We start from the raw sequence: 57,671 nt of genomic DNA, 5'->3' as shown, positions 1-57,671 counted from the left end.
TGAAGTCGCTGGACTTGCTCAAAGGCCAGACCGCGCTGGTGACGGGTGCCAATTCCGGCATCGGGCGCGCTATCGCTGTCGCGCTCGGCAGGGCTGGCGCCAACGTGATAGTCAACTACGTGGCCAATCCGGCGGACGCCGAGGCGGTGGTAGAAGAGATTCGCGGCGGCGGGCAGCGCGCGATAGCCGCACAGGCCGATGTCGCCGACGAGGCGCAAGTGCAAGCCATGTTCGCCGCGGCGGTGCTTGAGTTTGGCACCGTCGATATCCTGGTCAGTAACGCTGGCATGGAGCGCAACGCGCCGTTCCACGAGATGAGTGTCCGGCAATGGGACGCGGTGATCAACGTCAACCTGCGAGGCGCCTTTCTTTGCGCGCGCGAGGCTGTACGCGAGTTCCTCCGCCGCGGCGTGCGGCCGGGAGTTTCGGTGGCAGCCGGCAAGATCATCTTCACCAGCTCGGTCCACGAGGTGATTCCGTGGGCCGGCCACGTGAATTACGCGGCCTCCAAGGGCGGGCTGATGCTGCTGATGAAGAGCCTGGCGCAGGAGGTCGCCGAGAAGCGCATCCGCGTTAATTCCATAGCGCCTGGCGCGATCCGAACGCCGATCAACTCTGCGGCGTGGTCCACTCCAGAGGCCTATGCCGAACTGATGAAACTTGTGCCCTACAAACGTATCGGCGAGAGCGAGGAGATCGGCCGTGCCGCGGTCTGGCTAGCGTCGGACTTCACGGACTATATCGTCGGCACGACGCTCTTTATCGACGGCGGCATGACGCTGTACCCCGGGTTCGAAACCGGGGGTTGACCGTCGCGCCTGCTATCCGGGTGTACCAGATCACGTAAGCGCTCGTTTCACCACACCTCTATTGCCGAGCTTGATGAAAAGTCCGTCCGAGATCTCCGAGGTACCTGCTGAGCTATTCGGCGCTGTGAACGTCGCCTACGTCCTCCGGCGGACACGCGCGTTCACCAGCAAAAACCGAGGCCTCGGCGTTCGAACCACGCTCGCTATCTGCGACTCCTTATCCCGGGCATCGCGGAGCATCCATCTTCGATAGTTGTAACGGTATAAAAAGGTCTGGGCCGGATAAGCGAGTCAGTACAGGCGTGATTTGACGGCATCGAGCATTTCGGGATTTTCGGCCAATAGATCGAGGATGTTCTGTTATTGCTCACGGCGTGGGTTCGCCTTTCGACTTCAAATTCATGCAGCTGTGAATCGGTCCGGCCGAAGGCCGCCTGCAGTATTTGATGGAGCTTGCGCAGAGTGACGTTGCCATTGAGCTGAGTTCTGTGCCAGACGGGCAGCCATCTGGGACATGCCTCTTTCCACCGAGGCGAAGCGAGACACAGGTCCAATTTGCCCATCGAGAGCTTCAATCACAGAGAAGCGAGGTCTTCCGGATTCCGCACCGGAAAACGCCCGAGCCACTTTGGCGACACAGCTCTGAGAAAGGACACGCGTTCACACCAAATGCCGCATTGGACCAAAGTTCAATTGAATAGGCCTGTCAATGTGACCACAATTATCACAGCGGCATCAGATCACCCGTTCTGAAGCGCAGCTTCCACGTGATGGAGACCATCGATTTCCGTGTGCGATGTATTTAAGTTGCAACGCGAACTACCCAGCCGAGGTAAGTTGCATTGCGGATGGCGCGAACTTCATCGCCGGCGAGCTGCCTCCCCGCACCGGCACGGCCGTTCAGCCAGACTGGCGTGTCGATCGGGCAAGCGAACCGAGGCATTGCCACAGCGCTGAAGACAATGGGCTACGTCACCGGCCAGTTTGGCAGCAACCATCTGGGTGACAAAAACCGAGACGTGACGGGAAACCTGCACACCAAAATTAACGCTTGAAACGCTGTCGGCCGACGCGGCTATCCGTTTCACGCCCCGTTTCCAGACCGCTGGTTAGAACTGGACCGAAAGATGAAGCGGCCAGAGTCAAGCACCGGGGATCCACCTCGGAGCCACAATGGAGGACGATATGAACAGACGAGATTTTGTGTTGAGGACCGCGGCTGCAACTGCTGCTGCAAGTCTGGGGCTCACTGGCTGCACCATGACCCCGGGCAGCGGAAAGAGCCCTGAAACCGATGCCTCGAAGCGCCAGGCAATCGACGCGGACGTGAACGGTACGTTGTCGCGGCTCTTCTCGACGGTAAAGGGCTCGCGGGAGCTCGTATCGAAGGCACAAGGGGTGCTGGTGTTCCCATCGGTGGTTAAGGCGGCCTTCATCGCCGGCGCCGAGTACGGCGAAGGCTCATTGCGTGTTGGGGGCACGACGGCTGGCTATTACAGTACGGCGTCGGGGTCATTTGGATTCCAGGCCGGTGCCCAGTCGACGGCCGTCATCTTTCTCTTCATGACGCAAGACGCGCTCGACAAGTTTCGCAACTCGGCCGGCTGGTCCGTTGGCGGCGACGTGGCGGTTTCGCTCGTGAAAGTGGGTGCGAATGGCACGCTCGATACGACGACGGCCACCTCGCCGGTGGAAGCCATTGTGCTGACCAACACCGGTCTGATGGCGGACGCTTCGCTCGCTGGCACCAAGGTGACACGGCTAAAGCTATAACGTGAAGCCTGGTCTCGTAAAAAAAGAAAGGCAACGGACCGCTCGGCTCCCTGCCTTTCGTGGCTGCCTGGATAGCGCTGTGAAGGTGTTTTGCCAGAGCACGGCGAGGCTACACGCCCCTTGTTTCTGGACAAGCGGGAACACGCCACTCTCCACTCATGTGACACGAGACCAAAGTCCAATGCTTGGCGACCTCATGTTCATCGAGAGTTTTTTCGTGCTGGGTCGTGATTTCTGAAGCAGGATCCGCACTCTGTTCGTCCGAACGGCATAGATAGGGATGACCCTCGACGCGGGTAAACCGGAATTTTCCATCCGATAGAGGATGAGCGAAATGAAGCGGTTCGTTCCCTGTGACAAACGTATGCAAAGCGTTGCTAACGCTCAGATCGTGTCCGCGAACGAAAGCGACAAGGGTCGCATTATTTCACCGTCGACGCTACTGATCAGCACCTTCCTCCTGTTATCTCCGCCCGCCAGCGCACAGGAATTCTCGATGCTGGCCGGCCCTCTCTTCAGCGACAGCGCGAACACCTATTCCTGGAGCGCCAGTTATCGCGAGGGACTCGGGCGCTTCGCCGCGTGGAGCTTTTCCTGGATCAACGAAGGGCACATCCCGGATCATCATCGCGATGGCCAGACCATACAAGCCTGGGGACGCCTGCCACTATGGAACGATCGGCTGGAGTTATCGGCAGGTACCGGGCCATACCGATACTTCGACACAACCGCGGCTCAAGCCGGAGGCGACTATTCGAACACGCACGGTTGGGGCCTCCTGTGGAGCCTACGCGCCGCATATTATTTCGATCGGCGGTGGATTGCCCAGGCGCAGCTGAATCATGTCCAGGTGTTTGGCGGCCCCGACACGACCGCGCTGCTGTTTGGCATCGGCTACCAACTCGAAGCGAAGGGCGAGCCCGGTCCACGGCAACGCGCGGTGCCAAGAACATCGAAGGTGACGAATAACGAACTCGCCATGATGTTCGGCAAGACGATCCTCAACAGCGGCAATTCCGAGTCGGCGAATGCCGGAAGTCTCGAATACCGGCGCGGTTTGTGGCGCTATGTCGATGTGACCGCCTCATACATCCATGAAGGTGGTCAAATCCAGTCGCGCCGGGACGGTATCGCAATGCAGCTTTGGGCCACTCGGGCTTTCTTCGACGACAACCTCGCGCTGTCGGTCGGCGTTGGTCCGTACGTTGCCATCACGCAAAACAGTGACCTTCCTCAGAACCGCACTGGCGACGGCCGCATCTCAGCGCTCTTCGCGATATCAGCGAGTTATCGGCTCAGCAAGCACTGGCTCACGCGCATCACATGGAATCGTGTAATCACGCGCTACAATCGTGACACGGATCTGATCGAAGCCGGAGTCGGCGTGCGCTTTTGAGCGGTATCACCGACGGTCATTGTCTTCGAAGTTGCCCGAAGGCAGATCGAGACGAAATCTTGCCAGATTAGAAATCTCAAACGGTCGACGCTACGCAGCTTTTTGCCTGTGCGACGCTCGCGAGGACGTCTCAGATTTGCCGCTCGCGCGTGACCATCCGACGCACGTCGACCCCGAGCCGACGTTGGCGCGGATACCTGTCAGCGGCGGCTTCCGAGGTGCACCGGTCGCTGACTCACACGGCCCTGCGGGCGGATCAGCAGTGGCATTACCGTTCAGTGTTTTCCGAATCCTGCTAGCAACGGTTAGTTCCGAAAAAATGATCAGCGGGACGAGCCGCAACGAAAAGAATAGGTAGGCAAAGCTCAGTGCGGTCTGTAACACAAAGTGGCAGCGCAATCTCGCCAGCCTTCGCAGTCCGTCCACGAAGTTAAGAGCTATGAGTGCGCATCCTGCTCCGGAAACGAAATAGCCTGCAAACAGGGGATTGTGCATGCCCAAGAGATCGATGGTATCGAAGCGTCTCACCGTCTCGAAGCCTGCCGCGACGATAATCGTGGCAACAACAAGATTTCTGGCGTGATCGAAGATCGCTTGCGAAACAGATTCTGGGACGATTCGGTGGGACGACTGTCTTCTCTCTCAAGACCAGTTTTCAGCCCCTCCAAGGGACAGCGATCCGTGGGAGACAAGCGCGCCGCGCGCGAAGCAAAGCGCCCCCGGACGCCTTCAATGGAGCCCGGGTGATCCGATACGACTACCGCGACGCGTTGTACCAATGCGTGAAGCGCGATATGCGGCTACCGTGGTATCGAAACGCACGTCGATTTGTAAGACTCTGCCTGAAGCAAAAAACCAGCAGCGCTTCAAGTACCCTCCGACAACCGGTTCGGGGATGTTGTAAGTCGCAGTAGGGCAATGCGCACAAAGATCTGCCGCCCAAGCCGAAGAACAAGCGCCGCGGCCATCAGCGTTTCCAGCGTGTCGAGGCTCACGATGTTCTTCTCCAGTTGAGAAATCGGATAGTTAGCCCCGAACGACGGGGTTCCTGGAATGAGCCGACGCAAACCTGAGAAACAGATAACCGGTAACGCCCGATAGCGTTGAGCCCGCGATCACGCCCAGCCGGAGGGCCGTGAAATATTCGGGGCCTTCGAAAGCGAGGGAACCGATAAATAGACTCATGGTGAAGCCGACGCCACACAGTGCGGCGACGCCAACCAACTGAAGCCAGCTTGCGCCCTCGGGAAGCCTGGCCAGACCGAGCCGAACCAGCACGGCGCTTGCCCCGAAGACACCAGCGAGCTTCCCGACGAAAAGACCTGCGGCGATGCCGAGCGGCAGCGGCTCTGCCAACGCCGTGAGCGTGACGCCCGCGAACGAGACGCCGGCATTGGCGAAAGCGAAGATCGGCAGAACGCCGAAGGCTACCCAAGGATGGAGATTGTGTTCAAGCTGGTGCAAAGGAGCATGGCCTTGTGCATCCATCGTCTTCAACGGCACGGCGAAAGCGACTGCAACACCCGCGAGCGTTGCGTGAACGCCGGACTTCAGAACAAATACCCACAGGATCACGCCAACAATAACGTAAGGTGCGATTCGCGTGATTTTCAACAGGTTCAAGGCAATCAGCACCGCGATTGCCACGGCTGCCCCAAATAGCATCGGAATGGAAAGGTCGGCTGTATAAAATAGCGCAATGATGACGATTGCGCCTAGATCGTCGGCAATCGCCACTGCGGTCAGGAATATTTTCAGCGACACCGGCACCCGGTCGCCGAGCAGGGAAAGAATGCCGAGCGCAAATGCAATGTCAGTAGCCGTGGGAATGGCCCAGCCAGTCAAGGCCGCGCCATTTCTGTTGATAAGGAAATAGATGAGTGCGGGCGCTACCATTCCGCCCACCCCGGCAACGACAGGCAGCACGACCTGTGCGGGAGTGGACAGCTCACCTTCAATCACCTCGCGCTTGACCTCCAGTCCGACCAGGAGGAAGAAGACGGCCATCAGACCATCGTTGATCCACAGCAGAAGCGGCTTCGCGATAGCGAACGAGCCAAAGCGCACCTCCACAGGGATCTTCAGCAGATCATCGTACGCGTGTCGAAGCGGCGAGTTGCTGCAAAACAGCGCGAGTACTCCTGCGGCCATGAGCAGCAATCCGCCCGCCGACTCCAGTTTGAGGAAGTCGGCGATGCCATCGGTCGCCTTGCGAATCGCGTTGCCGATCACCACGCCCGCTCTATTGTCTGCACACCCACTCCGGAAGTCTCAGCCGGCGCCAGTGGCTGCGCTGAGTCGGGCGCGGTGGCCCTTCTGCAAATAATAGTGCACGTGCGAAATCATTGACACCCATTTTCCATGAGATCGAAGCCTGCCACTTAACGCCGCGTGACCCGCAAGGCATACGGTCCCTTGCCCGAGTTGCCCGATTGGCCCACTGCGACGGCTGTTATGCCCAAAAGCTGTCGCTCAATTGTGGCCGACCTCAATCCGCCTTAACCTATCACGAACCCCAACCTGGAGCCGCGCGATGCAAGCACATCCTTTGCGTCTTTTTCCCGGCGACGATCTGCGCGTCGCCCTCGAAATTGAGCTGCTTCGGGTCAGGTTGCACGCGGCTTTCGTGATCCAGGGCATAGGCAGCCTCAGCGTTGCCCAATTGCGATTTGCCGGTGACAAGGACTCGACGGAGCTGCGTGACGATCTGGAAATCCTGACGCTGGCTGGGTCCATATCATCTGATGGAGCGCATCTCCACATGTCGGTTGCCGACCCGCGCGGTCGTGTGTTCGGTGGTCATGTGGGACGCGGCTGCATGGTCCGCACAACCGCGGAGATATTGCTGGCTCTTCTTCCCGAACATCGCTTCTCCCGGGAGCGCGATTCAAGTTCAGGGTTCATGGAACTGCTGATACGGAATGAACCACCCGTGGAGTAGGCTCGACGTATACGTCCGGACTGTGTTGACGAATGAGACATATCGACCCATGTGAGCCACTCGCAGGGGAATCGCCGTGGTCCGGTCGCCGGCCAATACTAGACGCTCGCCGCTTTAAAAAATTTCGTTACTCCAGCCTCACCTGATCAAGAGGGCGAAATTGTGTTTGCCCTGTGAGCGGTTCGTAACCTTGTCAACAGGCTTCCTGGCTCAACAAGCCAATCAGTTACGATCCGTACGGACACAAGTCCTCTTTTCGAACCGCCTGCTTATTGCCCGTTATAACTGACCTCCCGCCGGTATTTGAACGCCATCTCCTAATTTCCGGGCCGACAATCGCTGACGCCTCAGTCGCATGGCGACATCGCGCCGCGCTTCAGAACGATACGCCAGCCTCCCGGCACACCAGCACCACATGATGATCGGCCTGCGCGAGGCCAAGCGTGATCCAGGCCCGATCCCGCCGGTCGAGCCCGTCACAACCGAGACTCGCTGCTCAGGCCGAATCATCGAATGCCGCCCCCCCCATTGCGTGCGTCAAAGAACGGCTCGCACTTTGACATCATAGGAGTTCGATTGCGCAAAAGCAGCCTCAGTGGGTCCCAACGGCAGCCGTCAGAACCGCTTTCTGATGCCGATCATCGCCGCCGTCGTATTGGCGCCCGGTGCGACAGGCTGCCCATACTCGATCGACTGATTCATCTTGCCGCGATTGTCCACGTAGCCCACTTGCGCATATAACAACGTAGCCTTGGACAGACTGTAGTTTGCGCCGACCACATATTCGATCGATTTGTTAGCCGAATTATTTTCGTCCTTGATGTAATACACGCCGCTAGTCATTTCAAAAGCCGGTGTGAACCGATAGCCGAAGCCGCCGGAAATCATGTCGAAATTGGTGGTATTCGCGTGCGCCGGATTGCGGCCGTTACTAAACGACGTGCTGACCGTGAAGCCGTTGATCGAGTACAGCGCACCGGCATAGTAGAACCGGTTGTTGTTCAGCCCGGTCGCCACGCTGGTCGGACTGGGATTGGTATCGTGCCCGTTGTAATAGGCCGCGGCGAGTTTCAGTCCGTAGTTGTCGTACTGCAAAACCGCGGATTCGCGCGTGCCGCCTTGAACCTCGCCCGCTACGCCACCCGGCGCGTATTCGAGGCTGGCGGTCACGCCGCCGAAGTTCGGCGATACGTAGACGATGGCGTTGTCGTCGAACACCGCGCCCAGTTGCGCGTTCGTGCTGGTTCCGGGCCAGCCGGCGGCGGAATTCATGCTGACGAGCGCGGTAAAGATACTGCCGAAGTAGCCGCCCTGGCGCACATCGGTGTACGCCATCGCGTAGGTCATTGGAATGATCTGGCGGCCCATGGTGAGTGACCCGTACGGGCCGGCCAGGCCAACCGAAGCCTCCTGATTGAATTGCGCCGCCGCGCCGGCGGTACCGCTCAAACCGAATTTTCCGCTGGTACTGTCGAAGGCGCCCTGCAATTTGAAGTTGGCTCGCCACCCGCCTCCCAGGTCTTCCGTTCCCTTGAACCCGAGCATGCTGGTATAAATGCCCCCGTCCTTCAGCTTGAAAATGTGGCCGGTATTCGGCGCCGCGGGATTGTACGAGGCGGCCGACGTATTCTGATAAAGCAGACCCGTATCCACTGTTCCATACAATGTCACTGTCGATTGCGCGTGAACAGTACTGGCAAGCGTCGTCAACGCAATTGCTGCTGCAAAACCTATTCTCATTTTGTCTCCTTGGATTACCTGATCCGGTGTGCACGTGGCCACCGGACTTTTCTGTGCTGCATCGCTTTCAATGAAATGACAGGCGGTCTGCGCAACTCGTGGTCGGCAGACGGCCCGTCGAACCGCTTGTGTGAGCGGCGCTTACTGCCGAAGCATGTCCATCACGCCATCCGCCGTTTTGCCCTGCCCCAGCAGGCGCGCCATGATGTTCATGGCGGGCGTGATGTGGCGGAAATAGGCTTTGTAGCCGGCGCATAGGTAGTTGAGGCCCGGCTCGCCCTCGGCGGTTTCGATAAACCGGTTCTTGGGGCATTCGCCATGGCAGGCGAAGCGAAATTCGCAGCGCAGGCAATCGGCCGGCAGCGCGGTCTCTTTTGCCATGCCGAAGTCCGTCTGCGCCGGCGAGGTCATCATGCTTTCCAGGTCGTCGGAAAGCAGGTTGCCGAGGCGATATTCCGGGTACATGAAGTGATCGCAGGAGTAGACGCTGCCGTCGTGCTCGACGATCGCGGCCTTGCCGCAACGCGGGCTGAAAATGCAGGCGCCCGCGGGCAGTTGGCACCACGACGCGAGCGCCCATTCGAAGTTCATCACGTGAACGACGCCGACATCGTGACGAATCCATTCATCGAACACGGTGGACAGAAAGGTGCCGTACGCCAGCGCGCTGACCGTGTGCGACGTGACGGTTGCCGGATTTCGCGCCGCGACCTTCGCTTTCGACATGGCCGACGTCGGCGTCACCGCCGGCACGGCAAGCGCCGGGGGCACGGCAAAGTGCAGCCCGATGACCTTTTCCTCAGGCTCGGCCACTCGCTCCACAACCGGGTTGAACTGGATGAAACCCGCGCCCAGCTCCTTCAGGTGACGATAGATTTCCAGGGGCTGGTGCACATTGGCGCTGGACACCGTGACCAGCACGTTGAAATCGACGCCATGACGCGACAGGACGGCGAGACCGCGAAGCGTATCGTCGTAACTCGAGTTGCCGCGCTTGTCGGGCCGTGCCACGTCATTGAGGGCACGCGGACCGTCCAGACTCACGCCGACCAGAAACCGTTCGCGTTGGAGAAACGCACCCCATTCGTCGTCGAGCAAGGTGCCGTTGGTTTGCAAGGTGTTGCGAATCAGCTTGCCGTCGGCGAATTTGTGCTGCAGCGCGACCGCACGTTCGAAGAACGCCAGCCCCAGCAAAGTGGGCTCGCCGCCCTGCCACGTAAATTCGACTTCAGGCGCCGACTGCGCCGCGATATAACGCCGGACATAAGTCTCGAGCACCTCGTCCGACATGCGAAAACGCTCGCGCGGCGGGAATGCGTTCTGTTTCTCGAGGTAAAAACAATAGCCGCAATCCAGATTGCACAATGCGCCGATGGGCTTCGCCATCAGGTGGATGCCAGTCAACGATGCCGTCGCCGCGGTATTCATGCTTGCGCGCGGCCGGCGGCCACCCTGCGTTGCGATATAGAAGTCATGGTTATTACCTCGGACGAACAGACAAACCGCTTGAAATGTGACGAGTCCAACCCGGCGACCCATCGTCTCCCGCTGTTTCGCAGCGATAGCTCATCGTATGAGGCGCACGAATCCGGCGCCTGTCATTGCGGCTAATACAGCGGTCTTTCAGGGTTGTCACGCAATCGCCGGGAAGCGGCGCGCACAGAATCGGCTGCCGCTTCTAGGCGGCAGCGTTGCGCGCGGCGACATCCGCCTCGTAGTGGCGCGAGGCAAGCAGGAATAGAACCGCTGCGAGCAACGACATCAGCGGCGCTACGCTGAGCGCGATACGCAGATTGGCTGCGTCAGACAGGAGACCGACCAGATACGGGCCCGGCGCCGTGCCGAGCAGATTGGCGCCCAAAACCGCGGTGGCCGTGACGGTCGCATGAACGGCGGGGTGCGTGACGTCGATCAGCATCGCCACCGCAGCGCCCCCGTGTGCCGCCGCAAACAGCGCGCCGCCGATGAGCAGCGCGAGCGCCGGCATGCCAGGCGGCAGCGTGAACGCCGCGAACAGCATCAAGGCGGATATCAGCGCGTACGCGGCGGGCACCCGCGCCCGATAGCGCGGCCGCCCTCTGCTCAGCCGATCGGCCACGCCTCCGCCGAATAGCATCCCCACACCGAGTACGAGCACCACCACCGCCGCGATCAGACTGGCCGTCTTCGGGTCGTAGCCGTAGAAGCGATTGAAGTAAGTCGGCACCCAGGCGATCAGAATGGCGGGGATCCCCATCTGCAGACCAAACGCAACGAACGTCAGGTTGCCGGAGCGCGCGCCGAACACCTGTCTGAACACCTCGGTGAAGCGCAGGCGCCGATTGCGCGCCCCACTGGACGCGTCCGTGGGCAAAGCGGGGGCCTGGTAGTCGCGCACAAAGAAGGGGTAAAGGACGGCGAGCAGCAAGCCCGGTGCGCCGACGGCGAAAAAAGCATAGCGCCAGCCGAACTGGGTGGCCACCGCACCGCCGATCACCACGCCCAGGACCGAGCCGAATATGCCGCCCGATTGAAAGGCCCCCAACACTGCGGAGCGCCTGTCATCCGGGAAAGTGTGGGCGAGCAGCGCCGCGCCGGCGGCGGCGTACGCGGCCTCGCCTAGCCCGACCATCGCACGGGCCGCGAGCATCTGCGTGTAGCTGGTCGCAAGGCCGCATGCGATTGTGGCGAAACACCACACGAAGGCCATCAACGTAATGCTTTTGACGCGCCCCCAACGATCCGCGATCAGCGACAACGGAATGGTCATCACGCCCACCACCAGCGAGACGACGCTGACGAGCGCGCCGAGTTGCGAATCGGACACGCCCCATGCCGGTTTGAGGAACGGGAATACGGCGCCGACCGCCTGGCGCGACAGATAGTCGGACAATATCAAGCCGAAGCTCAGTGCGAATACGGTCCACGCGTAGGTTTTCGAACCTTGGTACGCGGCGGCGCCGTCCACCCTGCGGGCGGCGATCACATGAAGGACGCTCATACCGACTCCCGCGTCGTATCTTGCATCGTCGCACAGTCTGGGCGTATCGCATGCGTACATGAAATGTTCAAAGCCGGATCAGGATCTCCCAGCCATAGCTTCGAAATCAGCCGCTGAATGCGCGTGCCGTAAGGCGGCCGAAACAGACCGATCGGGAACCAGCGCTTCATCTTCAACACCGCCTTGGCGTGTGACAGGGCGACGAAGCCCTCGGGTCCCCGCCAGCTTCCTATTCCGGAATTGCCGGTGCCGCCAAACGGCAAGTCGCCCTGGAATACATGCCACGCCCAATCGTTGACCGTCATGCCGCCAGCGTGAACTTCCTGCTCCAGGCGCGCGACTTCACCCGCGTCGTTACCGTAGTAGTACAACGCCAACGGACGGGGACGCACCGTGATGTATCGAATGGCTTCGTCGAGCGAGTCGCAGGCCACCACGGGCAGGATCGGATTGAACAACTCTTCCTGCATGATGCGCATGTCCGGGGTCACGCCGGTGACGATCTGCATCGTCACCACACGCCCACCGTTGTCAGGCCCGCACGCGGTCACCGTGGCGCCCTTCGCCACCGCATCGGCCAGCAATTCGCTTACGCGTTGCGCGTGGCGGTCTGAAGCCATCCAGGTGTAGTTCGGATCGCCGACCGGTTCGGGAACCAACCGTTGGAATGCGCTCACCGCAGCCGCAACGAATTCGCCGATGCGCTCGCGCGGCACCAGCGCGTAGTCCGGCGCCACGCAGGCCTGGCCCGCGTTGAAGGCCTTGCCGTGCGCAATGGAGCGCGCGGCGGCGGCAAGTGACGCCGATGGCGCGACGATCGCGGGCGACTTGCCGCCCAGCTCCAGCGTAACCGGCGTGAGATTGGCGGCCGCCGCGCGCATGATTTCCTTGCCGACGGCGGGCGATCCGGTAAACACGATGTGATCGAACGGCAAGCTGGCGAAAGCCCGCGCCACCTCGACACCACCGCCGAATACCGCCACCTGTTCCTCAGGAAAGATTTCAGCCAGCATCTCGCGCAGCACCGCCGTGCTGCGCGGCGAGTACTCCGACATCTTGATCATCACCCGATTGCCTGCCGCGAGTGCCGTGATCATAGGCCCTACTGCTTCGACGATCGGGAAGTTCCAGGCCGCGATCACGCCGACGACACCCTTGGGCTGATAGACTACCCGCGCGCTGTTGGTGCTGAACAGCCAGTCGGTGCGCCGGCGTTCCGGCTTCATCCAGCGCCGCAGGTTGGCGAGCGCGTGGTCGATCTGCAACGCGGGGAGCATGACGTCCAGCATCTTGCACTCGAACTCGGAGCGTCGTCCGAAGTCCTCGCTCATCGCCGTCGCGAGCTGGTCCTGGTAACGGCTCAGCGACTGCCTCACCTCTTTCAGATCGCGCCTGCGTTGCATCAGTTGAGGATAAGAGCTGACGAGACAGGCTGCACGCTGCCGGGCCAATACGTCCTGCAGATTTTCAATGGCGTCTTTCATGTCGGCATTCCCGTTCACCCTTCTTCTTGACGCGGCTTCGATCCAGCACCTAACCCGCGACCCATTCCACTTCAGCCGGTAAGGCCCGGCGGATCCGTGCAACGCTGCCTACACCGCGCGCCACTGCTCGCCCCAGTACTTTTCCCGAACGTCTTTCTTGAGCAGCTTGCCCACGGCGCTGCGCGGCAAGTCGACCCAGAATTCGACGCTCTTAGGCGTCTTGGTGCTGCCGAGATACTCCTTGCAGAGCGCCATGATCTCTTCTTCGGAAACGGTCAAGCCAGGCTTGCGCTGTACCACCGCCTTCACCGCTTCGCCCCACTTTTCGTCGGGCACGCCGATCACAATGCAATCGAGCACCGCAGGATGGCCCTGAATGATCTTTTCGATTTCGACGGGGAAAACATTGAAGCCGCCGGTCACGATCATGTCCTTCATCCGGTCCACGATGGTGATGTAGCCGCGTGCATCTCGCACGCCGACATCGGTGGTGTGGTGCCAGCCGAATGCTGAAACCGCAGCGGTGTCGTCGGGTTTTTTGTAGTAGCCCTGCATGACCATCGACGAGCGCACGACGATCTCGCCGCGCTCGCCCGCGGGCAGCAGCTTGCCCTCGGCGTCCATGATCGCGAGGCACGCTACATCGACTGCCTTGCCCGCCGCCTTGACCACCTCTTCGTCGAAACTGCCGTCAGGCTTCAGATAATCGGCGGGACCTTTGACCAGGATCGGCACCAGCGTCTCCGTCTGCCCGAAGCTTTCGTACATGACAGGGCCGAACACGCGCACGGCTTCCTTGAACTTGTCAGGTGCGATCGGCGCCGCGCCGACTATGAACGCCTGCAGCGACGAAAAGTCCGTTTCCCGTGTTTTCGGATGGGCCAGCAAACCATAGACGGCAGTGGGCGGCAGATACAGATGAGTGATCTTTTCCGCTTCGATCACTTTCAACAGGACTTCCGGATCGAAGCTCGGCAAGATGACATTGACACCACCTTTGATCGTAAAGCCGAGCGCCAGCAAGCCCGCCGCGTGAGTCAACGGCGCCACGCACAAGTGCCGCGAACCGGCGCCGATGCCGAACGCCGAAGCCAGTCCCAGGCCCATGAACTCGAGGCTGCGATGCGTGTGCACCGCGCCCTTGGACGGCCCGGTCGTGCCGCCGGTGGGCTGCAGGAAAGCGCGCGTGGCCGGGTCTTCGGGTTGATTGGCGAAGGGTGTCCAGCAATCCTTCAGCCACTCGTCCATCGACACCCCATGCTCCGAGGCGCGGTCGATGCACACATACCGCTTAGCTTGCGAGAGCGTCGCCTTCAGCACCGGCATGCTGCTCTCGAAGTAGCTGTGAAAGAACACGATATCCGTGTCGAAGTAGTCGAGCACTTCGGCATTGGTCTCGACCGAGTTGCGAATATGCACGGACAACCACGCCGAGTCGGCGAGGTTGATACCCAGATGCAGCAGACTGACCCGGTAGTCGTTGGGCGCGTAGATTGCCGCGTGCGTACCCATGCCGGCCTCGCGCTCACGCGTCAAGCCGTGAGCCACCGCGTGAACGTATTTCTGCGCCTCGCCGTACGTCATGCGCGTGGCGCCATCCACGAAAGCCAGATTGCCTGGGTGAAGCTGCGCCACCGCGTCGAAATAGTCTGCCAGTCTCATCTTGTTCATCTCCTCCTGCACTAACCTTGAAACGCTGCCGGACCAGCCGGTCCTATTTCGCGCGCATACGTGATGCCGCATCGAGACGAATGGTTTCGCCATTGAGGTAAGCGTTTTCGATGATGAACGCGCAGCAGTGAGCGAACTCGCGCATATCGCCCAAACGCTTGGGCGCTTCCATCTGCTCCTTGAGCATCGTCAGCACTTTCTCGTCGAGGGCGGCCACCATCGCCGTCAGGAACAGGCCTGGGGCGATCGCGTTGACGCGAATGCCAATCGCGCCGAGTTCACGCGCGGCCGGCATGTTCATGCCGATAATCCCGGCCTTGGTCGCCGCGTAGGCGCTCTGGCCGATCTGACCTTCGTAGGCGGCGCCCGAGGAAACGTTGATCACCACGCCGCGCTCTTCGCCCGCCTCGGGATCGTTGCCGGCCATCTGCTCCGCGCATTTGGACATCACGTTGAACACGCCGTTGAGATTGACGGCCGTGGCCTGCGCGAACTTCGCGAGCGGTGCCGCCTTGCCTTCCTTGCCGAGCACCTTGAACGCGGTCGGCACGGCGGCGCCGTTGATGCACACGTGAATCGCGCCGAAGCGGGCCATCACCTCGCCGACCGATTTCTGCACCGACTCTTCGCTGGCGACGTCGGTCTGCACGAACATCGCGCGATCGGCGCCGATATCCGCCACGGCCTTTTCACCAGCTTCGACGTTCAAATCGAAAATGGCGACACGTGCGCCCTTTTCCTGCGTGAGATAGAGCGCGGTGGCGAGGCCGAGACCTGACGCGCCGCCCGTGATAACGACAACCTTGTCCTGGATACGCATGGGAGTTCCGAATGAGAAATTAAAAAAGTGTGGAATGGCGCCTTGGCGCCGCCTGCCATCAGAACGCGTTGACCCCGGTCAGCGCGCGGCCAATGATCAGTTGCTGGATCTGGCTCGTGCCCTCCGGAATCGGCGCGACGATCGCTTCACGCGCGAGTTTCTCGACCAGAAACTCTTTGGTCACGCCATTGCCGCCGTGAATCTGCACCGCCTGGCGGGCGATCGTCACCGCGGCTTCGCAGGCGAAATATTTGGCCATCGCCGCTTCCATCTCGGCCGGCACGCCTGCTTCGATCATCGAGGCGGCGCGCTGCGTCAGCAGCCGGCTCGCGTCGACCTGCGTTGCCATCTCGGCCAGCATGGCGGAGATCAACTGGTGGCCTGCAATCACCTTGCCGTGCTGTTTGCGCTCCGTGGCATAACGCGTCGCTTCCTCCAACGCGCGCCGTGCGATACCGAGCCCCTGGGCCGCAACGAACACGCGCGAGCGTTCGAACATGGTGAGCGTATTCTTCAGCGCTTCCCCTTCATTGCCGAGCATGTTGCTGGCCGGCACGCGGACATCGGTGAGGAAAATCTGCGCGGTGGACTGGCTGTTCCACGCAATCTTGTGAATGTCGCGGACCTCGTACGGATGCTCTTTGCGGTCCAGCAGAAAGTGCGTCAGACCGCGGCGCGGATCGTCACCGGTGCGGCAGGTGCAAATCAGGAAATCCGAATACGCGCCATTGCTGATCCAGGTCTTCTCACCGTTAATGATGAAGTGGTCCCCGTCCCGCCGGGCGCGCGTCTTGATCTCCAGCACGTTCGAGCCAACATCCGGTTCGGAGATGCCCGCGCTGCAAAACAACTCGCCCTTGAGCAGTCCTGGCAGATAGCGCTCGCGCAGATGCGCGGGGGCCAGCTTCGCAACCATCTGTGCGCAGAAGCTATTGATCAGCACCGGCACCGACAGATCGATCGAGGTGGCGGCCACTTCCTCGAACAGCATGATCATCGTGAGCCAGTCGAGTCCGAGGCCGCCGTGCTCTTCGCCGACGACCCCCGAGATCAAGCCGAACTGGCTGAGCTCACGCATGAACTCGCCCATCTGCTCCTTCGGTACGAACCTGTCGCGGTATTCCTTGTTGAACAGCGGGTCGGCCTTGTCTGCCAGATAGCGCCGCAACCCGTCCACCGCGCCTTGTTGCTCTTCCGTTCTGAATACATATCCCATGATTCGGCTTCCTGAGTGACTTACTGTTTGGCGAGGATCGTGACAGCCACCACGGCTTCTTCGATACCGTAGAGACCGCCGCCGTTTTCCTGAATCGCAACGCGGGCGTTGTCCACCTGGCGCTGACCTGCTTCGCCGCGCAACTGGGTGACAAGCTCATGAATCTGGCCGAGGCCGGTTGCGCCGATGGGGTGACCTTTGGATTCGAGTCCGCCCGAGGGGTTGATCGGCATGCTGCCGCCGACCGTGAAGTCGCCCCGCTCGGCGGCAGGACCGCCTTCGCCGAATGGCACCAACATCAGCGACTCGGCATTGAGGATCTCGCCGATCGCGGAAGCGTCGTGCACTTCCGCGACATCAATATCGGCGGGCGCGACGCCGGCCTGCTCGTAGGCCTTCTTGGCCGCAAGGTGCGCCACGATCTTGCGTGGTTCGTCGAGGCCGCGCGTGGTGCCGGTTTGCACGACGCTGGCCAGCACCCGCACCGCGCGGCGAGCCGCACCGTTGAGCTTTTTCAATCCCGCCGCGTTGCACAGCACGACAGCAGCCGCGCCGTCGCTGATGGGCGAGCACATCAACGTGGTCAACGGATAGGCGATCGGCGGCGACGCCAATACCTCGTCGATGCTGAAGGCCTGCTGAAACTGGGCCAGCGGGTTGTGCACGGAATGCCGATGGTTCTTCGCCGCAACCGCAGCGATCTGCCGCTGGGTGGTGCCGTAGCGCAGCATGTGATTGCGGCAAATGGCGGCGTACACGTCCATGAAAACGCTGTACGGGCGCTCCGACATGGTGCCGGGCGGCGGCGTCACGCCTTCGCCCATGGCGAGCAGCGTCGCCTTGTTACGCTCCACCGTCGAGACGTCCCAGCCACCGTCGAAGGCTGCGAACATCTTGGCCTTGTCCGGAATATTCATCTTCTCCGCACCGACGGCGAGCGCGATATCGCAGCTGCCCGAGCGCAATGCCAGCGTCGCCAGATTGAACGCCGAGGAACCGGTCGCGCAGGCGTTTTCCACCGTGAAGACCGGCACGCCTTCAATGCCGAGACGGCGCATCGCAATCGGACCTGGAATCGCGGTTTGGCCTTGGAACTGGCCATTCGTCATGGTTCCGTAGTAAGCCGCGCCGATGTCGGCTGTACCGCAACCGGCATCCTTCAACGCCAGCGTGACCGCTTCTCCGACCAGGTCGTACACGGACTTGTCGAGCAGGCGCCCAAAGGCCGTCATGCCGACGCCGGCTACATAAATATCGCTCATGTTTCTGTTCTCGCTACGGTGTGGTTCAGCGGCCTTGAAACCGGGGGGCGCGCTTTTCGGCGAAGGCTTGCAAGCCTTCGTGGAAGTCGAATGTGCGCATGTGCTGACGCAGCATCACCTGCTCGTGCAGCAAGGCGTCGTCGCGCGTTTTGTCGGCGGAGTGACGCGCCACTTCTTTCATGCGGCGCAACGCGACCGGGCTTTTCTTCGCGATGTGCGCGGCCAGCTTCTGCACGGCGTCGGCAAAGACCGCATCCGCATGCACTTCGCAGACGAGACCGCATGCCTTCATCTCAGCCGAAGACAACGAATTGCCGGTCAGCAGCAGATACATGGCCATGTTCAGGGGAATGAGACGCGGCAGCACGGCGGCGCCGCCCGCGCCCGGATACACACCGAAGTTGGCATGCGCGTCGGCGAGCGTGGCGCTCTCGGTGGCGACCACCAGGTCGGCGCACATGGCGAGCTCCAGACCGCCCGCCATCGTTATGCCGTTCAACGCCGCGATCACGGGCTTCGGGAAATTGCGCAGCCGGCCGAATACCTGATTCGCCCGATCGAGAAAATCCGCTTCGCCGGGGCTGAGGCTTTGGCCCGCCAGCACTTCCTTCAGGTCCGCACCGGCACAGAAGGCCGCGCCCGCACCGGTGAGCACCAGCACGCGCATTTCACTGTCCGCTTCGATCTGGGTCAGTCGGCGATCCAGCTCGGCGAGCATGGCCAGATTCAGCGAATTCATCGCCTTCGGACGATTCAGCGTCAAACGGGCAACGGACCCGTCGGCGTCATACAGCAACACATCTTCGTTCATGACATCTCCGTACTTTTTTGATCAGGACAGTCGACGACTGCGCCGGCGCCACTAAATTGCCGAATGTCCTGATCGTACGGAGAACTGCTGTTTGCAACAGGTCATTGGAATGAAGACGCAGGTCCCGGCGATAGGTCGCGTGATACGACCCCGGCGAGCCTCAGTCAGTGGATAGCAATTGCGCGATGTCGCCTTCGCTCAAACCAAGCGCGCGCAGAATCTCGACGCCGTGCTCGCCAGGTGACGGCACAGCGCCGGCGGAACGGGATGGCGTTGCCGAAAAACGCGGCGCAGGGGCCGCCTGCAAGACGCCGTCGCGCTCGGCGTAAATGCCGCGGGCCGCCATATGCGGATGCGTCATCGCGCCGACGGGGGTCAACACCGGCGCGAAGCACGCATCGCTGCCTTCTAGCAGACCGATCCAGTGCTGCCTGGGCTGGCTGGCGAACACCGCGGCCAGCCGTTCGCGCAAGGCACGCCAATGACGTGGCTGATAGGGTTGCCGGAAGTCCGGATCGTCGGCGAGCCCAAGCTTGCTGAAGAGCAGCGCATTGAATTGCGGCTCCAGCGCCTGCACGCTGACGAAATGGCCGTCGGCACACGCATAGGTGCCACTCCAGTGCGGCCCGTCGAGCAGGCCGCAGCCGCGCTCCATCGGCTGCTGCCCGGCGGCGTGCGCCGACAGCAGCAGGTTCATCAGGTTGGCGCTGCCGTCGACAATCGCCGCGTCCACCACCTGCCCCTGTCCGGTGCCGCGTGCATTCAGGATGCCGGCGAGGATCCCCATGGCGAGATACAGCGCGCCACCGCCCAGATCGCCCAGCAGCGTAGGCGGCGGCATGGGCGGTCTGCCGGGCTCGCCGGCAAACCAGAGTGCGCCGGACAGGGCGATGTAGTTCAGATCGTGGCCCGCGGACTGCGCCAATGGGCCCGTTTGTCCCCATCCGGTCATGCGGCCGTAGACGAGGCCTGGATTGCGCGCCAGACACACTTCGGGACCGAGGCCGAGTCGCTCGAGCACGCCGGGGCGCATGCCTTCGATTAGCGCGTCCGCGCCGCCGATCAGACGCAGGACGGCGTCGATCGCGCGCGAATCCTTGAGATTCAGCGCAATCGACTGCTTGCCGCGATTGACGATGGCGCTCTTGCCGAGATCGAGCATGGCGCCATCGGTGGCGTCGGCGCGCTCGATCAGGATGACCTCGGCGCCCATGTCGGCGAGCAACATGCCGCAAAAGGGCCCCGGCCCGATACCCGCTATTTCCACGATGCGAATGCCGTCGAGAACACCCATGGTTTTGCTCCTTTGAAAATGATGAGGACGAGACGCGGAGCGAACCGTGCAGGACGTCGCTACGGCGCGCTGCAGGCGCGCGTTTTCTTGAGGGGAAGCCAGTGCAGCATGCCGAACAGCATCGTCAGAAACACGCTGAACGCCAACGGCCCGCGGTACAGCCGCACTCGCTCGAACGCGAACACGACCTCGAACGCATGGCTGATCAGGAACACGATTGCCGCGATCCGCGCTGCGTGAAAGAGCCCGCTTGCCAGCTCAGGCATGAGCAGGCTTGCCAGGGCGAATCCATAGATCGCGAGACACGCCACCTTCAGGATGCGCAGCATGTGCCCTCCCGGGTCGCGGCCAGCGCAGCCGCTTTGATCATGTCGGCGGCTTTTTCCGCGATCATGATGGTCGGCGCATTCGTGTTGCCGGAGACGATATTGGGCATGATCGACGCATCGACCACGCGCAAGCCCTGCACGCCTTTCACGCGCAATTGATCGTCGACTACGTCCAGCGTGCCGTTGCCCATGCGGCAGGTGCCGACAGGGTGATAGGCGCAATCAGCGTGGTTGCGAATGAAGGCTTCGATCTGTGCGTCGGTCTGCTCCCGTGCGGAGTGCCGGGACTCCTTGCCGCCAAACTTCGTCAAGGCCGGCTGATGCATGATCCCGCGTGCCAGTTTGAACGCGCGAATCAGCCGCTTCACGTCATCGGGATCGTCGAGAAAATTGGTGTCGATCATCGGCGGCACCAAAGGGTCAGCGCTCGCCAACGAAACGCTGCCACGTGATCGGGGGCGCAATAGCCCGCAGTGAATCGAGTAGCCGTTGCCCCACAAAATCTTGCGGCCGTGGTCGATCAGCTTGGCGACGATAAAAACGAATTGCACATCCGGCCTCGCTTCTTCCGGCAGCGTCTTCACAAAGCCCGTGCCTTCCGCGAAGTTCGACGTCAATATGCCGCGCCGGAATTTCGCCCACGTCAGGGCACCCTTCGCCACCGACCACGCACCCGAGAGCGACAGCCCGAACAGTCCCCTCGGCGCGCCGGCTTCGTAGCTGTGAACGATATCGATATGGTCCTGCAGGTTTTTGCCGACGCCCGGTGAATCGTGGACGACGGCAATGCCGTGCCGCTGCAGTTCCGCAGCAGGTCCGATGCCTGAAAGCATCAGAACCTGCGGCGACTGCAACGCGCCGGCCGACAACAGGACTTCCTGCGTGGCTCGCACCACCTTGATCTCGTCGCCTTGACGATACTCGACGCCCACCGCGCGCTTGCCTTCCATCAGGATCCGCGTGGCCTGCGCACCGGTGATGACTTGCAGGTTCGGCCGGCCGAGGTTCGGCGTAAGGAACGCCTTCGCAGTGCTACAGCGCTCGCCGTTCTTTTGCGTGACCTGGGTCAGCCCGACACCCAATTGATGATCGCCATTGAAGTCTGGATTGGGCAAGTGGCCTGCCTGCAGTCCCGCCTCGACGAACGCCCGCGCATAGACGCTCGGCTCCAAGACGTCCGCCACATTGAGCGGGCCGCCTGCGCCGTGATAATCGCTGCTGCCCCAGAACTCGTTGTTCTCCGACTTCCGGAAGTACGGCAGCACCTCGGCATAACTCCAGCCGGCGTTACCCTCTTCGGCCCATTGGTCGTAGTCGGTACGATCGCCACGGATATACATCATGCCGTTGATCGAACTACTCCCGCCCAGCGCTTTGCCGCGTGGCTGGTAGCCGATCCGGCCGTTGAGCCCGCGATTGGGGACCGTCCTGAAGGCCCAGTTGAAGATGCGGTACGGGATCAGCGCGGCGAGACCCGCCGGGCATTGAATCAACGCGCTCTTATCCGATGCGCCGGCTTCGAGCAGGCACACCCGCACACCCGGATCCTCGCTCAATCGTGCGGCCAGCACACAGCCGGCCGACCCGCCACCGATCACGATGTAGTCGGTCATGGCAGGTAGACGATGTGCACGTCGTCGATCCGGCCGTTGAATCTGAACGGCGCGCGGTCACGATAATCCAGTGTGACCGGGCACCCGAGATCGACGCCGACATTAAAGGTTTCGCTTGCGCTGAAGGCCAGCGGCACGGTGAACGGTGTCGTGCCTCGCGCCACTTCCACGCCGTCGATACTCATCACCAGGCTTGCAGCCGCACCTGGCGCGGGTCCGCTCATGATCGTTTCGAGTTCGAACCGGTGCGAGCCAGGTGCGACCCGTTCCGTCGAACGCAACCGGGTTCTCACCACGCCCAGGAAGTTGTATTCGTAGTGCAGGTAGCCGTCGTCCATATACAGCACCAAACCGCCGGCCACGGCGCCGAGTGAATAGAGCACGCCGCTTGCTTCGGCGCCCACCTCGACGTCCACCGCTACCCGGTTGTTGCGCGCGCGCAGATTGGGCGCACAGAATTCCGGCAGACGGGTGATCTCAGTGTTGAAGTGCCATTCGGTTTGAGTGGTGCCCACGCGCGCATCCGGATTGAGAAGCGGCCCGAGGCCCGCGCCGATCGGATAAACATGGTTGGCACGCGCTTCTTCATCGAATTTCTGCTTCAATTCCGCCAGCTTGTGCGGGTAGTCGCGCGACATATCGTTCGACTGCGAATAGTCGCCGTCGAGTTTGTACAAGGCCCAGACATCGTCGTCCGGATTCCAGTTCGCGTAGGCGGCATAGGCGCCCGGCACCCATGGCACGCGCGGCCCGAATACCGATGCCATCCAGCCTTCCGAATAAATGCCGCGGCTGCCGAACACTTCGAAGTACTGATGCGTTTTCTGGGTGGCGGCCTCGCTGTCGGCGAAGGTGTACGCGAGGCTGACGCCGTCGAGCGGATCCTGCTTCAGGCCGTTGACCGACTCCGGCGGCGTAATGCCGATCACGTCGTAAATGGTCGGCGCAATGTCGTTGACATGGTGAAACTGTCCACGCACCGCGGCATCGGCCTTGATGCCTTTCGGCCAGGACACCGCCATCGGCACACGCGTGCCGCCGAAATATCCAGCCACCAGCTTGGTGCCCTGAAACGGGCTTTCACCCGCCCACGCCCAGCCGGCGTGATACATGTTCGCCACTTTCGGTCCGCCCAACGCGGGCAGGCCGCCGTATTCCTCTTCGAGAATCTTCATCTGCTGCGCGAACGGCATCGGCACGCCGTTGAGCGTCAGCATTTCGTTGATCGTGCCGCTCCAGCCTTCGGAGGACGCGCCGTTATCCGAGAGCACATAGAAGATCAGCGTGTTTTCACGCAGACCGAGGCGCTCCAGTTCGTCCACGACCTTGCCGGCCTGCGTGTCCGCATGTTCGAGGAAGCCGGCGTACACCTCCATCAGGCGCGCCTGAAACCGTTTCTCGTCCGGGCTCAGGCCGTCCCATGCGGGCATCGTGTCCGGGCGCGGGGTCAGGACGCTGTCGGCCGGAATCCAGCCGAGCGCCTTCTGACGTTGGAACGCCTGCGCGCGATAGACATCCCAGCCTTCGTCGAACTGGCCTTTGTACTTGTCCGACCATTCTCCGAACACCTGGTGCGGACCATGCACCGCGCCCGGCGCCCAATACATCAGAAACGGCTTGTCCGGCGCCAATGCACGTTGCTGGCGCAACCAGCTGGTTGCCTGCGCCGCGAGATCTTCGCTCAGGTGATAGCGGGGATCGTCGGGCCGTTCGATCGGCGTGGTATTGCGATACAGACTCGGTTCGTATTGCGACGACTCGGCGCCCATGAACCCGTAGAAGTAATCGAATCCACAACCGGTCGGCCAGCGATCGAAAGGACCCGCGGCCGACACATCCTGGGCCGGCGTGTTGTGCCACTTGCCGAATGCCGCTGTGCTGTAGCCATAGTGCTGCAGCACCTCAGGTATCGTTGCCGATGTTTTGGGAATTTCGCCGGTGTAACCGTCGAAGTCGCTCGCCAGTTCGGTGATGGTCCCGGATTCCACGCGATGGTGGTTGCGCCCTGTCAGCAGCGATGCACGGGTCGCCGAGCAGATGGCGGTGGTGTGAAAGGCGTTGTACCGCACGCCGGAGTCGGCAATGCGGCTGAGCGTCGGCGTATGGATCGCCCCGCCGACCGTATCGGCGTGTGCAAAGCCGACGTCGTCGAGCATGATGATCAGTACATTTGGCGCATCCGCGCGCAAAGGCGTGGCTTTGCTGCGCCAGCGGTGCGTGGACTCGGCCAGCGTACGTTCGGCGACACTTGCCGTCGGTGTTTTAGGAAACGGCAAATCGTGCGATCCGGCGGCAGCCGTGCCCGTCAGATGGCCCGTCTCGGCCGAAGGTGGTTCCGTCATATCGGAAGCGGATGCCGCAGGGTTGATGTCACTGGTCATGATGGTCTCCTGTCATTGACTGAACGTCACGCGAACCGCCGCATGGCGGGTCGGTGGGTCATCGACAAATCGGAGCCATTGTATGAACGGCATTGCGCTTGCCGCTGGTCTTTGAAGACAATCCAACGGTCTTGCGCGTCATGTCCGTGCGACCGTCCCAATGAAGCGGGTAAACACCGAGGCGAACCGCGGCGCACAATGTGGCGCAAGGCCGTTTTCCGTCCCGGAACGGGAGGCTTCGGTGTTACGATGATTAATTCGAATCGCACTTTGGCTAGCGTTTTTTCTCGTCAGGCCGCCGGCTAGCTATCCCAGACCGGCAGCCAATCAATCGCAAACCGATAGCACACCGGCTCAGCAACGACTGCCGTTCATCATGCAGAGAATCACGTCCTCCCGCTTCGACAGCGACTCCGTTCTCACGACTATCGGTGGCTACGCGCTGGCGATTTCACGCGCGCTCGAGCACAACGGCGTGGATAGCGCGCGGATCTTTCAGGCGGCCGGTATTGCGCCGTCGCTGTTGAAGAACGATCCCATGTCGCGCTTGCCGGTCGCCACCATGGCGAGGCTTTTCAAGGTCTGTGTGGACGTGACGCACAATCCCTACTTCGGATTGACCGTTGCAAAGTTCATCCACGTTTCGAATTTGCACGCGCTCGGCTATGCGCTTGCCGCCAGTTCGAACCTGATGGCGTTTTGCCAACGGCTCGAACGCTTCTTCAAGCTCGCGTCCGAGGCGTGCGAGATCACGCTCGTGGCAAACAGCGACGAGGTCGCGCTGCGCATGCGGCTGCTGGTGCCGGTATGCGCCGAGACAGAAGATGCATTGATGGGTTTTGTCGTGTTATCCATGCGCCAGCTTTACCACGCGAATTTCGCTCCCGTGCGTGTGGTGTTTTCGCATGCGATGCCGCGTGAAGGCAGTGGCCCCTACGAGAAGCTTTTCAGGGCGCCCGTCGAATTCGATCAGGCCCAGCCGGAAATCGTATTCCCGAGGGCGGATCTGGAACAGCCCCTGACGGGCGCATGCGCCGAACTGGCGCAACTGCACGACAACCTCGCCGTCAGCTACATTGCCCGGCTCGATAAAAACGACGTGGTGAGCGCAGTGCGGCAGAAGATCATCGAGTATCTTCCCAACGGTGACTGTTCGAGAGACAAAGTCGCCAGCGCAATGTGCATCAGTCCGACCACCCTGCAGTTCAAGCTCTCGCAGCACGATACCAACTTCAACGAACTGCTAGACGCGACGCGCAGGGAGTTGGCCGCGAGCTATGTGCAGCAGTCCGCGCTGTCGATTACCGAAATTACCTTCTTGCTGGGATTTAACGACTCAAGCAACTTCACTCGCGCGTTCAAGCGTTGGGAAGGCGTTTCGCCGAGCGACTACCGCAAGAACGCCAAGATTCAGGGCGCGTGAGGTTCTGTTTTCATCGCGCCTTGAACGTGTCCAGACTTTCGCTCAGCGGCCACATCCAGTCCATCATCCCCAGAGTGGCGAGAGGCGGCGCTGCAAAAGCAGCAATAGCAGCAATAGCAGCGTAGAGACCACCGAGAGTGCGACCACCAGTGCCACGAGCGACGAGCGCCTCCACGAGCCCCGCCACTCGCACTGGCTCGCGCGTCAGCACTTCGAAATCGATCGACATGCCGACTACGAAGGGGGAGCGCGGAGTCAACGGCCGTTCTCCGCACCCAAGCCGGCGGAACTTTCCGGCGATTGTCCCAAACTGGCAGTCACTGCCTTGCGCGATCGGCATAAACCGACCGAGATGGAATGGACACCGCTCCCGCTCCGGGGAGCAAGGCTAGCTGAGGGGGTCTCCAGAACCGAACGGCATCAGCGTGCCAAAGTGGAGTTTCGACACCATCACTTGAGGAACGAGACCCCAAATGAATGCTGCGACATATGGACTCGATATTGCAAAACGGGTATTCCAGCTGTACTGGGTCGACGCGCTGTGCACATCTCGCAGCCCGGAGCGCCTGATCTCGCGTGTCCCACTGCGCGCCCTGTTGCTTCTGTTCTGGGGCGTGCCGTCGATTGCGGCACGCACTATCCTGACAAACACTTCGTCGTTGAACGGTTTGCGCAGATAGGCGACCGCCCCGCATGCGAGTGCGTGCTCACGCACGTCGATGTCGTCGTGTGCGGTGATGAAGATGACGGGTATGCTCCGACCGCACAGACGCTGCTGGACTTCGAGTTCACTGAGCCCGGGAATCTGTACATCAAGAACGACGCAGTCGGGCTGATAGGAAGGTATCGAGGCGAGGACGTCGAGGAACGCGTCGCCGCTCGCAAAAGTTTCGGATGCGATCCCGATGGAGCGCAACAATCGCATGATTGCCCGGCTCACCGATTCATCGTCATCGACGACGACAACCACAACGAATGGTTTTAGTTTTGCCATCGAGAGTAGTCCGGAATCCAGGAGCGCACAGGTAAGCGCCCTCCGATACCACAGCCTACGAGGCCGAAAGCTTAGTGGATATTGGACCTTGGTCCCCCTTGTCCTACTACGCCTTGGACGTTATCCGCGTCCAGCTCACGCGGTGCCAGTAGTGGCAGATTTATCACGGCTACCCCGTTTTGCACGGACGCCTGATATCGAGCGTCTCCTGGTGAAATTGCGCAAGCGACTCGCGCTGCGCGACGCTAACAATCGCCGCCTTAGGTAGTCGTTCGGTGAGGAGGCTGTAAAGATGCGCTTCGTTTTCGGTGTCAAGCGCGCTCGTTGCTTCGTCGAGGAACACGTAGTCAGACCTGTGCAGCAACACGCGCGCGATCGCTAGCCTCTGCTGCTCGCCCGGGGAAAGAATGCGCCACCAGTGGTCGGACTCCTGTAATCGGGCAACATGGTCTTCCAGCCTGCACTCACGTAGTGCCTCGCGGCAGTCGTCGTCGCTGAAGGCTTCAGCCGACGCGGGGTACGCCAGCGCAGCTTTCAACGTGCCGACTGGCAGATAGCTCTGCTGCGGGATGAACATCATGCGCGCGTCCACGGGTGCATCGATCGAGCCGTCGCCGAACGGCCAGAGACCAGCCAGCGCTCGCAATAGCGTGCTCTTGCCCGAGCCCGACGGTCCGCGCACAAGCCACCGCGAACCAGGTTTTACGACGATGTCGGGCACGCTCGCGAGCGTTTCGCCGTTAGGCAGCGCAAGGATGAGGTTATTCGTGAAGAGCTGGTTCTCATCGATGTAGTGCAGTTTGATGCCGCCGTGCTCGGTGGCGGGCGACACAGATTCCTTCAAATGAGGTTGCCGCGCAGCGCGCTTGAACTCGCGCAGACGGTTAACCGTCGCACGCCATTCGACGAGCGTGTCGTAATTGTTGATGAACCACGAAAGCGATTCGCTAACCGAACCGAATGCGTCGGCGATCTGTATCAGCGTGCCGAAACTCAACGCGCCTGAAAAATAGCGGGGCGATGCAACGACGATCGGAAAGATGTCGGCGATCTGACCGTAGAAGTTGACCACGAAACTGTAGCGCTTCGTATACCTCATGAGGCGCCACCAGTTTTCGCGAATCCGGCCGAACAGGTCCTCGGCGTTCGATGCCTCGGTCCGCATGCCATCGTAAAGCGCAATCTGCTCCGCGTTTTCGCGCAGACGGATCAGGCCGAACCGGAAATCCGCCTCGACACGTTGCAACTGGTAGTTGATCGACACAAGCGGGTGACCGACCTTATTGGTGAGGAGCGAGCCGACGATCGCATAGGCAACGGCCGCCCAGAACATGTAGCCCTGAATCTGGACGGGCGTGCCTCCCATCATGATAACCAGCGCGCCCGCCGTGCTCCACAGGACGATGGAGAACCAGACGAGCGTCTCAACCGTCGAGAGCAGGTCGAGCGTGAGAGACAACGTGGCGGTGGCGAGCAAATCGAGGTCGACAGCGATGCGCTGGTCAGGGTTGTCGACGAGGTGGTCGCGCTCGAAGCGGTAAAAGGTGCCGTCGTCCAACCATTCCTTCAGGTAACGCGTGGTCAGCCACTGACGCCATCGGAAGCCCAGCATCTGCCGCAGATAACGGTTGTAGACAGAGATCGTGATGGACGCAAATGCAAGCCCGGCAAACGTCAGCATCAGTTGCGGGAAATCGTGCACATTCCTGCTTTCCAGCGCGTCGTAGAAATCGCGGTTCCATGTGTTCAGCCGGGCGTTGATGCCTACCAGAAGCAGGTCCATTGCGATGATCGCGATCAGTAGCCCCCACGCGGTCCCGCGTTCCTCAGAGATCCAGTACGGTCTGATCAGACTCCATGCTGAGACACGATCAGGGAGCCCGGATGCAGGGCCTGGGGATTGGCTGGTCATGCGCTTAGCCGGAACGCACAGCGATCGGGGATCAAATACGCGGGTGATTGTCCGACACGTGCATTCATGGCCACGCCCCAGTTCAACCGGAAGCGGTCAATCCCCGCCTTCGGCTCGGCGGCTAGTAGCCGGCCAGTGCGGTCATCCACGAGTCCTCGTCTCCCGAGTTCCGGGAACGGCCACTCCCGAGCGCGGCTTGAGACCGAAGTCGGACCCATCACGGTCGCTCATGGACAAGTTTTGAATGGCCGCTTTACGGCACGTTCGCGACACCGAGATCGGGTGTTGCTCGCTGAAGTTACCATGGATATTGCCCGGATAAGAAACGGTCGGTCGACTTGGCGGTTCCCACCCACTCGCTGCGCGTTCGCATCCGTCCGAGCCGCATCTCGTCAACAAAATTCAATTGTTGTGACTCAGGCCGCTACGATTCTGCGCCTGGGAGAGTGCGACCACTTCCCATCTGGAATTAGCGTCTGGGCACCCTCTCCTTTCGACTTGTGCCTTCGTCATGTAGGCGCCCACGGGGCAGTATTCGCCCATCACCAAGACGTCTGGGTTTTTTGCGGGCATAGGTATCAAATACTAAATTGACGAATTCGTCGAAAGGCGACACGACCGCTGAGGCGCGCCGCACTACTGGCCGAGGTGGGAGAGCGCGATCCGAGCTGACTCGCGCGAGATCTGCAAAAAACGGAAAGCTCGGAAGCCCAGACTGGTAACAGTATGCCCCGCGGAAGCAACATCTAGCGGATTCATCGCTACCATTGTCGCGATGACCAGTCCGTTCGTGCCTGATGCAACTGCTGCGATCTAGACCCTGCAGATAGAGTGCCTGTCGGGTCCACGCTGGCAGAGGCAGCAGCTAAACATGCAACGTGGGAAGCGCTTCTATCGCTCAAGTGGCTCCTCGCGTCGGCCTGTCCGGTGCCAGGCTAGAATCCAACCGGACATTTCGTCACCGCCGTTGCGAATTCGAAAGCCATTAACACTAAAACTTAGTCGTAAATTTCCGTAACTCAAATTTTTAGTCACTTAAACGAGAAACGCAAGCCCAGCAGGCAACACGGGTGAACAAAAAGTCCGTAACTTTAGGCATTCGAAGTCTGGTACGCTGCGCCCTTTGCTACAGCTTGCATTCGACTCGATGGAAACCCCTTTCAATGATCGTGGCGTGTCGGTCACGCGCAACGCACTCTCGTCCGCCGGTCAGGTTTTTCCGCTGCGCGATATCGTGGACGTGCGGGTTGTCACCGTGCCGAAGAACAAGGTCTTGCCGCTCACGATTTCGCTGCTCGGCGTCGCCGGCGCTATGGTCGGCGCGATATGGCGCTCGCCGGTTGGCATGGTGTGCGGCACGATGCTGGCCGTGGTCGGCTGGCTCACCTGGCTAACCCAGGACATCACGCATCGTCTGATGGTGCAGACGGCGAACGGCGATCGCGAAGCGCTGATGAGCACCGATCGCGAGTTCGTCGAACGTGTCGCCGTCGCCGTGAACGAGGCGAAGGCCGCAGCCGCGGCGCCGAAGGTTTGATGCCGCGGTTCGCCGCTGTTTGCCGCAATAGCACGCCTCACGCAGCCCGCGCGTTAACACAATTTTGATTCGCCACGCGGCAGCTTTTGCGCTTCCTTGAGACGCGCGTCGCTAGAGTGGACAGGTATCAACAACGCGCGCCGCCCGCCGGGTCGGCGCAACCCTATGCCCCCGTCTGCCGCTACGTCCGATCTCCCCATCACGCGCACCTCCTCGCGCACCCAGCGCACGCCGCAAGCGCCGCGCATGGCTCGCCGCACGCATATCGTCGTGCCGCTCGTCATCATCGACGTCACCGTGCCCGGCACGTCGTCGGCCGACGGACGGCGCGCGTTGCACGCCGCGCTCGGCGACGACCTGCGTCTCTATGTCGTCACCATCGACCAGCAACGCGAACGCGTGACGTTCCGCGTCGAAGTCACCTCGCGCACTCTCGAAGACGTGATCGGCCTGCTGACCGTCAAACTCGATCGCGCCACGCTCGGCCGCGCGCAGGCGACCGTGATCCGGCGTCCGCGCGACTATTGATCTAGATCGGCACTTGCACGGGCCGGTTGCCAGCCGCGCCCGCGCCTTCACACATCTTTGCAATTGCACTCGAGCGGCCATGTAGAGTCGCCGCTCCTGTTATCGCGTGTTCCCTCCGCAGGTTCGCAAGCGTCCCGGTTTCACCGGTCATGCCGCGGCCAATCCAGCGAGATTGCCGCTCGTGCTGTCCGCCTCGCAGCGTGCGATGCCTCGCCTTCGTCAGGGACCCGCCTTTTTGCAAAGCGTGTGATCTATGTTCCTGTCATCCCTCGATGCCGCGCGCCGGCACTTACGCCTCAACCGGCGTCGTTTCAGCGCGGCCGCGCTCGTCATGACCGGGGCGCTCGTTGCACTCAGCGGCTGCGCCGTGACCTTCCCCACGCCCACGCCGCCCGCGCCGACCGCCTCCCTGATCAACGGCGGCCAGGACGGCCTGCTGATTCCGCTGCAAGTGGAGCGCGTCGACGCAGGTCACGCGCGCCTCGGCCTCCCGATCCAGCTCGATGGCAAGCCGGTGTATGTCGCACTGGACACGGGCACGCAAGGCGTGCGCGTGCTGAAGTCGGTCCTGCCTGCCACCAGCTATCCGAACGCCGGTCCGGTGAGTTCGCTGCCGTTGGCGAACGGCGCGCAAGTCTCCGGCGCGGCCGTCAAGCTGCCGATGAGCCTCGCGGGCACGAAGCCGGCGCAGATCGACGCACAAGCCGTCGAGTTGGTGAACTGCCAGCCTAACGCCCGGCGCTGCGTGGGCATGGACGGCTACACCGGTGAATTCGGCTGGGCGTTCTCAGGACTGTTCGGCATCGGCGCGGCGCAACCGGACGATACGTGCTGCACGCAACCGCTGCGCGCGTTGCCCGGCAATATCGGCCAGCGCTATCTGGTGCACTCGAACTTTGCGAAACCTTACCTGGTGCTGAGTCCGTCGAGCGCTATCACGAAGGATTTCACGATGGTGCCGATGACCGTCCTGCAAGACGGCACGGCGCAATGGCCGAGAGGTTGCGTCAACGTCGGCGACAAGATGACCTTTTGCGCGCCGCTGGTGTTCGCCACGGCCAGCACCGATATGATCCGCGTGGAAATGGACAAGGCGCCGAACTGGACCGGCGACGACGACGTCGGCAAGGTGCTCAATCAAGGCAACTACAACGCGGCGATCGGCACGGGCAAATGGGTGCATCGTTATGAAGGCGCGCAAGTGACGGTCGTCAAGGCGAAACCTGGCGCCGACCGCATCGTGATCGGCCTGATGGGCATGCAGAATATCGACGTGCTGTTTGACTTCCCGCATGGCCAGATGGGCCTGCGTGCCGCGAACGAGGTCGAGAAGTTCGCCCAGTAAGCGTTGCGGTAGCAGCTAATCAAAAGGCCGTGCGATTCACCCACAATCGCACGGCCTTTGCACATCTACGTCGAGTTGAAACGAAGCGATCGTCCGCTATTCGATATTCAGCGGATTCACATGCCAGATGTTGCGAGCATATTCGCCGATCGTACGATCCGACGAAAACTGTCCCATACCCGCCACATTCTCGATCGCGCTTTCGGCCCACGCGCGCTTGTCGACGAAGCGCGCGTCCACCTCGTCCTGCGCCTTCGCGAACGCGGCGAAATCGGCGAGCACCATGTAGTGATCGCCCCAATCGACCAGCGTGTGGAAAATATCCGAGAAGCGCAGCGGATCGTCCGGCGAGAAGAAGCCCGTGCGGATCTGGTCGAGCGCCGTGCGCAGTTCCGGGTTCTCTTCGTAGATTTGCCGGGGCCGGTAGCCGGTGGCGCGCAGGTTATCCACTTCGTCGGCGGTGTGGCCGAAGATGAAGATGTTCTCGCGGCCGACCGCGTCGCAGATTTCGATATTCGCGCCGTCCATCGTGCCGATCGTCAACGCGCCGTTGAGCGCGAGCTTCATATTGCCGGTGCCCGATGCTTCCGTGCCGGCCATCGAAATCTGCTCCGACAGATCGGCGGCCGGAATGATCAGCTCCGCCACGCTCACGCCGTAGTTCGGCACGAACACCACTTTCAACCGGTCGCCGACCAGTGGATCGTGATTGACCTTCTCGCTGACGTCGCCGATCAGCTTGATGATCGTCTTCGCCATCCGGTACGCGGACGCGGCCTTGCCGGCGAACATCACCACGCGCGGCACCCAGTCGAGTTCGGGATTCGCCCGAATCTGGTTGTAGCGCACGATCACATGCAGCACGTTGAGCAGTTGCCGCTTGTATTCGTGAATGCGCTTGACCTGCAGATCGAACAGCGCATCCGGATCGAAATGCAGTTTCGTGTGATGCGCGAGACGGTGCACGAGCCGCAGTTTGTTCTGCCGCTTCGCTTCACGGAAGGCCTCGATAAAGCCGCTGTCGGTGCGCAGGTTGCGCAGTTGCTCCAGTTCGAACAGATTGCTGCGCCAATGCTTGCCGATCTGCTGATCGATCAGCGACGACAGAGACGGGCTCGCCTGCGCGAGCCAGCGGCGCGGCGTGATGCCGTTGGTCACATTGGTGAAGCGGTCCGGATAGATGCGCGCGAAATCGGCGAAGATGTCGCGCGTCATCAGTTGCGAATGCAGCTTCGACACGCCGTTCACCTTGTGGCTCGCGACGATCGCCAGATACGCCATGCGCACGCGCCGCTGCCCGTATTCGTCGACGAGCGAAATGCGGCGGATCATCTCGGCGTCATGACCCGATTGCTCGCTGACGTGCTTGAGAAACTGCGCGTTGATCTCGAAGATAATTTCGAGGTGCCGCGGCAACAGGCGCGCGAGCATCTCGACGTCCCACGTTTCGAGCGCTTCGGGCATCAACGTGTGATTCGTGTACGAGAAGATCTGCGTGACATGCTTCCACGCCTTGTCCCACTGCAGATGGTGGACGTCAACCAGCAAACGCATCAGCTCGGGAATCGCCAGCACGGGGTGCGTGTCGTTCAGATGCACCGCCACTTTTTCGGAGAAGCGCCCGAACGTGCTGTGCGTGCGCTGGTAGCGGCGAATCAGATCCTGCATGGTCGCCGAGACGAAAAAGTATTCCTGCCGCAGACGCAGCTCGCGGCCGGCCGGCGTCGAGTCGTCCGGATACAGCAGGCGCGAGACGTTCTCCGACATGTTCTTGGTGTCGACCGCGTTGCGGTAGTCGCCACGATTGAACGCGCCGAGATCGAGTTCTTCGGTCGCGCGTGCCGACCACAGGCGCAGCGTATTGGTCGCGTCCGTTGCGTAACCTGGGATCACGGTGTCGTAGGCAGTGGCATTCACGTGCTGGGTGTCGATCCATTCCACATGTTCGCCACGCTGCACCGTACGGCCGCCAAAGTGAATGATGTACGTGACTTCCGGCCGCGGAAACTCCCACGCATTACCTGCGCGCAACCAGTAGTCCGGCGCTTCGACCTGTTCGCCGTTGACGATCTGCTGACGGAACATGCCGTATTCGTAACGGATGCCGTAGCCGAAGCCCGGAATGCCGAGCGTCGCCATCGAATCGAGAAAGCAGGCCGCGAGCCGGCCAAGGCCGCCGTTGCCGAGCGCGGCGTCCGGCTCGATTTCGGTCAGCATATCCATGTCGACGCCCAAACTCGCCAGCGCTTCCTTCATCTGGTCGTGGATGCCGAGAGCGAGCAAGGCGTTCGTAAACGTCCGGCCGATGAGGAACTCCATCGACAGGTAGTAGACGCGTTTCACGTCCTGTTCGTACTGCAGGCGCGTGGTCTTCATCCAGCGCGCGACCAGCCGGTCGCGCACGGCAAGCGCCGCGGCGTGCAGCCAGTCATGCGGATGCGCGGTGACGGCGTCCTTGCCGACGCCGTACATCATGCGATTGGAAATTGAGCGCCGTAGCGCGTCGACGGTACTGTTGAGCTGGTCGAATTCCAGATCGACGGCTGTCATCGAAGCCTCCGGGGAAAAAGACGCGACATACGCGAACCGCACAGATGACGGGCGGGAGGCGCGTGCCGGTCAGGCGGGTTAAGAAACAGAGTAGGACATTTTACGACCACCGGACACTGGCGGGCGCGAGCGCTTGGTTACGCACATGCCATGCCCGCCGACATCAGCCGGCGCGGCGCTTTTTCGCACGCACGCGGTGCAAGCCACGCGTGCGCGGCACTGCGCGCGTGCATCGGTTCCGCAAAACAGGCAAACGATTGCGAAGCGCCCGATGCGCATTGAATGGAAGGCAACGCCATTATTTTTTCGCCGCGTGACGCGCGGATGAATGAGCCGATGGGCCCGATGCGTGGCCGAATCGAAGTGCCTCGTCCGCTAAGCGATTGTGCCGGAGTGGCGTATGACAACGTGAGCGCGCGCCAGTTCGCGGACGGCGTGCGGAGTTGACCGTTAGTTGCATTAATGACAGCGTGATGAGCGCCCTCTCCGCCTGCGTCCCTGCACGATTTCCGCGTCTCTGTAACAATCACTACATTCGTCGCGCGCACCGCCTGAAACGCGTCAAACGCTGGATTCAGGCCACGCGCGCCACACGCCACGCAACTCCTGCCACTCGCGCGCCTCGACTCGTCCGGCTGCACGCGGGCATGCTCAACCCGACGAGCCACCGCCTTGTCCGACAAACCCAGCGCCACCGCCCCCCACCCCTTCCCCGCGGACGTCCCGATGTCCGCCGCCAACCGCCGCGCGATGGCCGCGATCATGCTCGCCGTCGCGCTCGCCACGCTCGATACCGCCATCGCCAACACCGCGCTGCCCGCCATTGCCGCGGATCTGCATGCCGCGCCGGCGGCGTCGGTGTGGATCATCAATGCGTATCAGCTCGCGATGGTCGCGACGCTGCTGCCGCTCGCCGCGCTCGGCGATATCGTCGGGCATCGGCGAATCTATATCGGCGGTATTGCGCTCTTCACGCTGGCGTCGCTGGCGTGCTCGCTGGCGTCGACGCTGCCGCTGCTGACCGCCGCGCGCGTTCTGCAAGGCCTCGGCGCGAGCGCGATCATGAGCGTGAACACCGCGCTGATCCGCTATCTGTACCCACCGCACCGGCTTGGACGCGGTCTCGGCACCAACGCGCTGATCGTCGGCGTGTCGTTCGCGGTCGGGCCGACGGTGGCGTCGCTGATTCTGTCCGTGGCCGCGTGGCCGTGGCTGTTCGCGGTCAACGTGCCACTCGGCCTGCTGGCGTTGGGCTTCGCGTGGCCGGCGTTGCCGCACACCGAGCGCGGCAAGCACAACTTCGATCCGATCGCCGCGCTCCTGAACGTCATCACCTTCGCCGCGTTGATCTTCGCGCTCGGCGAGGCGGCCCAGCGCGCCTCGACGCAACTGGTGCTGGGCGCGGCGGCGATTGCCGTGGTGTTCGGGCTGTTGCTGATTCGCCGCGAAGCGGGCCACCCGGCGCCGATGCTGCCCGTCGATCTGTTCAAGCGGCCGGTGTTCGCGTTGTCGGCGGTGACGGCCGTGTGCTCATTCGCCGCCCAAGGGTTGGCGTTCGTCTCGCTGCCCTTCTACTTCGAGGACGTGCTGCATCGCAGCCAGGTCGAGACCGGCTTTCTGATGACGCCGTGGCCCGTGGTGGTCGCGCTGGCCGCGCCGCTGGCGGGCAGTCTGTCCGACCGCTATCCGCCGGGACTGCTCGGCGCGATCGGTCTCGCGGTGATGTCGGCCGGAATGGCGTCGCTGGCGCTTCTGCCGGTGCATCCGCACGTTCTCGACATCGGCATCCGCATGGCGATTTGCGGCGCGGGCTTTGGGTTCTTCCAGTCACCGAATCTGAAGGCGCTGATGGCGAGCGCGCCACCCGAGCGCAGCGGCGGTGCAAGCGGCATCGTCGCGACCGCGCGGCTGCTTGGGCAGACCACCGGCGCGGCGCTGGTCGCGCTGAGCTTCGGGATTGCCGGCCGGCATGGGCCGACGCTGGCGCTGAGCACCGGCGCGTTCTTCGCGGGCGCGGCGAGCCTGGCGAGCGGCCTGCGGTTGTTCGCGCCGTCGCATCGGTCGGGTGTGCACGCGAAAGCGTCGATGAAATGAAAAAGCGGGCGCACTGGGGTGACAGTGCGTCCGCTTTGTTTTGCTGATTTTCGTGACTGCGTTTGTTCGGTGCGCGACCCAAGCCTCACCGCGCCGCGAAATACCCCTTCACCGCGGCGATAAACGTATCGATATCCCCACGCGACACGTCCTTATGCGTCACGAATCGCGATGCATACAACATCTGCGTGAGAATGCCGCGCTCCTTGAGCCATGCTTCGAGCGGCGCGCAGTGCTGCTGCGGGAACTGCGCGAACACCATGTTGGTGGCAACCGACTGCACCTTGACCTGATCGATGGCTTCCAGACCCGCTGCCAGATGCGCGGCGTGTGCGTGGTCGTCGGCGAGGCGCTCGACGTTGTGATCCAGCGCGTACAGACAAGCCGCCGCCAGTACGCCGGCCTGACGCATGCCGCCGCCCAGCACCTTGCGCCAGCGGTGCGCCACGTCGATCAGTGCGCGGCTGCCGACCAGCACCGAGCCGACCGGCGCGCCCAGCCCCTTCGAAAAACAGACCGAGATCGAATCGAACGGCTCGCACAATGCCGCAACCGGCTTGCCCGACGCGACCGCCGCGTTGTAGACACGCGCGCCGTCGAGGTGAGCGGACAAGCCGTGCTGACGCGCAAGCTGCACCGCCTCGGCGACATACCCCGCCGGCAGCACCTTGCCGCCGATGGTGTTTTCCAGCGCCAGCAGCCGCGAGCGCGCGAAGTGATTGTCGATGGGCTTGATCGCAGCAGCGATCTTCTCCAGCGGGATTGAGCCGTCCGCGGCATTTTCGAGCGGCTGCGGCTGGATGCTGCCGAGGACCGCCGCGCCGCCGCCTTCATATTTATAGGTGTGCGCCAACTGGCCGACGATGTATTCGTCGCCACGCGCGCAGTGCGCCATCAAGGCCGCCAGGTTGCTTTGCGTGCCGCTCGGGAAGAACAGGCCCGCCTCCTTGCCGGTGCGTTCGGCGAGCGTGTCCTGCAAACGCAACACGGTGGGGTCGTCGCCCCAGACGTCGTCGCCCACTTCGGCGGCCGACATGGCCGCGAGCATCGCCGGGGTTGGACGGGTTACGGTATCGCTGCGCAAATCGATCATTGTGTGTTCCTGTGCGTCCGTGAATGACAGCCTACGACAGCCGGTCGACGCGCCGCGCCGTCGATATCGACGGGCGGACACGGCGCCGGCAGTTTAGCCACACAGTATATTCAATTAACGCGGCGCTGAAATCGCGCTAAAAAAGAAGCCTCAGCCGCCCGACTTGGGCAGCCACGCGAGCGGATCGACCGGCTGGCCGTTCTGGCGGACCTCGAACTGGATCGACGCCACACCGCGGCTATCCACCCCGACTTCGCCGATGGTTTGACCTTGCGCGACCGCGTCGCCTTCCTTGACGAGCAGCGTGCTGTTCTGCCCGTAGGCGGTGATCAACGAGTCGTCGTGCTTGATGATGATGAGCGGGCCGTACGCCTCGATACCCGTGCCGGCGTAGACCACCCGGCCGGTGGCGGCCGCCTTGACCGGATCGCCCGGCCGCCCGCCGATCACGATGCCATTCGACTTACCCGGCGCGAAGGCTTTCAGGATCGGACCGCGCACCGGCCATTGCAACACGCCTTGCTGCGGTCCGGCGGATGCCGTGGGCGCGCCGGGCGTAGCGGGACCGTTCGGCCCGACGGCGACCGGCGGCGTCACCACGCTGCCCGAGGCCATCGGCGGAGATACTCGCAGGACTTGCCCCGGCGTGACGGCGGCGTTGGCCGCAAGGCCGTTCCACGCCGCGATCTCCTGCGGTTTGCGACCATATGCCGACGCAATCCCGCCGATCGTGTCGCCCGGATTGACCCGGTAGAAACCGGCGGGAACAGGCACCGTGCTGAGCGTGGTCGGGCCGGCAGGCGTGTTGCTGTAAAACGGCGTGCTCTCCCACGGCATTGTCGTGCAGCCGCTGAACATCACGCCGAGTGCGGCCGCTGTCAGCAACCGGGTCCCCGTCAATTGCCATGGTCTTGTCATGTGATTTTCCTCGACACTTTGTTCAATCAATCGGATTCAATCGATGCCCAAGCATTTGCCGTGCCGCTCGTCTCGAGGGCGCGGCAACGGTTATCCATTATGCCGCCGTGCGCGTCGACAACCGCGCCGGCATGGCATGGGCCGTCCGCCAACATTCAGACGCTGCCTTCCGCCTCGACCACCAGAATGCGCGCCGCGCCGATCGGATGCGCCACATGTTCGGTGCCGACCGATGCGTAGAACACGTCGCCAGTCTCCAGAATGGCCGACTGTTCGACGCCGCCTTCGCGATAACGCATCTCGACGCGGCCATCGAGCACGGCGAACACTTCCTCGCCGTCGTTGACGTGCCATTTATAAGGCTGATCGGTCCAATGCAGGCGCGTCGTGATGCCGCCCATGTTGGCGATATCGAGCGCGCCCCAAGCGCGCGTCGCGGTGAAATTCTTGCTGCGAATGATCTTCATGGTCACGAGGCAGTTGAGAAAAAACGACGCCGGCCAGTCATACGATCCATTGGGCATAGCGGGCCGCCAAACCTTGGACGAACCACATCCCGGCTGGCCCCATTATAGGTCCGCTGGGCCGCTCGCCTGTCGCCAGCAGGCCGCGCGGCCGATTTGTGTGAGCATTGAATCCTTTGAGCCCTCGCCTATACTCAGTCATGCTGCCGCGACACGCCGTAAGCAAAACGACTGAATTCTGCGAGGGAGTTGAGAATGAACAAAGCCACTTTTCTGGCCGTACAACTCCATGTCGACGATGTCGCGGCGTCGCCTGGTCTGGTCGAGTTGCTGAACACGCATCTGGTTTTCGCCGCCGACGTGGCCGAAGCCGCCGACGCCCTCGTCCAGCTGGCCAGCATTGCGGGACTGTCGAGCGGCGTGGAGGCGAGCGTCGAGATTCCCGCATTGGCGATCGAGCGGCTGCGCGAGGCGCTCGACAATCTGAGCGGCTACGACGAATCCTGGCTGCTTGCCCTCGAACCCAGCCGCGCATTATTCGACGAAATCGGCCGCCGGCATCGCACGCTGCATTAGAGCCACGCACGCGGATTGCATCCGGGTTGCATCCGTACTGCCGCGCACCTTCGGCGTTCGTTCAGCGACGCCGCCGGTCCGCCAAGTTTTGCTCACCGCTCGCCTGCCAGACTAACCGGCACGCTTCACTGTCGGCGCCGTTTGCAGATTTCGGGCGACTCAACCGGAGGACCGCCGTGAAAAGTCTCCTGAACCGCCGCAACGTGCTGGCAGGGCCATCGCATCTCGTGCAGGACGCGCGAGAGAGCGCCTCCGATCCCTTATCGCCCGACGACAACGAACCAGCGCCGCTGGCCGGCGCGGCCGACGCCGCGTCGCCGAGGCCGGTTCGTCCGGTGAGCACCTTGCGGCCGGTGCCGGTGGTGCCGGCACAGGTCGGCGTGCGCGGCGTGCAGATCGCCGACATCGCCGAAGTCGAATGGCTCGCCGAAGAGGAAGCGTTGACGCCGTTTCGCGTGTTCCGCAGCTTCGACTATTCGGTCAGCCTGCTCTTCCATGCGAAGGAACTGACCTACTACGTCGCCCTGTATGAGGACGGCTCGCTGTGGCGCGCGCTGAAAGCCACCGATCTCGAAGCCGCCCAAACCGCCTTCCATCATTTCCAAGAGCAGGCGACGCGGCTCGCGGACGGCGAAACCCGCCGCGCCCAACTCGAGGCGCAGAACGAACAGCTCGCGCGCATGATCGCGCGCTCCGAGGCCCAGGCCGAACGGCTGCGCAGCGATCTGCAACGGCGCGGCACGCACGAGCAGGCGGTGACCAACCGGCAGCATCAGGTGCGCAAGGAGGTGTCGCAACTGGAAGCGCAGCGGGTGGCCGCGCAGGCGCATCTGAACAAGGCGCATCGGCAGATTCATCAGCTCAATCTGACGAGCAACGAAGCGATTCCACATTTGCCGAATCGTTGAACCGGGGGTTGATCACGACGCATAGAAAACTGCGCGTTGGGTAGTGCGCATAGGTGTCCGTATTCGACCGCACTAGATACCGGCGCCCGGACTACGTCGTAAACGACAAACGCCGCCCGGCAATCCGGACGGCGTTTTCATTTGCTTGCCGCCTGTGAGCCAGGCGGCGTTTCCATCAGCTTCGGCGCAAATTAGTTGCCGAAGTAGATCGAGTTACGGTCGTTGCTGCTCACCGGACGGCCAGCTTGCGAGCTGCCGGCGATCGGTGCGCCGTAGCCGCTGTTGACCGCCTGAGCGGTGCCGTTTTGAGCATCGACACGTGCCTGAGCGGCCTGGATGTTGGCCGGGTAATCGACGTGATCACCCACCGGGTTGTAGCCGGCCTTTTCCAGTTGAACCAGTTCAGCGCGGACTTGAGCGCGCGTAACCGGCTGATTCGATTGAGCAAACGAAGCGACAGGAGCAGCCAGAGCGGCGGCGACGACAACTGCAGAGATAAGAGCCTTCATGATGTAAACCTCCAGAACTTGTTTTTTAATTCGCTGCGGGCTTGTTGTGCCGTAGCGCTTAAATAGAAGTTTAGGAGTGTCGACACCTAGGGGAAACCCCTAAAACGACGAAACTCTATTTCGAATTTCGCAACAGTAGGCGGAGTGTCGCGCCGCCCTGCTAGCTGCACGATAGCTTTCGGCAATAATTCACTGTCTTGAATTTGAAGCGTTTCTACAGCCCGGCGCGCCTTACTGCAAGGGCGCGCCGGGCCGCGATTCAAACGCTCAGCTCCAGTTCGCGTGGAAGCTGCCCGGCTTGTCAATGCGCTCGAACGTATGCGCGCCGAAGAAATCGCGCTGCGCCTGCACGAGGTTTGCCGGCAGGCGTTCCGAACGATACGCGTCGAAATACGCGATCGCCGACGCGAAAGCCGGCACCGGCACGCCCGCGTTGACCGCTGCGACCACAACCTCGCGCAACGCCGCCTGATAATTCTTCGCGATGTCGCGGAAATACGGATCGAGCAGCAGATTGGCGATCGCTTTGTCCTTCGTATAAGCGTCCGTGATCTTTTGCAGGAAGCGGGCGCGGATGATACAGCCGGCGCGGAAAATCTTCGCGATCGTGCCGTAGTCCAGGTCCCATTTGTATTCTTCCGACGCCGCGCGCAGTTGCGCGAAGCCCTGCGCGTACGAAATCACCTTGCTGAAGTAGAGCGCGCGGCGCACCGATTCGATGAAGGCGTCGCGCTCGGCGCCGAGCGGCTTGGCCGCCGGGCCCTCCAGCACCTTGCTCGCGGCCACGCGCTGCGTCTTTAGCGACGACAGCACGCGCGCGAACACGGCTTCCGTGATCAGCGGCAGCGGCGCGCCGAGGTCGAGCGCGTTCTGGCTGGTCCACTTGCCGGTGCCCTTCTGCGCGGCGCGATCGAGGATCACGTCGACCAGATCCTTGCCGGTCTCGTCATCTTTCTTGCTGAAAATCTTCGAGGTGATCTCGATCAGGTAGCTGTCCAGCTCGCCCTGATTCCACTCGGTATAGACCTTGCCGAGTTCTTCGTTCGACAGACCGACCACCTGCTTGAGCACCGCGTAGCTTTCCGCGATCAGCTGCATGTCGCCGTATTCGATGCCGTTGTGCACCATCTTCACGAAGTGGCCTGCGCCGTCCGGCCCCATGTAAGCGACGCACGGCTCGCCGTCCGGCGCCTTCGCGGCGATTTCCGTGAGGATCGGAGCCACGAGGTCGTACGCGTCGCGCTGGCCGCCCGGCATGATCGACGGACCTTTCAGCGCGCCTTCTTCGCCGCCCGACACGCCCGTGCCGATGAAGTGCAGTCCGGACTTCGCGAGATCCTGATTGCGGCGGATGGTGTCGGTGAAATGCGTGTTGCCGCCGTCGATCAGAATGTCGCCCTTGTCCAGCAGCGGTTTCAACTGGTTGATCGTGGCGTCGGTGCCTTCGCCCGCCTTGACCATCAGCAGAATGCGGCGCGGCTTCTCCAGCGACTCCACGAATTCTTCCAGCGTGAAAGCCGGCACCAGCTTCTTGTCCGGATATTCGGCGATGAGTTCGTCGGTTTTCTCGCGGCTACGGTTGTACACCGACACCGCGTGGCCGCGGCTCTCGATGTTGAGCGCCAGATTGCGGCCCATGACCGCCAGCCCCACCACGCCGATTGCCTGTTTGCCCATGTGAATTCTCCAGAGTCCAAAAAATGTCGTGACGCCGCGCCGGAAAGAACGTCGGCGCAACGTCGAGGGTGAAAGAATAAAAGAAATGCCAGCTTGCCGCTCGTTGGCGGACAACGGGCCGCGTTTTCCGCTGCGTCGAACCGGCGTTGAACCCGCGTTTAACTTCGTCAGACCCGCGCCGCGTCCGCGCGTTTCCTGAACACCAGACTGAAATTGTTGGCCGGCATCGCGATCGGCTCGCCGCACACGAGCCCGACCGAAGCGCCCAACGCCACTACCGCTTCCATGTCGCGCACGCCCCATTCCGGATCGCGGCCGCGCAACTGCTGATCGAATGCATCGTTGCTCGGAGAAGTATGCGCGCCGCCGCGTTTGTAGGGACCGTAGAGATACAGTACACCGCCGTCGACGAGACGGCGGCTCGCGCCTGCGAACAGCGCCTGCGCCGCGCTCCACGGCGAGATGTGAATCATGTTGATGCACACCACGACGTCGAGCGTGTCCACGCCCCAGTCCGGCTGATGCACATCGAGCGCGAGGGGCTCGCGCACGTTCGCGAGCCCCTCGTGCGCGGTCCACGCGGCAATCGAATCACGCGCGCCGGCGTCGGCGTCGCTCGGTTGCCAGTCGAGCCCGGGCATGGCGCGGGCAAAGCAGATCGCGTGCTGGCCGGTGCCGCTCGCGATTTCGAGCACGCGGCCGGTGGCCGGCAGCGCCGCGCGCAGCAGCGCGAGGATCGGTTCGCGGTTGCGTTCAGCGGATGGCGAATGTTGCCGCAACGCCGGTTGGGAATCTGTCATGTTCTGCTTCGGTTCTGCTTCGGTTCTGCTTCGGTTTCAGTACAGGGTCGTGCGCACGCGTTCGGCGAGTTCGCGATCGTAGGTCGCCGCGTCGAACTGCGCGCCGTTGATGCGCCGGTGAATCTCGCCCGCGCTCGGCAGCCGCGAACGTTCAATGTGATGCGCCGGATCCCACAGTTTCGAGCGCACCAACGCTTTCGAGCAGTGAAAATAGACGCTGTCCACGTCGACCAGCAGCACGGTGCGCGGCAGTTTACCTTCGACGGCGAAACTGTCCAGCCATTGCGGATCGTTGGTAATACGGCCGCGGCCGTTCACGCGCAAACTCTCGCCGACGCCAGGAATGATGAAGAGCAGCGCGAGACGCGGCTCGACGATGATATTGCGCAGACTGTCTAGGCGATTGTTGCCGATCCGGTCCGGCAGCGCGAGCGTGCGTTCGTCGACGATGCGCACGAAACCCGGCGCGTCGCCGCGCGGCGAACAGTCGAGCCCTTCCGGGCCGGCGGTGGCGAGCACGACGAACGGCGCGACTTCGATGAACGCGCGATAGTCCTCGTTGATGTATGAAATCTCTTTGCGCACGGCGCGCTCGTGCGGCTGCCCGTAGAGCGCTTCGAGCTGTGCGATCGTCGTCAACATCGGCATTCCTTTTTTGTTGGTGTGGCCGTTCAATTCAGCGCCAGCCGGCCGGCCAGCGCGGTCAGCGTGTCGGCGCACGGGGCAGCGATTTTCAGCGACAACAGCGGATCGGCGCGCGTGCGCCCGAGATTGATCGCGACGACCGGCTTGCCCTGCTTTTGCGCCCACACGCAAAAGCGATAGCCGGAGTAGACCATCAGCGACGAGCCGACCACCAGCACGGCGTCCGCTGCGTCGAGCGCGTGCGAGGCCGCCTCCACGCGCTCCTTCGGCACGCTTTCGCCGAAGAACACCACCGCCGGCTTCAGCAAACCGCCGCAGTTCGAGCACGCCGGAATGCGGAAGCCGCCAAGGTCGTGCCACTCGAGATGCGCGTCGCCATCGGCGGCGGTTTCGGCGGTCACGTCTACGAGCGCGGGATTATCGGCTTCAAGCGTCTGCTGGATCGACGCGCGCGAGTGTTGCATGCCGCAGTCCAGACACGTCACACCGTTTATGCCGCCATGCAGTTCGATCACCTCACGGCTGCCCGCCCGCTGATGCAGGCCGTCGACGTTCTGCGTCACCAGCGTCGGCACATGACCGGCCGCTTCGAGCCGGGCCAGCGCGGTATGCGCAGCGTTGGGCTGCGCGTGCGCGACCACCGGCCAGCCGACCATGCTGCGCGCCCAGTAGCGCTGGCGCATGGCGAGCGTGCCGAGAAACTCCTGCACCGTGATGGGCGGCGAGCGTTTCCATTCGCCGTTGTCGTCACGATAGCCGGGGATGCCGGAGTCGGTACTGATGCCCGCGCCGGTCAGCACGAACAGCCGCGGGTAACGCTGCACGAAGCGATGCAGATCGTCCAGCGTGTGTGACTCATGCAGGGGTTCGAGAGGCACGGACTGAAGGTCGGTCATGACGGGGCATGGTGAAGGGCTGCGGCGGTCTCAAAGGCAAAATCTCGAACGCCGTTCAACGGCGCGAACGCGGCTTGCTCTGCCGCGTTGCCGTATGTGGCGCTTGGGGCGTTTGCTGCGCATGCCGCGCCTGCCACTCGGCGAGCGCGGTTCGATAACGTTCGAGCGCTTCGTCGTAGAGATCGAACACACACGGATTGCAGCCGCTATGACAACAGTCGTCGAGATCGGGCTGCACGGGCGGCACCGGTTGCGGGTCGTCCTTCGGTGTGGCTCGGGGCACGGCGAATCGCTTTCCATCGAGGCGGGAAGCGACCAGTATAAGTTCATCTCGCGCGGCTTGCTCTTTGCGTCCGGCGCGCGTGAGACCGTCAACCGCGGCCGACGAACGGCATCTTGCTCGCCATGATCGTCATGAACTGCACGTTCGCCGAGAGCGGCAATTCCGCCATGTGCAGCACGGCGTCCGCCACGTGCTGAACGTCCATCAGCGGCTCGACCGCGATCTCGCCGTTCGCCTGCGGCACGCCGCGCGCCATGCGTTCGGCCATTTCCGTCGCCGCATTGCCGATGTCGATCTGCCCGCACACGATGTCGTATTTGCGGCCGTCGAGCGACACGGCTTTCGTGAGACCGGTGATAGCGTGCTTGGTCGCCGTATAGGCAATGCTATTGGGCCGCGGCGCATGGGCCGAGATGGAACCGTTGTTGATGATGCGCCCGCCACGCGGGCTCTGCGTTTTCATCAGACCGAAGGCCGCGCGCGTGCACAGGAACACGCCGGTGAGATTGGTGTCGACCACCGAGCGCCATTCGTCGATGTCGAGTTCGTCGATATCGACGGGCGAGCCGTTGCGGCCTGCGTTGTTGAACAGCACGTCGAGCCGGCCGCGGCGCGCGCGGATCGTCTCGAACAACGCGGCCACGCTGTCAGCGTCCGTGACGTCACACGCCACGGCGAGTGCGTCGCCGCCGAGTTGCTGCGCTTCCTGGAGGACGGCGTCGAGCGGCGCCTGACGACGGCCGGCCAGCACGACGCTATAGCCGTGTTCCAGCAGCTTGAGCGCGCACGCGCGACCGATCCCGCTGCCCGCGCCCGTCACCAGCGCGACCCTCTTGATTCCCGTTTCCGTCACGGCACGTCTCCTCGTTTGTGCAGTTGATGCATGGCGCAGACCGCTGCACACGAACTCTCGGGACCGGACCGCGTGGAAAGCGCCACGGGAAACGGCCAGCGAGTGGTCAATCCAGCGCGCGGTCGTTCGGGTTCGCGAACAGCGACTTCATATCCGCCGACAGCGGATAGTTCAGGTTGATGCCCTTCGGCGGAATCGGCTGCGTGAACCACTTCTGGTACATGGTTGCGGCCTCGCCCGAAGTTTGCAGCCGGGCGATCACGCCGTCGGCGAGTTTCTTGAAACCCGGGTCTTCCTTGCGGAACATGCAACCATACACTTCGGACATCGGCGAGGTGCCAGTGATCAGATAGTCGTCCGCGTCCGCCTCCTTGGCTTTAGCACCATACAACAGCGGATCGTCCATCACAAATGCCACAGCGCGGCCGGTCTTCACATTGAGGAACGATTCCGCGTGGTCCTTCGCGCTGATCAGGCGCATGTTCATGCCCTTCTCGTTGTTCAACTGCCGCAAGAGGCGTTCCTCGGAAGTGCCGGCCGTGGTCACCACGGTCTTGCCCGCGAGATCGGGAAAGTCCTTCACGCCCGAACTTTTCTTCACGATCATGCGCACGCCGTACTGGAAAAAGCTGTTCGAAAACGCCACCTGGTTGTCGCGGTCCCTGGTGTGCGTAGTCGAGCCGCATTCGATATCGATGGTGCCGTTCTGCACCAGCGGAATACGGTTTTGCGACGTGATCGGCACTTCCTTCACTTTCAGATTCGGCAGGTTCAGTTCCTTCTTCACCTCGTCGACGATCTTCAGCGCGATAGCCTGCGAGTAGCCGATCACCTGCTGTTGTTCATCGTAGTAGGAGAATGGCACCGACGATTCGCGCACGCCGAGCGAAATCACGCCGGTGTCGCGGATTTTTTCATCGTGGCGCTCGTCTCTTCGGCCCGCGCGTTGCCTGCAAGCGTCGTGGCGATGGCGATCGTGGTGAGGGCTGCTGCGAGTTTCATGAGGTCTCCTTTGGCGGCGCCGATGCGGCGTGTGGTAGTGGTGGTGGTTCTGCAACGACGAAGTGATGCAGCGCACCGCGCTAGCGCTGCCACGCATAAGCGTCCAGGTCGAGCGGCGGCGTGCGGCCCGCGATCGCATCGGCGATCACACGCGCACTGCCGCACGCCAGCGTGAAGCCGAGCGCGCCGTGTCCCGTGTTGAGCCACAGGTTGCGAAATGGCGTGACGCCGATGAGCGGCTTGCTATCAGGCGTAGCCGGCCGATGACCGCACCAGGTCTGCGCCTGTGTGTAATCGCCGGCGTCGGGGAAAATCTCCTGCGCCTGGCGCTTGAGCAAGGCCAGACGCCGCTCGCGTTGCGCGACATGCATGCCGGCGATTTCGACCATGCCGGCAATCCGTAAACGCTCGCCGAGCGGCGCGTACACCACCTTGCGATGCAGATCGGTCACGCTCACGCGCGGCGCCTGGCCGGGCGCACCGGGAATGGTGAGGCTGTAGCCGGTGAGCGGATACATCGGCAGCCGCACGCCGAGCGCGCGCAACAACGGCGCGCTGCCGTTGCCCAATGCGACCACGAAGGCGTCCGCGCTGACATCGCCGTGCGGCGTGCGCACAGCGACCGCCGCGCCGCGCTCGGTGACAACGGAGTGCACCGGCATGTCGTAGCGAATCGTCACGCCGTAGCGCATTTTCAGCACGTTGGCGAGCGCGACGCCGAAGCGGTAGCAATCGCCCGCCTCTTCCGACGGTGTGTGTATCCCGCCCGCCAACAACGGCTGCGCGCGTTCAAGCGCGGGCTCCAGCGCCACGCAGGCGGCGGCGTCGAGCGCACGCTGGTCGGAGCCGGCCGTTTGCAGATAGGCCATCTTGCGACGCGCCGCATCGAACGCATTCGCGTCGCGGTACACGACGAGCTTGCCGTTGCGCACGTAGTTGAAGTCGATCGCTTCGCGTTGCACGAGATCGTGCAGCGTAGCGCGGCTCAACGCGCCCAGTTGCAGCATCTCAATCGCCGTTTGCCGCGCGCGTTCGCGGCGGCAGGCGGCCAGAAACGACAGGCACCAGCGCCACTGCTGCGGATCGAGACGCGGCACGAAACGCAACGCGGAATCGCTTTGCAACAGCCACGCGGGCAGATGCGGCAGGACCGATGGGTCGGCAAGCGGCGCGACATAGCTATAGCTCAACTGGCCGCCGTTCGCGAAGCTCGCTTCGAGCGCCGCGCCGTCGCGGCCTTCGAGAATCGCGACGTCGTGGCCGTCGCGCGCCAGTTGATAGGCGCTCGTCAAACCCACCACGCCCGCACCAAGTACACATACCCGCATAAACATCACGCCTTCGAAGATTCATCCACGTGAGTGTGGCGCGACGAAATGGCCGCGGCAAATGAGCAGATGCACGGCTCCATAACCCAGGGTTAAGAGCTCGAACCCGAGGGACGGCTCAGGCGAAGGGCGCGCGCAACGCCTCGAGAAACGCGTTGCCGGCCTGCGAGTCCATTCTGCGATTCGGAGAACAGCAGCTCCGTTTCACGTGTCGGCTGCAAGCGGCCATGCACACGGTTCAACAAAGCGAAGCCCAGGCGCGCTCGGCGTGCGCGGGCGCCTTGCTCACGGCGGGCTGCGACACGCATAGCAGTTCCGCCGCTTTCGACAGCGACCCCGTGCGCATGATGGCGTGAAAGATTTCGATGTGACGCAAACGCATGGACGCATGACCGGCACGAACCGGCGAATTGAGCACAGTGAGTTGAACGGAGCGGGGATCCCGAAGGCCCGGCCGTCGCGAAGCATAACGTCTTTCAACGCGCTTTCATTATTTGCCGTTCCTGTCGGCGGGCGCGTCGCGGCGCGCATCAATGGTATCGTTTGCTGTTGCGCGCCACGCGCGCGATTCAAGGCCTTCCCAGGAAGGAGGAAGGAAGACAGGAAGCACGTTTGATGAAAGAACTCTCCACGCCGCCGCATGGCGTCCACGACGCGCCGCCACGGCGCTGGCCGCAAACCGGCTATCCCGCGATGCTTACCGCCACCGCCGCATGGCACGTATTCGTGCTGGCAGGATGGCTGGTCACGCCCGCCGCGTGGCCCTGGTGGCTCGCCGCGATCTTTGTGAATCACGCCATTTTCACGGTGGCCGGCCTGTTGCCGCGCACCTCGCTGCTCGGCCCGAACTGGACCCGCCTGCCCGCCGCCACACGCAACGCCGACGCGATCGCGCTGACCATCGACGACGGTCCCGATCCGCTCGTCACGCCGCAAGTGCTCGATCTGCTCGACGCCCTTGGCGTGCGCGCGACGTTCTTCTGCATCGGCGCGAAGGCGCAGCAGTATCCGGAACTCGCACGCGAGATCGTCGCGCGCGGCCATGCGCTCGAAAACCATTCGCAGGTTCACGTCCACACGTTTTCCGTGACGTTGCCGGGCGCCCTCACGCGCGAGATCGACGCCGCGCAACGCACGCTCGAAGCCCTGAGCGGCGAACGGCCAATGTTCTTCCGCGCGCCGGCCGGGCTGCGCAACATCTTTCTCGAACCGGTCTTGCGCAAGCTCGATCTGCGGCTCGCGGCGTGGACGCGGCGCGGCTACGACACGCGCGAGCGCGATCCAGGAGTGGTCACGCGGCGGCTGCTCGACGGCCTCGCGCCGCGCGACATTCTGCTGCTGCATGACGGCAACGCCGCCCTCACGGCCGAGGGCACGCCGTTGATCCTCGCGGTGCTGCCCCGTGTGATCGACGCCGCCCGGCAGCGGCGCCTGCGTTTCGTGACGCTGCGCGAAGCGCGCGTGGACAGTTGAGGCCTGCACTCCCCGCGTGCGTGCCTGGCTACCCGGCCCATGCGCGTTACGCGGCTCACGCACCGAAGCGCAGATCTGCACAAACACCGCCGCTATACGCGGAAATCCGCCGCCATATCCTCGTCCGAGCGCGCTTCGAGTTCACCGCTGCGGCACGCCTTTAGAAACACGTCGTAATCCCGCTCCACCTGATCCGCGTACGTCGTGGCGTAGCCGGTGAGCGCTTCCGCGAACTGGTCGCCACGGCCGATATACGCGCTGACTTCGATCGCCTGCCCGCTCGCCTTGGCATGCGCGCGCGCCATGATCCAGCCGCATAGCCGCGCGTAGCCTTCCAGCAGATCGATGTCGAACAACTCGATGTTCGCGGAGAGCTTCATGTCGCGCAGTTGGCGGAAATAGAAATGCCGGCCGAGTGGCCCGGTCGCCCAGCCGAGAAAGATATCGCTCGCGGCCTGCAGCATGCGCTGTCCTTGCACGACGCGTTCGCCTTCGTGCTTGATGACCGGCGACTTGTAGAACTGCGCGATCACCGAAGGCCGCGCCTCCTTGATCTGCAAGAACAGCGGCTTGCCCATATGATCCACCAGCAGCACCACCATGCAGCGCGTGCCGACGCTGCCCACGCCCACCACTTTGAACACCAGATCCTGCACGGTGAAATGACTGAGCAGTTCGCGCCGGTCGTGCGACATCGTCTTCAGGTACTCGCCCCACATGCGGTCGAGCATCTTGCGCCAGTTGCCGTTTCTGAGCGCTTCGGTCTCTTCCGCGGTGAACAGCGTGTTGGCGCCCAGCACGTGAAACAGCGCCGGCGGCGCATCGCGAATCGTCCAGTGGTCGCCGTCGTGTCCCGCCATTTTTTCGAGCAGGTTCTCGTGCGTCCGGCTCGCGGCCTTTTCCATGCCGCGCCGCACGGTGCGGCGGCGTTCCGGCGTCAGCGCCGTTTCCGCCATGCGGTCGAAGGTGATGCGGTCGTACCAGAGTTCGAGCGCGCCGCATTGCGCGTACTGCGCCATGCGGTCGCGGTATTCGTTGACTGCCGTCATCACCAGACTTTCAGCCGCGCCCCGACTCAAACGCATGTGACGCGCGGCGACGACGAGGCTCGCGGTCAGACGTTTGAGGTCCCACTCGAACGGCCCGATCGACACCTCGTCGAAGTCGTTCAGATCGAACACGAGTTGCCGCTCGGGCGTGGCGAAGCCGCCGAAATTCATCAGATGGCCGTCGCCGCAGATCGGCATGGTCAGGCCGGAATCGCGCACCTGGCTGAGATCGTGCGCCTGCAGGATCGCGGTGCCGCGAAAAAACGTGAAAGGCGAGACGGCCATGCGCCCATAGCGCAGCGGCACGAGGTTATGCACCCGGCCCTCGCTGCTGTGCTTGAGCAACTCGACCGGGTTGCGATGCAGCTCCCCTATCGCTTTATGGCTCGACCGTTTCGAATGCTCGCGGGCGGCGCGGCCCCGGGCCTCCCGTTCGGCGATGGTGCTGGCTTTCATGCTCTTCTCCGTTTTTCCGAGTCTTGACTAGCGGTTCAAGAGACTGCGTCTGCTGGCACGACAACATCCGGCGTCTGGCGCATACGCCCTCACCAACGGTAGCCCACGCCGCCGAAAATCACATCCGAATCGCGATCATAACGGGTCACGACGCGGTTCCATTCGAGCCGCGCGTTCCAGTGCTCGGTCAGGCGATAGGAGCCCGCAATCGTGACGAGACCGGAGAACTTGCCGGCGCCCGGCCCTGGCGTCTCGCTGTTCTCGTTCTCGTTGATCGCATAGTAGGCGCCGACGCCGAGCGCCAGCGCCACCTTGTCGTTGAGGAACGCGCGGGTGGCACACAACTGGCTCGTCAGACCGTCGCGGCGCGCCACCTTGCTGCTGCCTTCGTGAAGATAGCCGACCGTCACGTCGAGGTATTTCGCGAGGCCACGCCGGTATTCGATTGCGCCGCCCAGGGCGCTCGGTGAACTGGTCGAATTGACGATGGTTTTGCCGAGATACACCGCCACTTCGTTGTCGGTGACCTTGTGCGTGCTGCCGCTCGCCCAGTCGCGCGGACCGGGCGAACCGGGCGCGTCGAGCTGATAGCCGACGCCGAACATCACGCCCGCCGAATCCGGTCCACGCTGAACGTGCACGCGATTCAACTGGAGCTGCGTGATCCACCGGTTCGACGCGTAGTACGCGGCGCGCACGCTGTACACCACGCCCCAGCCGTGAGTGTTGGAATAACTGCCGCCCTGCTCGGCGGTGGTCGTATCGAAGTAGCGGTATGGGCCGACGCCCGCTTGCAGGACGAACTGCGGGCTGCCCACGGGAATGCGCGCCCACAACTGGATCATCTGACCGTCGCGATGATGATCGGGAATATGCCCTTCGTTGAGCCACGTGAAGCTCGCGGCGAAATATGGCCCCAGGCCTTCCTGATAGTTGAAGGCCCACGTGTAGGTGTTAATACTGCTCGCCCGCGAGCCGCCGCCGAATAGCGAAAACTCCTGAGCGTGACTGAGGGTGGGAATGAACAGCAGGCCGAGACCCGTCATGCAGGCGGCTGCCTTGCGAACCAGCCAATATCGGGCAGCAGATGTCAGATTCCGCATGCGGCATTCTTCTCCGGTTAAGTCGCTAGCGCTGCTGGCGTTTGTGGTTCGACTGGGGCACGGTGACGCGGCGAGGCGTCGCATGGGAATGGCCGTCGATACAAACTGTTCGTCATGCTAGCAGACCGATCGGTAAAAAGGTTGCGTATCCGTTTTGCATCAGCGGCGCATTAAGTCGGGGGTTTCACCGTGCTCGGCAATTACAGGTTGCAATTGCAACGATCGCAATGAGTGGACAAATTTACCGGCACTCATTCAAAAACTAACCGATTGGTGAATTTTTTCGTGTTTGACCCAGGCGAGCACTTCAGCAACAACGAATTCAGCCGTTTACCCATACATGCAAAAATTCTGTGACGCACAAGAAAAGGCCTTGAAATAAGGCCTGCTCTGATCGACCGTGCGTCGCGCAAGATAATCGGAGAGAGTATGTTTGTTGCAATCGGCTGGGTTGTAGTGATGGGTTCGGTGATCGGGAGTTTTGTCGGCGTGGGTGGGCACCTGCCGGCGCTCGTTCAGCCGTTCGAATTACTCTGTATTTTCGGCGCGGCAATCGGCGCGTTTGTCGTGAGCAATCCGACATCCACGCTGAAGAAAACCATCAAGGCGATTCCGTCATGTTTTAAAGGCGGCGGCTACACCAAGGAAAAATATCTCGAACTGATCGCGCTGCTTTATGAACTGCTTCAGAAGGCCCGCAAGGAAGGCATGATGTCGCTCGAAACCGACGTCGACGCGCCGGAAGAAAGCGTGATCTTCCAGAAGTATTCGCATGTGCTGGAGGACCATCATCTGCTCGACTTCATCGTCGATTATCTGCGCATGATGTCCGGTGGCAATGTGAACGTCCTCGAAGTGCAGGACCTGATGGATGAGGAACTGGCCACGCATCACGCGGAAGCGTCGGTCGCGGCCAACGCCATTCAGAAAATGGCCGACGGCTTGCCGGCCTTCGGTATCGTCGCCGCCGTCATGGGCGTCGTTCACACGATGGGTTCGGTCGGCGCGCCGCCCGCCGTGCTCGGCGAGATGATCGCCGGCGCCCTGGTCGGCACATTCCTCGGCATTCTGCTCGCGTATGGCTTTATCGGCCCCGTGGCCGATCTGCTCAACGCCAAGGGCCGCGCCGAGGCCAAGCCGTACCAGTGCGTGAAGGCCGTGCTGCTCGCCTCGCTGTCCGGCTACGCGCCGTCGATCGCTGTCGAGTTCGGCCGCAAGGTGCTGTTCACCGCCGACCGTCCGAGCTTCCAGGAACTCGACGACGCCGTGCGCGCCACCAGGATGCCGAAGTCGGCCTGACGCGGAGCGGCATGATGAGCGAAAGAAGATCGCGCGCCTCGCAGGAGGAACAGGCGCCAGCGCCGGTGATCGTGCGCCGTTCGAGAAAAGGCGGCGACCACGACGCCCATCACGGCGGCGCATGGAAGATCGCCTACGCCGATTTCGTCACCGCGATGATGGCGTTCTTCCTGCTGATGTGGTTGCTCGGCTCCACGTCGAAATTCGACAAACAAGGCATCGAGGATTATTTCAACACGCCCCTGTCGAGCCTGCTTGGCGGCAACGAAGGCACGGCCGCCGCGCGTCCGAGCGTGGTGCAGGGCGGCGGTCGCGACATCTCCGATACACGGCCTGGCGACGGCAAGAAGAGCCAGACCCAGCCGACGCATCCCGCTAACGTTGCACCGACCGTGGCGCCGTCCGATGCGGCGCGTCTCGAACAACTGAAGGCGAAGCTCACTGCGTTGATCGAGCAAAGCCCCGCATTGAAGGCGTTCAAGGATCAGATCCGCATTTCGATCACGAACGAAGGGTTGCGTATCGAGATCGTCGATTCGCAGAACCGGCCGATGTTCCCGTCCGGCAGTTCGAAGCTGCAACCGTACGCGGTGACGATCCTCACGCAGATCGGCGCCGCGCTCAACGACGTCGACAACCGTGTTTCGATTGCCGGCCATACGGACGCGGTGCCGTACACCGCGGGCCCGGACGGCTATTCGAACTGGGAGCTGTCTTCCGAACGCGCGAACGCCGCGCGCCGCTCGCTGGTCGCCGGCGGCATGCATGGCGAAAAGCTGCTGCAAGTGCGCGGACTGGCGGACGTATTACCGCTGAACAGCCATGTCGCCGACGAGCCGACCAATCGGCGCATCAGCATCCTCGTCTTGAACAAGGCTGCGGAACTGGCGTTTTTCCACGATGGCGGACGCACCGCGATCGACGAAGCCACTCCGGCGAGTTCAGCCATTCCCGCCGTGGTCGGGCGCCTGCAGCCGGTAACCGGTTCGCGTAGCACGCCGTAGCATTTTTGGGCCGCGCGTGTGGTCGATTCGGCGCATGCGCTCGATAACGCACACTGCAAAACCCATGCAGTATGTTTAGAATCGAACGCATGCGCCCTGCCCTTTCCGAGCAACGGGAGACCGAGCTTCCGCTGCATACGCCCAGTGTATCGTCGGTGACACTCGCCGCGATCATCGCGGTCATTGCGTGGATTTCGATCGTCGCGCAAGCCGAGGTGACGATCGATCGTACGCTCGCCCGCGGGCTCACCGTGCTCGACGGCCTCGCCCGCATGAGCAGTTACCTCACCAATCTCACGGCGCTCGCCTGCGCGATCTGTTTTACCTGTGTGGCCTTGCGTGGGCACAGATCGACGCCCGCGCGGTTTTTCCGGCAACCTACCGTCGTCACGGCTGTGGTGGTGTATATGGCGTTCGTGGGCATCGCCTACAACCTGCTGCTGCGAGGTTACTGGACGCCTACGGCATTCCGGCTGCTGCTCAACGAATCGCTCCACAGTGTCTTGCCCATGCTCGCGGCGCTCTATTGGGTGTTGTTCGTACCGCGCTTTCATCTGAAATTGCGGCATTGTCTGTTGTGGCTCGTGTATCCGCTGGCCTATCTCGGCGTGACCTTCTGGCGCGGGAGTTTGTCGGACTTCTACCCCTATCCGTTCATCAATGTCGAGACGCTCGGATTCACGCACGCCGTGGTGAATTCGGCGCTGCTGTTCGGCGGCTTTCTTATGTTGATGGCCGTGTTCGTGGGGATCAATTCCCGGCGGCGGCACTGACCCGCCAGTCTGGCGCCGCTTTCTGGTTTTCCGTCGGGCGCGCTTCTTGCGCCCTGTCTGGTGGACGTAAGCCGCGCTTTTCGGCGTGGCCTGCGCGAAACCCTGGTGTGGCCGCGTTGCGATCGCAACGGCTCACACGTAAATATGACAATGGGAGCAAAAACGTATGGACACCAATTCGGCAGCTAACTCAGCGGAAGGCGCAGTCAAGGAAGTCGCGGGCAAGGTTCAGGGCGCGGTCGGCGACGTATTGGGCGATACCGGCACGCAACTGGCCGGCAAGGCGAAAGAGCTTAGCGGCAAAGCCCAGCAACTGGCCGCGAGCACCACGAGCCTCGTGCGTGAAACCACGGCGGAGAGCCCTTTCACCGCGATCGCGGTGGTCGCGCTCGCCGGCTTCGTGGCCGGTGCGCTGTGGGCACACGGCGCTTCTGGGCGCGACTATCGCCGTTGATGTTCGACGGGGTTGATCGCCGGGCGATCCGCGTCGAGCGGTCGCCCGCTTCGCGCTCATGCGCCGCTTTTCTTGCGACGCCCCGCGCTCATCTCCAATTCGACCCACGTGGGCGCATGATCGCTCGCGTGCGGCTCGCCACGCACCCAGCGGTCGACGCCCGCAGCGCGCAAGCGCGGCGCGAGGTCGGCGCTCAGCAGGAGATGGTCGATGCGCAAGCCGGAGTTCGTGTCCCAATGCCGGCGGAAATAGTCCCAGAAGGTGTAGACCCGTTCGTCGCCGAAATGCGTTCGTAGCGCGTCGGTCCAGCCTTGCGCGAGCAGCCGCTGGTAACGCTCGCGGCTCTCGGGTTGCAGCAACGCGTCCTTCAGCCAGGAGCGCGGGTTATAGATGTCTTCGTCGGTGGGCACCACGTTGAAGTCGCCCGCCAGCACAACCGGGTGCGCGCTCTTGTATAGCTTCGCCGCGTGCTTGATGAAATGGTCGAACCACGCCAGCTTGTAGTCGAACTTGGGCCCCGGTTGCGGATTGCCGTTCGGCAGATAAAGGCACGCCACCAGCACGCCGCCGACGGCCGCTTCGAGGTAGCGGCTGTGCGTGTCGTCCTCGAAACCGGGCAGGCCCCGGCGGCTCTCCAGCGGCGCTTCACCTTTCGACAGGATCGCCACGCCGTTCCATGCGCTCTGCCCTTGCCAGATCGCGCTATAGCCGGCGTCGCGCAGTTGCTCGACGGGAAACGCGCTGTCCACCGCCTTGAGTTCCTGCAAACAGACAATGTCCGGCGCCTCGCGTTCGAGCCATTGCAGCAGCGCCGGCAGGCGCGAGCGGATACCGTTGATGTTGAAGGTTGCGATTCGAAGCCTGGCCACGGCATGTCCTCCCCGCAATGCGCCCTATTGCGCCGCCGCGTCGCACCATTCCATCGCCCAGGACCTGGCGCATGAAATGGCATCGGCCTGGTCGGAAAAGGCGTCGATGTCGCCGGAATCGTGCGACTGGACGTGCTCTTTTTTCTGCGGCACGCGAGTGATCTTCGCTCTCGCGTAGTAGAGGCCGTCATCATCATGGCGGGCGCGGCAATCGATATGGAAATGCCTGTAGTCGAACTGCATTCGCTCTCCTTTGAATGCGCTTCACTTCATCTGCCGTAGCATCGCTTATACCCGGACGGCCGGCTTACAAACGACAACTCACGCACGCCGGCT

Annotated in this window: 50 protein-coding genes and 2 pseudogenes (1 of these 52 only partly in view); 16 read left to right on the top strand and 36 right to left on the bottom strand. The window is 62.4% G+C overall.

What is annotated here, in order from left to right:
- Positions 1-809, top strand: the 3' portion of a protein-coding gene (locus PQR32_RS00510; RefSeq protein WP_408221628.1) for an SDR family oxidoreductase. It extends 52 nt beyond the left edge of the window; 809 of the gene's 861 nt are visible here — the last part of the coding sequence; its start codon lies off the left edge, out of view; the stop codon is at positions 807-809.
- Between the two features lie 203 nt (positions 810-1,012).
- Here the strand turns inward: PQR32_RS00510 and PQR32_RS00505 are convergent, their stop codons facing one another.
- A complete protein-coding gene (locus tag PQR32_RS00505) occupies positions 1,013-1,372 on the bottom strand; it encodes an IS1096 element passenger TnpR family protein (RefSeq protein WP_408221627.1) in 360 nt (119 codons plus the stop codon).
- 622 nt (positions 1,373-1,994) lie between these two features.
- Here PQR32_RS00505 and PQR32_RS00500 point away from each other — a divergent pair.
- Complete coding sequence (locus PQR32_RS00500; RefSeq protein ID WP_408221950.1) at positions 1,995-2,582, top strand: BPSL1445 family SYLF domain-containing lipoprotein; 588 nt, start codon at positions 1,995-1,997, stop codon at positions 2,580-2,582.
- Between the two features lie 334 nt (positions 2,583-2,916).
- Positions 2,917-3,978: a hypothetical protein gene (locus PQR32_RS00495; protein ID WP_408221949.1), complete on the top strand. Its 1,062-nt coding sequence runs from the start codon at positions 2,917-2,919 to the stop codon at positions 3,976-3,978.
- 1,026 nt (positions 3,979-5,004) lie between these two features.
- Here PQR32_RS00495 and nhaA read toward each other — a convergent pair.
- Positions 5,005-6,213: a Na+/H+ antiporter NhaA gene (nhaA, locus tag PQR32_RS00490; RefSeq protein ID WP_408221626.1), complete on the bottom strand. Its 1,209-nt coding sequence runs from the start codon at positions 6,211-6,213 to the stop codon at positions 5,005-5,007.
- Between the two features lie 298 nt (positions 6,214-6,511).
- Here nhaA and PQR32_RS00485 point away from each other — a divergent pair, with 298 nt between their 5' ends.
- A complete protein-coding gene (locus PQR32_RS00485) occupies positions 6,512-6,919 on the top strand; it encodes a PPC domain-containing DNA-binding protein (protein WP_408221625.1) in 408 nt (135 codons plus the stop codon).
- Between the two features lie 615 nt (positions 6,920-7,534).
- Here the strand turns inward: PQR32_RS00485 and PQR32_RS00480 are convergent.
- The 13 genes from PQR32_RS00480 to PQR32_RS00420 form a co-directional block, all read right to left on the bottom strand.
- Entirely contained in the window at positions 7,535-8,659 is a 1,125-nt protein-coding gene (locus PQR32_RS00480) for a porin (protein ID WP_408221624.1), read from the bottom strand.
- 141 nt (positions 8,660-8,800) lie between these two features.
- Complete coding sequence (locus PQR32_RS00475; protein WP_408221948.1) at positions 8,801-10,045, bottom strand: anaerobic sulfatase maturase; 1,245 nt, start codon at positions 10,043-10,045, stop codon at positions 8,801-8,803.
- Positions 10,046-10,337: 292 nt separating this feature from the next.
- The gene (locus tag PQR32_RS00470; RefSeq protein ID WP_408221623.1) at positions 10,338-11,639 is read right to left on the bottom strand and encodes an MFS transporter; all 1,302 of its coding nucleotides are present in this window, start codon (positions 11,637-11,639) and stop codon (positions 10,338-10,340) included.
- The gene (locus tag PQR32_RS00465; RefSeq protein WP_408221622.1) at positions 11,636-13,123 is read right to left on the bottom strand and encodes a coniferyl aldehyde dehydrogenase; all 1,488 of its coding nucleotides are present in this window, start codon (positions 13,121-13,123) and stop codon (positions 11,636-11,638) included. Before PQR32_RS00465 ends, PQR32_RS00470 begins: the two co-directional genes overlap by 4 nt.
- Before the next feature lie 108 nt (positions 13,124-13,231).
- Positions 13,232-14,785 (bottom strand): class I adenylate-forming enzyme family protein, encoded by a 1,554-nt coding sequence (locus tag PQR32_RS00460; RefSeq protein ID WP_408221621.1) that lies wholly within the window; start codon positions 14,783-14,785, stop codon positions 13,232-13,234.
- 52 nt (positions 14,786-14,837) lie between these two features.
- Positions 14,838-15,614 carry an SDR family NAD(P)-dependent oxidoreductase gene (locus PQR32_RS00455; protein WP_408221620.1) on the bottom strand — a complete coding sequence of 259 codons (777 nt, stop codon included), beginning with the start codon at positions 15,612-15,614 and terminating at the stop codon, positions 14,838-14,840.
- Between the two features lie 58 nt (positions 15,615-15,672).
- Entirely contained in the window at positions 15,673-16,830 is a 1,158-nt protein-coding gene (locus tag PQR32_RS00450) for an acyl-CoA dehydrogenase family protein (RefSeq protein ID WP_408221619.1), read from the bottom strand.
- A 20-nt stretch (positions 16,831-16,850) separates the two neighbouring features.
- Positions 16,851-18,092 (bottom strand): thiolase family protein, encoded by a 1,242-nt coding sequence (locus tag PQR32_RS00445; protein ID WP_408221618.1) that lies wholly within the window; start codon positions 18,090-18,092, stop codon positions 16,851-16,853.
- A gap of 25 nt (positions 18,093-18,117) precedes the next feature.
- A complete protein-coding gene (locus PQR32_RS00440) occupies positions 18,118-18,903 on the bottom strand; it encodes an enoyl-CoA hydratase/isomerase family protein (RefSeq protein ID WP_408221617.1) in 786 nt (261 codons plus the stop codon).
- A gap of 160 nt (positions 18,904-19,063) precedes the next feature.
- Entirely contained in the window at positions 19,064-20,197 is a 1,134-nt protein-coding gene (locus PQR32_RS00435) for a CaiB/BaiF CoA transferase family protein (RefSeq protein ID WP_408221616.1), read from the bottom strand.
- A 59-nt stretch (positions 20,198-20,256) separates the two neighbouring features.
- Complete coding sequence (locus PQR32_RS00430; protein ID WP_408221615.1) at positions 20,257-20,526, bottom strand: hypothetical protein; 270 nt, start codon at positions 20,524-20,526, stop codon at positions 20,257-20,259.
- Positions 20,511-22,139, bottom strand: coding sequence for a GMC family oxidoreductase (locus PQR32_RS00425; RefSeq protein ID WP_408221614.1), 1,629 nt, complete (start codon positions 22,137-22,139; stop codon positions 20,511-20,513). The genes PQR32_RS00430 and PQR32_RS00425 overlap by 16 nt, the downstream gene beginning before the upstream one ends.
- Positions 22,136-24,520: an arylsulfatase gene (locus tag PQR32_RS00420; protein WP_408221613.1), complete on the bottom strand. Its 2,385-nt coding sequence runs from the start codon at positions 24,518-24,520 to the stop codon at positions 22,136-22,138. Before PQR32_RS00420 ends, PQR32_RS00425 begins: the two co-directional genes overlap by 4 nt.
- Positions 24,521-24,896: 376 nt before the next feature.
- On the opposite strand from PQR32_RS00420, the gene PQR32_RS00415 reads away from it, so the two are divergent.
- Complete coding sequence (locus PQR32_RS00415) at positions 24,897-25,943, top strand: AraC family transcriptional regulator (protein WP_408221612.1); 1,047 nt, start codon at positions 24,897-24,899, stop codon at positions 25,941-25,943.
- A 10-nt stretch (positions 25,944-25,953) separates the two neighbouring features.
- Here PQR32_RS00415 and PQR32_RS00410 read toward each other — a convergent pair whose 3' ends face one another.
- From PQR32_RS00410 to PQR32_RS00400, 3 genes are all read right to left on the bottom strand, one after another.
- Entirely contained in the window at positions 25,954-26,202 is a 249-nt protein-coding gene (locus PQR32_RS00410) for a hypothetical protein (RefSeq protein WP_408221611.1), read from the bottom strand.
- Between the two features lie 129 nt (positions 26,203-26,331).
- On the bottom strand, positions 26,332-26,937 hold the full coding sequence (locus PQR32_RS00405) for a response regulator (RefSeq protein WP_408221610.1): 606 nt from the start codon (positions 26,935-26,937) through the stop codon (positions 26,332-26,334).
- A 169-nt stretch (positions 26,938-27,106) separates the two neighbouring features.
- Entirely contained in the window at positions 27,107-28,849 is a 1,743-nt protein-coding gene (locus PQR32_RS00400; protein WP_408221609.1) for an ABC transporter ATP-binding protein/permease, read from the bottom strand.
- A 1,147-nt stretch (positions 28,850-29,996) separates the two neighbouring features.
- Between PQR32_RS00400 and PQR32_RS00395 the strand changes: the two genes are divergently transcribed.
- From PQR32_RS00395 to PQR32_RS00385, 3 genes are all read left to right on the top strand, one after another.
- Positions 29,997-30,386: a DUF6232 family protein gene (locus tag PQR32_RS00395; protein ID WP_408221608.1), complete on the top strand. Its 390-nt coding sequence runs from the start codon at positions 29,997-29,999 to the stop codon at positions 30,384-30,386.
- A gap of 165 nt (positions 30,387-30,551) precedes the next feature.
- Positions 30,552-30,914, top strand: a complete 363-nt coding sequence (locus PQR32_RS00390; protein WP_408221607.1) for a hypothetical protein — start codon at positions 30,552-30,554, stop codon at positions 30,912-30,914.
- A gap of 253 nt (positions 30,915-31,167) precedes the next feature.
- Positions 31,168-32,259 (top strand): hypothetical protein, encoded by a 1,092-nt coding sequence (locus PQR32_RS00385; RefSeq protein WP_408221606.1) that lies wholly within the window; start codon positions 31,168-31,170, stop codon positions 32,257-32,259.
- A 96-nt stretch (positions 32,260-32,355) separates the two neighbouring features.
- Here the strand turns inward: PQR32_RS00385 and PQR32_RS00380 are convergent, their stop codons facing one another.
- Positions 32,356-34,809 carry a glycogen/starch/alpha-glucan phosphorylase gene (locus tag PQR32_RS00380; RefSeq protein ID WP_408221605.1) on the bottom strand — a complete coding sequence of 818 codons (2,454 nt, stop codon included), beginning with the start codon at positions 34,807-34,809 and terminating at the stop codon, positions 32,356-32,358.
- Positions 34,810-35,535: 726 nt separating this feature from the next.
- Here PQR32_RS00380 and PQR32_RS00375 point away from each other — a divergent pair.
- Positions 35,536-36,903, top strand: a complete 1,368-nt coding sequence (locus PQR32_RS00375) for an MFS transporter (protein WP_408221604.1) — start codon at positions 35,536-35,538, stop codon at positions 36,901-36,903.
- A gap of 85 nt (positions 36,904-36,988) precedes the next feature.
- On the opposite strand, the gene ltaE is transcribed toward PQR32_RS00375, so the two are convergent.
- From ltaE to PQR32_RS00360, 3 genes are all read right to left on the bottom strand, one after another.
- Positions 36,989-37,996, bottom strand: coding sequence for a low-specificity L-threonine aldolase (ltaE, locus tag PQR32_RS00370; RefSeq protein ID WP_408221603.1), 1,008 nt, complete (start codon positions 37,994-37,996; stop codon positions 36,989-36,991).
- A gap of 150 nt (positions 37,997-38,146) precedes the next feature.
- Positions 38,147-38,914 carry a peptidoglycan DD-metalloendopeptidase family protein gene (locus PQR32_RS00365; RefSeq protein ID WP_408221602.1) on the bottom strand — a complete coding sequence of 256 codons (768 nt, stop codon included), beginning with the start codon at positions 38,912-38,914 and terminating at the stop codon, positions 38,147-38,149.
- A 155-nt stretch (positions 38,915-39,069) separates the two neighbouring features.
- A complete protein-coding gene (locus PQR32_RS00360) occupies positions 39,070-39,381 on the bottom strand; it encodes a cupin domain-containing protein (protein WP_012427812.1) in 312 nt (103 codons plus the stop codon).
- A gap of 252 nt (positions 39,382-39,633) precedes the next feature.
- Here PQR32_RS00360 and PQR32_RS00355 point away from each other — a divergent pair, with 252 nt between their 5' ends.
- Both PQR32_RS00355 and PQR32_RS00350 read left to right on the top strand, forming a co-directional pair.
- Positions 39,634-39,954, top strand: a complete 321-nt coding sequence (locus tag PQR32_RS00355; protein ID WP_132382178.1) for a hypothetical protein — start codon at positions 39,634-39,636, stop codon at positions 39,952-39,954.
- A gap of 176 nt (positions 39,955-40,130) precedes the next feature.
- Positions 40,131-40,862 carry a DUF2968 domain-containing protein gene (locus tag PQR32_RS00350; protein WP_408221601.1) on the top strand — a complete coding sequence of 244 codons (732 nt, stop codon included), beginning with the start codon at positions 40,131-40,133 and terminating at the stop codon, positions 40,860-40,862.
- Positions 40,863-41,053: 191 nt separating this feature from the next.
- Here the strand turns inward: PQR32_RS00350 and PQR32_RS00345 are convergent, their stop codons facing one another.
- From PQR32_RS00345 to PQR32_RS00300, 10 genes and pseudogenes are all read right to left on the bottom strand, one after another.
- The gene (locus PQR32_RS00345; RefSeq protein ID WP_408221600.1) at positions 41,054-41,371 is read right to left on the bottom strand and encodes a DUF4148 domain-containing protein; all 318 of its coding nucleotides are present in this window, start codon (positions 41,369-41,371) and stop codon (positions 41,054-41,056) included.
- Positions 41,372-41,638: 267 nt separating this feature from the next.
- Positions 41,639-43,048, bottom strand: a complete 1,410-nt coding sequence (gene gnd, locus PQR32_RS00340) for an NADP-dependent phosphogluconate dehydrogenase (protein ID WP_106282432.1) — start codon at positions 43,046-43,048, stop codon at positions 41,639-41,641.
- A gap of 167 nt (positions 43,049-43,215) precedes the next feature.
- The gene (locus PQR32_RS00335) at positions 43,216-43,848 is read right to left on the bottom strand and encodes a DUF938 domain-containing protein (protein WP_408221599.1); all 633 of its coding nucleotides are present in this window, start codon (positions 43,846-43,848) and stop codon (positions 43,216-43,218) included.
- A 36-nt stretch (positions 43,849-43,884) separates the two neighbouring features.
- Entirely contained in the window at positions 43,885-44,490 is a 606-nt protein-coding gene (locus PQR32_RS00330) for a pyridoxamine 5'-phosphate oxidase family protein (protein WP_408221598.1), read from the bottom strand.
- Positions 44,491-44,519: 29 nt separating this feature from the next.
- Complete coding sequence (locus PQR32_RS00325) at positions 44,520-45,389, bottom strand: NAD-dependent protein deacetylase (protein ID WP_408221597.1); 870 nt, start codon at positions 45,387-45,389, stop codon at positions 44,520-44,522.
- A gap of 55 nt (positions 45,390-45,444) precedes the next feature.
- Complete coding sequence (locus tag PQR32_RS00320; RefSeq protein WP_408221596.1) at positions 45,445-45,672, bottom strand: oxidoreductase-like domain-containing protein; 228 nt, start codon at positions 45,670-45,672, stop codon at positions 45,445-45,447.
- An 88-nt stretch (positions 45,673-45,760) separates the two neighbouring features.
- Positions 45,761-46,525: an SDR family oxidoreductase gene (locus PQR32_RS00315; RefSeq protein ID WP_408221595.1), complete on the bottom strand. Its 765-nt coding sequence runs from the start codon at positions 46,523-46,525 to the stop codon at positions 45,761-45,763.
- Between the two features lie 106 nt (positions 46,526-46,631).
- Positions 46,632-47,527 (bottom strand): annotated as a pseudogene (locus PQR32_RS00310) (glutamate/aspartate ABC transporter substrate-binding protein).
- 80 nt (positions 47,528-47,607) lie between these two features.
- On the bottom strand, positions 47,608-48,855 hold the full coding sequence (locus PQR32_RS00305) for a D-amino acid dehydrogenase (RefSeq protein ID WP_408221594.1): 1,248 nt from the start codon (positions 48,853-48,855) through the stop codon (positions 47,608-47,610).
- Between the two features lie 104 nt (positions 48,856-48,959).
- Positions 48,960-49,237 (bottom strand): annotated as a pseudogene (locus tag PQR32_RS00300) (LysR family transcriptional regulator); the annotation flags it as partial.
- Positions 49,238-49,470: 233 nt separating this feature from the next.
- On the opposite strand from PQR32_RS00300, the gene PQR32_RS00295 reads away from it, so the two are divergent.
- Positions 49,471-50,328, top strand: coding sequence for a polysaccharide deacetylase family protein (locus PQR32_RS00295; protein WP_408221593.1), 858 nt, complete (start codon positions 49,471-49,473; stop codon positions 50,326-50,328).
- A gap of 92 nt (positions 50,329-50,420) precedes the next feature.
- Here the strand turns inward: PQR32_RS00295 and PQR32_RS00290 are convergent, their stop codons facing one another.
- Complete coding sequence (locus PQR32_RS00290; protein ID WP_408221592.1) at positions 50,421-51,833, bottom strand: DUF2252 domain-containing protein; 1,413 nt, start codon at positions 51,831-51,833, stop codon at positions 50,421-50,423.
- 89 nt (positions 51,834-51,922) lie between these two features.
- Positions 51,923-52,936 carry a hypothetical protein gene (locus PQR32_RS00285; protein ID WP_408221591.1) on the bottom strand — a complete coding sequence of 338 codons (1,014 nt, stop codon included), beginning with the start codon at positions 52,934-52,936 and terminating at the stop codon, positions 51,923-51,925.
- Positions 52,937-53,365: 429 nt separating this feature from the next.
- Between PQR32_RS00285 and motA the strand changes: the two genes are divergently transcribed.
- From motA to PQR32_RS00265, 4 genes are all read left to right on the top strand, one after another.
- Positions 53,366-54,235 carry a flagellar motor stator protein MotA gene (gene motA, locus PQR32_RS00280; RefSeq protein WP_408221590.1) on the top strand — a complete coding sequence of 290 codons (870 nt, stop codon included), beginning with the start codon at positions 53,366-53,368 and terminating at the stop codon, positions 54,233-54,235.
- A 14-nt stretch (positions 54,236-54,249) separates the two neighbouring features.
- Positions 54,250-55,239 carry a flagellar motor protein MotB gene (motB, locus tag PQR32_RS00275; protein WP_408221589.1) on the top strand — a complete coding sequence of 330 codons (990 nt, stop codon included), beginning with the start codon at positions 54,250-54,252 and terminating at the stop codon, positions 55,237-55,239.
- Between the two features lie 89 nt (positions 55,240-55,328).
- On the top strand, positions 55,329-56,012 hold the full coding sequence (locus PQR32_RS00270) for a Pr6Pr family membrane protein (RefSeq protein ID WP_408221588.1): 684 nt from the start codon (positions 55,329-55,331) through the stop codon (positions 56,010-56,012).
- A gap of 166 nt (positions 56,013-56,178) precedes the next feature.
- Positions 56,179-56,466 carry a CsbD family protein gene (locus tag PQR32_RS00265; protein WP_408221587.1) on the top strand — a complete coding sequence of 96 codons (288 nt, stop codon included), beginning with the start codon at positions 56,179-56,181 and terminating at the stop codon, positions 56,464-56,466.
- Between the two features lie 56 nt (positions 56,467-56,522).
- Here PQR32_RS00265 and PQR32_RS00260 read toward each other — a convergent pair whose 3' ends face one another.
- Together PQR32_RS00260 and PQR32_RS00255 are read right to left on the bottom strand one after the other, a co-directional pair.
- On the bottom strand, positions 56,523-57,335 hold the full coding sequence (locus PQR32_RS00260) for an exodeoxyribonuclease III (protein WP_408221586.1): 813 nt from the start codon (positions 57,333-57,335) through the stop codon (positions 56,523-56,525).
- A 24-nt stretch (positions 57,336-57,359) separates the two neighbouring features.
- Positions 57,360-57,578 (bottom strand): hypothetical protein, encoded by a 219-nt coding sequence (locus tag PQR32_RS00255; protein ID WP_408221585.1) that lies wholly within the window; start codon positions 57,576-57,578, stop codon positions 57,360-57,362.
- Positions 57,579-57,671: the final 93 nt, after the last annotated feature.

Source organism: Paraburkholderia dipogonis (assembly GCF_046027395.1).
Lineage (GTDB): Bacteria > Pseudomonadota > Gammaproteobacteria > Burkholderiales > Burkholderiaceae > Paraburkholderia > Paraburkholderia dipogonis_A.
This window is presented reverse-complemented; position numbering and strand designations above follow the sequence as displayed.

What these genes read in the sequence shown, in the direction of transcription:
- PQR32_RS00330 (WP_408221598.1), bottom strand. Translation starts at nt 44,490, where the DNA reads ATGTTGACGACGATCGCACAGCTCGAAGCGCTCTACGGGCAGCCGCAC.
- PQR32_RS00420 (WP_408221613.1), bottom strand. Translation starts at nt 24,520, where the DNA reads ATGACCAGTGACATCAACCCTGCGGCATCCGCTTCCGATATGACGGAA.
- PQR32_RS00390 (WP_408221607.1), top strand. Translation starts at nt 30,552, where the DNA reads ATGCCCCCGTCTGCCGCTACGTCCGATCTCCCCATCACGCGCACCTCC.
- PQR32_RS00440 (WP_408221617.1), bottom strand. Translation starts at nt 18,903, where the DNA reads ATGAACGAAGATGTGTTGCTGTATGACGCCGACGGGTCCGTTGCCCGT.
- PQR32_RS00415 (WP_408221612.1), top strand. Translation starts at nt 24,897, where the DNA reads ATGCAGAGAATCACGTCCTCCCGCTTCGACAGCGACTCCGTTCTCACG.
- PQR32_RS00290 (WP_408221592.1), bottom strand. Translation starts at nt 51,833, where the DNA reads ATGAAAGCCAGCACCATCGCCGAACGGGAGGCCCGGGGCCGCGCCGCC.
- PQR32_RS00255 (WP_408221585.1), bottom strand. Translation starts at nt 57,578, where the DNA reads ATGCAGTTCGACTACAGGCATTTCCATATCGATTGCCGCGCCCGCCAT.
- PQR32_RS00365 (WP_408221602.1), bottom strand. Translation starts at nt 38,914, where the DNA reads ATGACAAGACCATGGCAATTGACGGGGACCCGGTTGCTGACAGCGGCC.
- PQR32_RS00450 (WP_408221619.1), bottom strand. Translation starts at nt 16,830, where the DNA reads ATGGGATATGTATTCAGAACGGAAGAGCAACAAGGCGCGGTGGACGGG.
- PQR32_RS00360 (WP_012427812.1), bottom strand. Translation starts at nt 39,381, where the DNA reads ATGAAGATCATTCGCAGCAAGAATTTCACCGCGACGCGCGCTTGGGGC.
- PQR32_RS00465 (WP_408221622.1), bottom strand. Translation starts at nt 13,123, where the DNA reads ATGAAAGACGCCATTGAAAATCTGCAGGACGTATTGGCCCGGCAGCGT.
- PQR32_RS00485 (WP_408221625.1), top strand. Translation starts at nt 6,512, where the DNA reads ATGCAAGCACATCCTTTGCGTCTTTTTCCCGGCGACGATCTGCGCGTC.
- PQR32_RS00500 (WP_408221950.1), top strand. Translation starts at nt 1,995, where the DNA reads ATGAACAGACGAGATTTTGTGTTGAGGACCGCGGCTGCAACTGCTGCT.
- ltaE (WP_408221603.1), bottom strand. Translation starts at nt 37,996, where the DNA reads ATGATCGATTTGCGCAGCGATACCGTAACCCGTCCAACCCCGGCGATG.
- PQR32_RS00400 (WP_408221609.1), bottom strand. Translation starts at nt 28,849, where the DNA reads ATGACCAGCCAATCCCCAGGCCCTGCATCCGGGCTCCCTGATCGTGTC.
- PQR32_RS00495 (WP_408221949.1), top strand. Translation starts at nt 2,917, where the DNA reads ATGAAGCGGTTCGTTCCCTGTGACAAACGTATGCAAAGCGTTGCTAAC.
- motB (WP_408221589.1), top strand. Translation starts at nt 54,250, where the DNA reads ATGAGCGAAAGAAGATCGCGCGCCTCGCAGGAGGAACAGGCGCCAGCG.
- PQR32_RS00455 (WP_408221620.1), bottom strand. Translation starts at nt 15,614, where the DNA reads ATGCGTATCCAGGACAAGGTTGTCGTTATCACGGGCGGCGCGTCAGGT.
- PQR32_RS00355 (WP_132382178.1), top strand. Translation starts at nt 39,634, where the DNA reads ATGAACAAAGCCACTTTTCTGGCCGTACAACTCCATGTCGACGATGTC.
- motA (WP_408221590.1), top strand. Translation starts at nt 53,366, where the DNA reads ATGTTTGTTGCAATCGGCTGGGTTGTAGTGATGGGTTCGGTGATCGGG.
- PQR32_RS00430 (WP_408221615.1), bottom strand. Translation starts at nt 20,526, where the DNA reads ATGCTGCGCATCCTGAAGGTGGCGTGTCTCGCGATCTATGGATTCGCC.
- PQR32_RS00480 (WP_408221624.1), bottom strand. Translation starts at nt 8,659, where the DNA reads ATGAGAATAGGTTTTGCAGCAGCAATTGCGTTGACGACGCTTGCCAGT.
- PQR32_RS00305 (WP_408221594.1), bottom strand. Translation starts at nt 48,855, where the DNA reads ATGCGGGTATGTGTACTTGGTGCGGGCGTGGTGGGTTTGACGAGCGCC.
- PQR32_RS00505 (WP_408221627.1), bottom strand. Translation starts at nt 1,372, where the DNA reads ATGGGCAAATTGGACCTGTGTCTCGCTTCGCCTCGGTGGAAAGAGGCA.
- PQR32_RS00445 (WP_408221618.1), bottom strand. Translation starts at nt 18,092, where the DNA reads ATGAGCGATATTTATGTAGCCGGCGTCGGCATGACGGCCTTTGGGCGC.
- PQR32_RS00470 (WP_408221623.1), bottom strand. Translation starts at nt 11,639, where the DNA reads ATGAGCGTCCTTCATGTGATCGCCGCCCGCAGGGTGGACGGCGCCGCC.
- PQR32_RS00425 (WP_408221614.1), bottom strand. Translation starts at nt 22,139, where the DNA reads ATGACCGACTACATCGTGATCGGTGGCGGGTCGGCCGGCTGTGTGCTG.
- PQR32_RS00395 (WP_408221608.1), top strand. Translation starts at nt 29,997, where the DNA reads ATGGAAACCCCTTTCAATGATCGTGGCGTGTCGGTCACGCGCAACGCA.
- PQR32_RS00435 (WP_408221616.1), bottom strand. Translation starts at nt 20,197, where the DNA reads ATGGGTGTTCTCGACGGCATTCGCATCGTGGAAATAGCGGGTATCGGG.
- PQR32_RS00475 (WP_408221948.1), bottom strand. Translation starts at nt 10,045, where the DNA reads ATGGCGAAGCCCATCGGCGCATTGTGCAATCTGGATTGCGGCTATTGT.
- PQR32_RS00380 (WP_408221605.1), bottom strand. Translation starts at nt 34,809, where the DNA reads ATGACAGCCGTCGATCTGGAATTCGACCAGCTCAACAGTACCGTCGAC.
- PQR32_RS00325 (WP_408221597.1), bottom strand. Translation starts at nt 45,389, where the DNA reads ATGACCGACCTTCAGTCCGTGCCTCTCGAACCCCTGCATGAGTCACAC.
- PQR32_RS00270 (WP_408221588.1), top strand. Translation starts at nt 55,329, where the DNA reads ATGCGCCCTGCCCTTTCCGAGCAACGGGAGACCGAGCTTCCGCTGCAT.
- PQR32_RS00375 (WP_408221604.1), top strand. Translation starts at nt 35,536, where the DNA reads ATGTCCGCCGCCAACCGCCGCGCGATGGCCGCGATCATGCTCGCCGTC.
- PQR32_RS00285 (WP_408221591.1), bottom strand. Translation starts at nt 52,936, where the DNA reads ATGCGGAATCTGACATCTGCTGCCCGATATTGGCTGGTTCGCAAGGCA.
- PQR32_RS00335 (WP_408221599.1), bottom strand. Translation starts at nt 43,848, where the DNA reads ATGACAGATTCCCAACCGGCGTTGCGGCAACATTCGCCATCCGCTGAA.
- PQR32_RS00385 (WP_408221606.1), top strand. Translation starts at nt 31,168, where the DNA reads ATGTTCCTGTCATCCCTCGATGCCGCGCGCCGGCACTTACGCCTCAAC.
- PQR32_RS00265 (WP_408221587.1), top strand. Translation starts at nt 56,179, where the DNA reads ATGGACACCAATTCGGCAGCTAACTCAGCGGAAGGCGCAGTCAAGGAA.
- PQR32_RS00295 (WP_408221593.1), top strand. Translation starts at nt 49,471, where the DNA reads ATGAAAGAACTCTCCACGCCGCCGCATGGCGTCCACGACGCGCCGCCA.
- PQR32_RS00345 (WP_408221600.1), bottom strand. Translation starts at nt 41,371, where the DNA reads ATGAAGGCTCTTATCTCTGCAGTTGTCGTCGCCGCCGCTCTGGCTGCT.
- PQR32_RS00405 (WP_408221610.1), bottom strand. Translation starts at nt 26,937, where the DNA reads ATGGCAAAACTAAAACCATTCGTTGTGGTTGTCGTCGTCGATGACGAT.
- gnd (WP_106282432.1), bottom strand. Translation starts at nt 43,048, where the DNA reads ATGGGCAAACAGGCAATCGGCGTGGTGGGGCTGGCGGTCATGGGCCGC.
- PQR32_RS00460 (WP_408221621.1), bottom strand. Translation starts at nt 14,785, where the DNA reads ATGAGACTGGCAGACTATTTCGACGCGGTGGCGCAGCTTCACCCAGGC.